Annotated in this window: 68 protein-coding genes, 1 tRNA gene and 1 riboswitch (2 of these 70 cut by a window edge); of the genes, 17 read left to right on the forward strand and 52 right to left on the reverse strand. The window is 46.1% G+C overall.

From position 1 onward, the window contains the following. From SB724_RS06990 to alr, 4 genes are all read left to right on the forward strand, one after another. Nucleotides 1-249, forward strand: partial view of an NADH-dependent flavin oxidoreductase gene (locus tag SB724_RS06990; RefSeq protein WP_032863662.1) — the final stretch only. The gene continues 870 nt to the left of window position 1, outside the view; 249 of the gene's 1,119 nt are visible here — the last part of the coding sequence; its start codon lies beyond the left edge, outside the window; its stop codon occupies nt 247-249. Between the two features lie 126 nt (nt 250-375). Then, a complete protein-coding gene (locus SB724_RS06995) occupies nt 376-588 on the forward strand; it encodes a spore germination protein (protein WP_007408362.1) in 213 nt (70 codons plus the stop codon). Nucleotides 589-712: 124 nt separating this feature from the next. Then, nucleotides 713-925 carry a spore germination protein gene (locus SB724_RS07000; RefSeq protein ID WP_007612499.1) on the forward strand — a complete coding sequence of 71 codons (213 nt, stop codon included), beginning with the start codon at nt 713-715 and terminating at the stop codon, nt 923-925. Nucleotides 926-1,101: 176 nt separating this feature from the next. Beyond that, nucleotides 1,102-2,283 carry an alanine racemase gene (alr, locus tag SB724_RS07005; RefSeq protein WP_265971307.1) on the forward strand — a complete coding sequence of 394 codons (1,182 nt, stop codon included), beginning with the start codon at nt 1,102-1,104 and terminating at the stop codon, nt 2,281-2,283. Between the two features lie 148 nt (nt 2,284-2,431). On the opposite strand, the gene spo0A is transcribed toward alr, so the two are convergent. The 26 genes from spo0A to SB724_RS07135 all read right to left on the reverse strand — a co-directional run bounded on the left by spo0A (nt 2,432) and on the right by SB724_RS07135 (nt 24,795). Continuing rightward, nucleotides 2,432-3,232 carry a sporulation transcription factor Spo0A gene (gene spo0A, locus SB724_RS07010; protein ID WP_003153177.1) on the reverse strand — a complete coding sequence of 267 codons (801 nt, stop codon included), beginning with the start codon at nt 3,230-3,232 and terminating at the stop codon, nt 2,432-2,434. Between the two features lie 280 nt (nt 3,233-3,512). Next, entirely contained in the window at nt 3,513-4,793 is a 1,281-nt protein-coding gene (spoIVB, locus tag SB724_RS07015; protein WP_007408360.1) for a SpoIVB peptidase, read from the reverse strand. Between the two features lie 163 nt (nt 4,794-4,956). After that, a complete protein-coding gene (gene recN / locus SB724_RS07020; protein WP_082998733.1) occupies nt 4,957-6,687 on the reverse strand; it encodes a DNA repair protein RecN in 1,731 nt (576 codons plus the stop codon). Between the two features lie 31 nt (nt 6,688-6,718). Further along, on the reverse strand, nt 6,719-7,168 hold the full coding sequence (gene ahrC / locus SB724_RS07025) for a transcriptional regulator AhrC/ArgR (protein WP_003153173.1): 450 nt from the start codon (nt 7,166-7,168) through the stop codon (nt 6,719-6,721). Between the two features lie 96 nt (nt 7,169-7,264). Further along, nucleotides 7,265-8,110: a TlyA family RNA methyltransferase gene (locus SB724_RS07030; protein WP_410570607.1), complete on the reverse strand. Its 846-nt coding sequence runs from the start codon at nt 8,108-8,110 to the stop codon at nt 7,265-7,267. Further along, on the reverse strand, nt 8,107-10,008 hold the full coding sequence (gene dxs, locus SB724_RS07035; RefSeq protein ID WP_007612504.1) for a 1-deoxy-D-xylulose-5-phosphate synthase: 1,902 nt from the start codon (nt 10,006-10,008) through the stop codon (nt 8,107-8,109). The genes SB724_RS07030 and dxs overlap by 4 nt, the downstream gene beginning before the upstream one ends. A gap of 143 nt (nt 10,009-10,151) precedes the next feature. After that, nucleotides 10,152-11,042 (reverse strand): polyprenyl synthetase family protein, encoded by an 891-nt coding sequence (locus tag SB724_RS07040; protein WP_007408353.1) that lies wholly within the window; start codon nt 11,040-11,042, stop codon nt 10,152-10,154. Next, nucleotides 11,032-11,286 (reverse strand): exodeoxyribonuclease VII small subunit, encoded by a 255-nt coding sequence (locus SB724_RS07045; protein ID WP_007408352.1) that lies wholly within the window; start codon nt 11,284-11,286, stop codon nt 11,032-11,034. Before SB724_RS07045 ends, SB724_RS07040 begins: the two co-directional genes overlap by 11 nt. Further along, the gene (xseA, locus tag SB724_RS07050) at nt 11,283-12,629 is read right to left on the reverse strand and encodes an exodeoxyribonuclease VII large subunit (protein WP_015388015.1); all 1,347 of its coding nucleotides are present in this window, start codon (nt 12,627-12,629) and stop codon (nt 11,283-11,285) included. The genes SB724_RS07045 and xseA overlap by 4 nt, the downstream gene beginning before the upstream one ends. Nucleotides 12,630-12,752: 123 nt before the next feature. Beyond that, on the reverse strand, nt 12,753-13,604 hold the full coding sequence (gene folD / locus SB724_RS07055; protein ID WP_032874053.1) for a bifunctional methylenetetrahydrofolate dehydrogenase/methenyltetrahydrofolate cyclohydrolase FolD: 852 nt from the start codon (nt 13,602-13,604) through the stop codon (nt 12,753-12,755). Nucleotides 13,605-13,615: 11 nt separating this feature from the next. Then, a complete protein-coding gene (gene nusB, locus SB724_RS07060; protein ID WP_007408349.1) occupies nt 13,616-14,008 on the reverse strand; it encodes a transcription antitermination factor NusB in 393 nt (130 codons plus the stop codon). A 264-nt stretch (nt 14,009-14,272) separates the two neighbouring features. Then, on the reverse strand, nt 14,273-14,680 hold the full coding sequence (locus SB724_RS07065) for an Asp23/Gls24 family envelope stress response protein (RefSeq protein ID WP_003153156.1): 408 nt from the start codon (nt 14,678-14,680) through the stop codon (nt 14,273-14,275). Nucleotides 14,681-14,701: 21 nt separating this feature from the next. Then, a complete protein-coding gene (accC, locus tag SB724_RS07070; RefSeq protein ID WP_007408348.1) occupies nt 14,702-16,054 on the reverse strand; it encodes an acetyl-CoA carboxylase biotin carboxylase subunit in 1,353 nt (450 codons plus the stop codon). Nucleotides 16,055-16,068: 14 nt separating this feature from the next. Then, nucleotides 16,069-16,548: an acetyl-CoA carboxylase biotin carboxyl carrier protein gene (gene accB / locus SB724_RS07075; RefSeq protein ID WP_007612510.1), complete on the reverse strand. Its 480-nt coding sequence runs from the start codon at nt 16,546-16,548 to the stop codon at nt 16,069-16,071. 153 nt (nt 16,549-16,701) lie between these two features. Further along, nucleotides 16,702-17,352 (reverse strand): SpoIIIAH-like family protein, encoded by a 651-nt coding sequence (locus SB724_RS07080; protein WP_007408346.1) that lies wholly within the window; start codon nt 17,350-17,352, stop codon nt 16,702-16,704. A 3-nt stretch (nt 17,353-17,355) separates the two neighbouring features. Then, nucleotides 17,356-18,048: a stage III sporulation protein AG gene (gene spoIIIAG, locus SB724_RS07085; RefSeq protein ID WP_017418127.1), complete on the reverse strand. Its 693-nt coding sequence runs from the start codon at nt 18,046-18,048 to the stop codon at nt 17,356-17,358. Then, nucleotides 18,041-18,661, reverse strand: a complete 621-nt coding sequence (gene spoIIIAF / locus SB724_RS07090) for a stage III sporulation protein AF (RefSeq protein ID WP_265971298.1) — start codon at nt 18,659-18,661, stop codon at nt 18,041-18,043. The genes spoIIIAG and spoIIIAF overlap by 8 nt, the downstream gene beginning before the upstream one ends. Nucleotides 18,662-18,677: 16 nt before the next feature. Further along, nucleotides 18,678-19,886, reverse strand: a complete 1,209-nt coding sequence (gene spoIIIAE, locus SB724_RS07095; RefSeq protein WP_003153145.1) for a stage III sporulation protein AE — start codon at nt 19,884-19,886, stop codon at nt 18,678-18,680. A gap of 32 nt (nt 19,887-19,918) precedes the next feature. Then, a complete protein-coding gene (gene spoIIIAD, locus SB724_RS07100) occupies nt 19,919-20,308 on the reverse strand; it encodes a stage III sporulation protein AD (RefSeq protein WP_071392571.1) in 390 nt (129 codons plus the stop codon). Between the two features lie 12 nt (nt 20,309-20,320). Beyond that, complete coding sequence (gene spoIIIAC, locus SB724_RS07105) at nt 20,321-20,527, reverse strand: stage III sporulation protein AC (RefSeq protein ID WP_003153142.1); 207 nt, start codon at nt 20,525-20,527, stop codon at nt 20,321-20,323. A gap of 22 nt (nt 20,528-20,549) precedes the next feature. Further along, entirely contained in the window at nt 20,550-21,065 is a 516-nt protein-coding gene (spoIIIAB, locus tag SB724_RS07110; protein ID WP_007408343.1) for a stage III sporulation protein SpoIIIAB, read from the reverse strand. Next, nucleotides 21,059-21,982 (reverse strand): stage III sporulation protein AA, encoded by a 924-nt coding sequence (gene spoIIIAA, locus SB724_RS07115; protein ID WP_007408342.1) that lies wholly within the window; start codon nt 21,980-21,982, stop codon nt 21,059-21,061. Before spoIIIAA ends, spoIIIAB begins: the two co-directional genes overlap by 7 nt. 78 nt (nt 21,983-22,060) lie before the next feature. Further along, nucleotides 22,061-22,342 carry a YqhV family protein gene (locus tag SB724_RS07120; RefSeq protein ID WP_159354369.1) on the reverse strand — a complete coding sequence of 94 codons (282 nt, stop codon included), beginning with the start codon at nt 22,340-22,342 and terminating at the stop codon, nt 22,061-22,063. A 147-nt stretch (nt 22,343-22,489) separates the two neighbouring features. Then, a complete protein-coding gene (gene efp / locus SB724_RS07125) occupies nt 22,490-23,047 on the reverse strand; it encodes an elongation factor P (RefSeq protein ID WP_003153123.1) in 558 nt (185 codons plus the stop codon). Between the two features lie 24 nt (nt 23,048-23,071). Beyond that, nucleotides 23,072-24,133 carry a M24 family metallopeptidase gene (locus tag SB724_RS07130; protein ID WP_007612522.1) on the reverse strand — a complete coding sequence of 354 codons (1,062 nt, stop codon included), beginning with the start codon at nt 24,131-24,133 and terminating at the stop codon, nt 23,072-23,074. 131 nt (nt 24,134-24,264) lie between these two features. Continuing rightward, nucleotides 24,265-24,795 carry a YqhR family membrane protein gene (locus SB724_RS07135; RefSeq protein ID WP_060562606.1) on the reverse strand — a complete coding sequence of 177 codons (531 nt, stop codon included), beginning with the start codon at nt 24,793-24,795 and terminating at the stop codon, nt 24,265-24,267. A 221-nt stretch (nt 24,796-25,016) separates the two neighbouring features. On the opposite strand from SB724_RS07135, the gene SB724_RS07140 reads away from it, so the two are divergent. Beyond that, on the forward strand, nt 25,017-25,973 hold the full coding sequence (locus SB724_RS07140; RefSeq protein WP_410570614.1) for a DUF1385 domain-containing protein: 957 nt from the start codon (nt 25,017-25,019) through the stop codon (nt 25,971-25,973). Between the two features lie 34 nt (nt 25,974-26,007). After that, nucleotides 26,008-26,403 carry an SA1362 family protein gene (locus SB724_RS07145; protein WP_007408340.1) on the forward strand — a complete coding sequence of 132 codons (396 nt, stop codon included), beginning with the start codon at nt 26,008-26,010 and terminating at the stop codon, nt 26,401-26,403. Here the strand turns inward: SB724_RS07145 and SB724_RS07150 are convergent. The 3 genes from SB724_RS07150 to SB724_RS07160 form a co-directional block, all read right to left on the reverse strand. Then, nucleotides 26,400-27,275: a patatin-like phospholipase family protein gene (locus SB724_RS07150; protein ID WP_012117971.1), complete on the reverse strand. Its 876-nt coding sequence runs from the start codon at nt 27,273-27,275 to the stop codon at nt 26,400-26,402. The two genes, SB724_RS07145 and SB724_RS07150, sit on opposite strands and share 4 nt — an antisense overlap. Before the next feature lie 114 nt (nt 27,276-27,389). Beyond that, complete coding sequence (gene mntR / locus SB724_RS07155) at nt 27,390-27,818, reverse strand: transcriptional regulator MntR (protein ID WP_007408338.1); 429 nt, start codon at nt 27,816-27,818, stop codon at nt 27,390-27,392. Nucleotides 27,819-27,917: 99 nt separating this feature from the next. Beyond that, a complete protein-coding gene (locus tag SB724_RS07160; RefSeq protein ID WP_003153114.1) occupies nt 27,918-28,754 on the reverse strand; it encodes a lipoate--protein ligase family protein in 837 nt (278 codons plus the stop codon). Nucleotides 28,755-28,946: 192 nt separating this feature from the next. Here SB724_RS07160 and SB724_RS07165 point away from each other — a divergent pair, with 192 nt between their 5' ends. Continuing rightward, nucleotides 28,947-29,327, forward strand: a complete 381-nt coding sequence (locus SB724_RS07165) for a rhodanese-like domain-containing protein (protein ID WP_007408335.1) — start codon at nt 28,947-28,949, stop codon at nt 29,325-29,327. A gap of 53 nt (nt 29,328-29,380) precedes the next feature. On the opposite strand, the gene gcvPB is transcribed toward SB724_RS07165, so the two are convergent. The 3 genes from gcvPB to gcvT are packed head-to-tail and all read right to left on the reverse strand — an operon-like array spanning nt 29,381 to nt 33,310. After that, nucleotides 29,381-30,856: an aminomethyl-transferring glycine dehydrogenase subunit GcvPB gene (gene gcvPB / locus SB724_RS07170; RefSeq protein WP_410570616.1), complete on the reverse strand. Its 1,476-nt coding sequence runs from the start codon at nt 30,854-30,856 to the stop codon at nt 29,381-29,383. Further along, on the reverse strand, nt 30,849-32,195 hold the full coding sequence (gene gcvPA, locus SB724_RS07175) for an aminomethyl-transferring glycine dehydrogenase subunit GcvPA (protein WP_310527537.1): 1,347 nt from the start codon (nt 32,193-32,195) through the stop codon (nt 30,849-30,851). Before gcvPA ends, gcvPB begins: the two co-directional genes overlap by 8 nt. Nucleotides 32,196-32,209: 14 nt before the next feature. Beyond that, nucleotides 32,210-33,310, reverse strand: coding sequence for a glycine cleavage system aminomethyltransferase GcvT (gene gcvT / locus SB724_RS07180; protein WP_012117974.1), 1,101 nt, complete (start codon nt 33,308-33,310; stop codon nt 32,210-32,212). A 178-nt stretch (nt 33,311-33,488) separates the two neighbouring features. Next, nucleotides 33,489-33,589, reverse strand: a riboswitch (glycine riboswitch). 144 nt (nt 33,590-33,733) lie between these two features. On the opposite strand from gcvT, the gene SB724_RS07185 reads away from it, so the two are divergent. The 4 genes from SB724_RS07185 (at nt 33,734) to sinR (ending at nt 36,939) form a co-directional block, all read left to right on the forward strand. Further along, nucleotides 33,734-35,404 carry a DEAD/DEAH box helicase gene (locus SB724_RS07185; RefSeq protein WP_038459170.1) on the forward strand — a complete coding sequence of 557 codons (1,671 nt, stop codon included), beginning with the start codon at nt 33,734-33,736 and terminating at the stop codon, nt 35,402-35,404. A gap of 21 nt (nt 35,405-35,425) precedes the next feature. Further along, the gene (locus tag SB724_RS07190; RefSeq protein WP_014418368.1) at nt 35,426-36,220 is read left to right on the forward strand and encodes a YqhG family protein; all 795 of its coding nucleotides are present in this window, start codon (nt 35,426-35,428) and stop codon (nt 36,218-36,220) included. Between the two features lie 176 nt (nt 36,221-36,396). Beyond that, nucleotides 36,397-36,570, forward strand: coding sequence for an anti-repressor SinI (gene sinI, locus SB724_RS07195; RefSeq protein WP_007612543.1), 174 nt, complete (start codon nt 36,397-36,399; stop codon nt 36,568-36,570). A 33-nt stretch (nt 36,571-36,603) separates the two neighbouring features. Then, entirely contained in the window at nt 36,604-36,939 is a 336-nt protein-coding gene (gene sinR, locus SB724_RS07200; protein WP_003153104.1) for a transcriptional regulator SinR, read from the forward strand. A 47-nt stretch (nt 36,940-36,986) separates the two neighbouring features. On the opposite strand, the gene tasA is transcribed toward sinR, so the two are convergent. The 3 genes from tasA to tapA all read right to left on the reverse strand — a co-directional run bounded on the left by tasA (nt 36,987) and on the right by tapA (nt 39,064). Next, the gene (gene tasA, locus SB724_RS07205; protein WP_044802563.1) at nt 36,987-37,772 is read right to left on the reverse strand and encodes a biofilm matrix protein TasA; all 786 of its coding nucleotides are present in this window, start codon (nt 37,770-37,772) and stop codon (nt 36,987-36,989) included. A gap of 64 nt (nt 37,773-37,836) precedes the next feature. Further along, a complete protein-coding gene (gene sipW / locus SB724_RS07210) occupies nt 37,837-38,421 on the reverse strand; it encodes a signal peptidase I SipW (RefSeq protein WP_012117977.1) in 585 nt (194 codons plus the stop codon). Continuing rightward, nucleotides 38,393-39,064, reverse strand: a complete 672-nt coding sequence (tapA, locus tag SB724_RS07215; protein ID WP_029326077.1) for an amyloid fiber anchoring/assembly protein TapA — start codon at nt 39,062-39,064, stop codon at nt 38,393-38,395. The genes sipW and tapA overlap by 29 nt, the downstream gene beginning before the upstream one ends. Nucleotides 39,065-39,322: 258 nt before the next feature. Between tapA and SB724_RS07220 the strand changes: the two genes are divergently transcribed. Further along, nucleotides 39,323-39,652, forward strand: a complete 330-nt coding sequence (locus SB724_RS07220; protein WP_038459175.1) for a DUF3889 domain-containing protein — start codon at nt 39,323-39,325, stop codon at nt 39,650-39,652. Between the two features lie 40 nt (nt 39,653-39,692). On the opposite strand, the gene SB724_RS07225 is transcribed toward SB724_RS07220, so the two are convergent. From SB724_RS07225 to SB724_RS07265, 9 genes are all read right to left on the reverse strand, one after another. Next, entirely contained in the window at nt 39,693-39,872 is a 180-nt protein-coding gene (locus SB724_RS07225) for a YqzE family protein (RefSeq protein WP_022552966.1), read from the reverse strand. Nucleotides 39,873-39,928: 56 nt separating this feature from the next. Next, a complete protein-coding gene (comGG, locus tag SB724_RS07230) occupies nt 39,929-40,306 on the reverse strand; it encodes a competence type IV pilus minor pilin ComGG (protein ID WP_044802560.1) in 378 nt (125 codons plus the stop codon). Next, a complete protein-coding gene (gene comGF, locus SB724_RS07235) occupies nt 40,307-40,807 on the reverse strand; it encodes a competence type IV pilus minor pilin ComGF (RefSeq protein ID WP_410570622.1) in 501 nt (166 codons plus the stop codon). Then, nucleotides 40,716-41,030 carry a competence type IV pilus minor pilin ComGE gene (gene comGE / locus SB724_RS07240; RefSeq protein ID WP_038459179.1) on the reverse strand — a complete coding sequence of 105 codons (315 nt, stop codon included), beginning with the start codon at nt 41,028-41,030 and terminating at the stop codon, nt 40,716-40,718. Before comGE ends, comGF begins: the two co-directional genes overlap by 92 nt. Next, complete coding sequence (gene comGD / locus SB724_RS07245) at nt 41,014-41,451, reverse strand: competence type IV pilus minor pilin ComGD (RefSeq protein WP_038459181.1); 438 nt, start codon at nt 41,449-41,451, stop codon at nt 41,014-41,016. Before comGD ends, comGE begins: the two co-directional genes overlap by 17 nt. Beyond that, nucleotides 41,441-41,749 (reverse strand): competence type IV pilus major pilin ComGC, encoded by a 309-nt coding sequence (comGC, locus tag SB724_RS07250; RefSeq protein ID WP_003153087.1) that lies wholly within the window; start codon nt 41,747-41,749, stop codon nt 41,441-41,443. The genes comGD and comGC overlap by 11 nt, the downstream gene beginning before the upstream one ends. A 4-nt stretch (nt 41,750-41,753) precedes the next feature. Then, nucleotides 41,754-42,791, reverse strand: coding sequence for a competence type IV pilus assembly protein ComGB (gene comGB / locus SB724_RS07255; RefSeq protein WP_038459183.1), 1,038 nt, complete (start codon nt 42,789-42,791; stop codon nt 41,754-41,756). Beyond that, nucleotides 42,778-43,848 (reverse strand): competence type IV pilus ATPase ComGA, encoded by a 1,071-nt coding sequence (gene comGA / locus SB724_RS07260; protein ID WP_007612574.1) that lies wholly within the window; start codon nt 43,846-43,848, stop codon nt 42,778-42,780. The genes comGB and comGA overlap by 14 nt, the downstream gene beginning before the upstream one ends. A 196-nt stretch (nt 43,849-44,044) precedes the next feature. Further along, nucleotides 44,045-44,995, reverse strand: a complete 951-nt coding sequence (locus SB724_RS07265; protein WP_032874012.1) for a magnesium transporter CorA family protein — start codon at nt 44,993-44,995, stop codon at nt 44,045-44,047. 145 nt (nt 44,996-45,140) lie between these two features. Here SB724_RS07265 and SB724_RS07270 point away from each other — a divergent pair, with 145 nt between their 5' ends. After that, nucleotides 45,141-46,442, forward strand: coding sequence for a hemolysin family protein (locus SB724_RS07270; protein ID WP_410570626.1), 1,302 nt, complete (start codon nt 45,141-45,143; stop codon nt 46,440-46,442). Between the two features lie 37 nt (nt 46,443-46,479). Here the strand turns inward: SB724_RS07270 and SB724_RS07275 are convergent, their stop codons facing one another. Then, on the reverse strand, nt 46,480-47,310 hold the full coding sequence (locus SB724_RS07275) for an STAS domain-containing protein (RefSeq protein ID WP_038459190.1): 831 nt from the start codon (nt 47,308-47,310) through the stop codon (nt 46,480-46,482). 72 nt (nt 47,311-47,382) lie between these two features. On the opposite strand from SB724_RS07275, the gene SB724_RS07280 reads away from it, so the two are divergent. Then, nucleotides 47,383-47,453 (forward strand) — tRNA-Gln (locus tag SB724_RS07280). Nucleotides 47,454-47,517: 64 nt separating this feature from the next. On the opposite strand, the gene SB724_RS07285 is transcribed toward SB724_RS07280, so the two are convergent. Beyond that, nucleotides 47,518-47,898 (reverse strand): Spx/MgsR family RNA polymerase-binding regulatory protein, encoded by a 381-nt coding sequence (locus SB724_RS07285; protein WP_003153079.1) that lies wholly within the window; start codon nt 47,896-47,898, stop codon nt 47,518-47,520. A 236-nt stretch (nt 47,899-48,134) separates the two neighbouring features. Here SB724_RS07285 and SB724_RS07290 point away from each other — a divergent pair, with 236 nt between their 5' ends. Beyond that, nucleotides 48,135-48,380, forward strand: coding sequence for a DUF2626 domain-containing protein (locus SB724_RS07290; RefSeq protein ID WP_003153078.1), 246 nt, complete (start codon nt 48,135-48,137; stop codon nt 48,378-48,380). 38 nt (nt 48,381-48,418) lie between these two features. Here the strand turns inward: SB724_RS07290 and SB724_RS07295 are convergent, their stop codons facing one another. Further along, nucleotides 48,419-49,057 (reverse strand): MBL fold metallo-hydrolase, encoded by a 639-nt coding sequence (locus tag SB724_RS07295; protein ID WP_003153077.1) that lies wholly within the window; start codon nt 49,055-49,057, stop codon nt 48,419-48,421. Between the two features lie 154 nt (nt 49,058-49,211). On the opposite strand from SB724_RS07295, the gene SB724_RS07300 reads away from it, so the two are divergent. Next, nucleotides 49,212-49,385: a DUF2759 domain-containing protein gene (locus tag SB724_RS07300; protein WP_003153076.1), complete on the forward strand. Its 174-nt coding sequence runs from the start codon at nt 49,212-49,214 to the stop codon at nt 49,383-49,385. Nucleotides 49,386-49,417: 32 nt separating this feature from the next. On the opposite strand, the gene SB724_RS07305 is transcribed toward SB724_RS07300, so the two are convergent. From SB724_RS07305 to SB724_RS07325, 5 genes are all read right to left on the reverse strand, one after another. Beyond that, on the reverse strand, nt 49,418-49,732 hold the full coding sequence (locus tag SB724_RS07305; protein ID WP_003153073.1) for an MTH1187 family thiamine-binding protein: 315 nt from the start codon (nt 49,730-49,732) through the stop codon (nt 49,418-49,420). 5 nt (nt 49,733-49,737) lie between these two features. Further along, on the reverse strand, nt 49,738-50,775 hold the full coding sequence (locus SB724_RS07310; protein ID WP_265971280.1) for a YqgU-like beta propeller domain-containing protein: 1,038 nt from the start codon (nt 50,773-50,775) through the stop codon (nt 49,738-49,740). Nucleotides 50,776-50,847: 72 nt separating this feature from the next. Further along, on the reverse strand, nt 50,848-51,975 hold the full coding sequence (locus SB724_RS07315; protein WP_410570629.1) for a M14 family metallopeptidase: 1,128 nt from the start codon (nt 51,973-51,975) through the stop codon (nt 50,848-50,850). Nucleotides 51,976-52,057: 82 nt separating this feature from the next. Next, nucleotides 52,058-53,020: a glucose kinase GlcK gene (glcK, locus tag SB724_RS07320; RefSeq protein WP_410570631.1), complete on the reverse strand. Its 963-nt coding sequence runs from the start codon at nt 53,018-53,020 to the stop codon at nt 52,058-52,060. 34 nt (nt 53,021-53,054) lie between these two features. Continuing rightward, on the reverse strand, nt 53,055-53,264 hold the full coding sequence (locus SB724_RS07325) for a YqgQ family protein (protein WP_007612586.1): 210 nt from the start codon (nt 53,262-53,264) through the stop codon (nt 53,055-53,057). 197 nt (nt 53,265-53,461) lie between these two features. Between SB724_RS07325 and nhaC the strand changes: the two genes are divergently transcribed. Then, on the forward strand, nt 53,462-54,557 hold the 5' portion of the coding sequence (nhaC, locus tag SB724_RS07330; RefSeq protein ID WP_410570633.1) for a Na+/H+ antiporter NhaC. 269 nt of this gene lie beyond the right edge of the window; the window shows 1,096 of its 1,365 coding nt (coding positions 1-1,096); the start codon lies at nt 53,462-53,464; the stop codon falls past the right edge of the window.

Consider the following 54,557-nt stretch of genomic DNA (forward strand, 5'->3'; position numbering starts at 1 on the left):
CCGCTGATGGCCGTCGGTTCCATCTATACCGCGGACGAAGCGCTTGCTGTATTAGAAAGCGGAATTCCGCTGGTGGCTCTGGGACGTGTCATTTTGATTAACCCCGAATGGGCGGTGCTGGTCAAAGAAGGCCGCGAACAGGAAATCGAAAAAGCCATTCAAGCATCTGAAATTGAGAAATACCGACTTCCTGAACCGTTATGGGAAATGATTCAGAATACAGGCGGCTGGGTGCCGTTTGAAAAGTAGACTAAAAAAACTGCCGGATGTCCGGCAGTTTTTTTGATTCACAAGTTTTTACCGCTTTGTTTACTCCTATTTCTAACACACAGCGTACATATAGTAAATAGATTAATAGAAAGGAGACCGTATATGATGGCTGGTTTTCCTATTACGATTAACAGTCTTTCCGGAAACGGGGTTGTCAATGTCGGCGGTGCGTTTTCGATAAGTCCTTTAACCGTATCAAAAACCGTCTACGGCTCAGGTGGGGGAAATACAGGGATGGTCCTGCAAATGAATCAATCCAGTACATCTCAATCTTCAAGCTCTCAGTACTCTGATCAAAATGTAACGAAAACATTATGACATCGTCTTTCCCTCCCTTTCCGGCTGGCAGCAGCCGGATTCTTTTTGCCGTTTTGTTTAATCTTATTCCATATTACAGCGTACATATAGTTAGTAGACTGTGAGAGAAAGGAGAAAAAATAGAATGAGCGGTTGCCCGATTACGATAAACAACGTATCAGGAAACGGAGTTGTCAATGTTGGCGGCGCCATATCCATCAGTCCGCTGACTGCATCAAAAACCGTTTTCGGTGCCGGAGGGGGAAATATCGGCATTGTCATTCAAAACAATGCTGTGAGCCACGCCAAAATGTTTGAACATCAATTTTCAGATCAGAATATTGTAAAGTCAATTTAAGGGCTGCCATGCAGCCCTTTCAGCATAAATAAAGCAGGCGCACTGATTTCCTGAAACCTTGATCTTTAAACATCAGCGATCACCTTCCCTTGTTTTGAATGATTTCAGTTCAAGGTGAATAGAATGCAGATTGAAAGCATGAGTACTGAAACTCATTAAGGAAAGAAGGAATCGGGATGAAAAAACTTTGCCGGGAAGTTTGGATTGAAGTTGACCTTGATGCGATAAAAAAGAACGTACGGGCGATCCGCCGCCATATTCCGAATACGTCTAAAATTATGGCCGTCGTAAAAGCGAACGCTTATGGCCACGGCTCTGTGGAAGTAGCGCGGCAGGCACTGGAAAGCGGGGCGAGCGAGCTCGCTGTCGCAAGTGTCGAAGAGGGAATTGTGTTACGGAGAGCGGGAATTACGGCACCTATTCTTGTGCTCGGCTTCACAGCTCTCAGCTGTGTGAAAAAATCTGCCGTTTGGAACATAACATTATCAGCGTTTCAGGTCAGCTGGATCAAAAAAGCGAATCGGATATTAGAAAAAGAAGCAGATTCGAAACGGCTGTCCATTCATATCAATGTGGATACCGGAATGGGCCGGCTGGGTGTGCGTACGGAAGAAGATCTTTTAGCAGTGGTGAAAGCGCTCAAGTCGAGTACATATCTGTCATGGGATGGCATCTTTACACATTTTTCAACAGCGGATGAACCGGACACTGAGCTGACGATGCTGCAGCACGAAAAGTTTATCAGCTTTCTCCGCTTTTTAAAAAATCAAGACATTACGCTGCCTACCGTGCATATGTGCAATACAGCCGCCGCTATCGCATTCCCGGAATTCAGCGCCGACATGATCCGTTTAGGCATTGGGTTATATGGTTTATATCCGTCCGCCTCGATAAAGGAACTGAACCTCGTGGATCTCACACCCGCACTAAGTTTAAAGGCGCGTATCGCTTATGTGAAAGCTATGGTGACAGATCCCCGGACCGTCAGTTATGGTGCCACATATATCGCCGAACCGGGTGAAATCATCGCGACGATTCCGATCGGCTATGCTGACGGTTACTCCCGCGCCCTGTCCAACCGCGGGTTTATTCTGCACCGCGGCAGACGGATGCCGGTGGCGGGGAGAGTGACAATGGATATGATCATGGTCAGTTTAGGTGAGAATGAGGGCAAACAAGGAGAAGAAGTCGTCATCTACGGTAAACAACAAGGAGCCGAGATTTCCGTTGATGAAATTGCGGAAATGCTCGGTACGATCAGCTACGAAGTCTTATCTGTGTTAAGCCGCCGCGTCCCCCGCTTTTATTTCAGAGACGGCAAAATCATTAAAATATCAGCTCCGGTATTATACGTGTAGACGGCATAGATCCCGCATTTATGTATAGAACAAGTACCGGCGTGAGTGATTTCCATTGTTTTCGTCAGCAAAATTTCAAAACGCCTTCTCTTCCGCGTTCATGCACGGAATAGAAGGCGCGAAAAAGACATCTAGCCAAAAGCTTGCGTTACGAAGCTTTATGCTCCAATCTCAGCTTGTCAGCAACCATCGCGATGAATTCCGAATTGGTTGGTTTTGCTTTTGTCATGCTTACCGTATATCCGAACAGTGAAGAAATGGAATCAATATTTCCCCTGCTCCATGCGACTTCAATGGCGTGGCGGATGGCCCGTTCTACACGGCTTGCGGTCGTGTTGAATTTTTTGGCGATGTCGGGATAAAGGACTTTTGTGATGCTGCCGAGGAGTTCAATATCGTTATACACCATGGAAATGGCTTCACGCAAATAAAGATAGCCTTTGATATGGGCAGGCACACCGATCTCATGGATAATGCTTGTAATGCTGGCATCGAGATTTTTCCGCTTCGGCTCCGGCTGGCTGCGGATAATGCTGCTTTGCGCAGACGGCGCACGGTGTGTGACACTGCTGACATTTCCGCTTACCTGGCGGATATGGCCGACAAGGTTTTCCATATCAAACGGCTTCAGGATAAAATAGGACGCGCCTAAATCGACGGCTTTTTTCGTAACGTCTTCCTGACCGAATGCCGTCAGCATGATGACGTTCGGCTGCTTCTCGAGCTCTGATTCCCGCAGACGCTCCAAAACCGCAAGTCCGTCCAGATGCGGCATGATAATGTCTAAAACGAGCACATCGGGATTCTTATCTTTAAACAAAGAAAGACATTCCTGTCCGTTATAAGCAACGCCGATCACTTCCATATCATCCTGTCCCTCTATATATTCACTCAACAGGCTTACAAGCTCTCGATTATCATCAGCAACACAAACTTTAATTTTCTCCACGTTTCTTCCTCCCCCAATGTATTAACAGGACGCAACCCATTTGACTGCTATATGTTACATTCGACAAAACCACTACTTCCCCTTTTAAAAAATCCATATTTACCAATAATAGTGGTATATCTTTGTTTTTCTAGCATTTTCTAGGTTTTTCGACTAAAAATTAAGTTTGACAAATCAGGAAACGTGAATTTGTCGAAAAATCTTCATGTCTTATTTTACATGAATCCCGGAAAGAAGTGAAGAACGCATCACATAAAAAAACTGCCGGATCATCCGGCAGTCAGCTTGCTTTGTCTTTTCCGTAAACATCAACACCCGCTTCAGACAGCATCCATTCGATATGAACGCCGTAGCCGCTTGTCGGATCATTGACAAATACGTGGGTTACGGCTCCGACGACCTTTCCGTTCTGGATGATCGGGCTTCCGCTCATCCCCTGAACGATTCCGCCGGTTCTTTTCAGCAGTTTCGGATCTGTCACTTTCAACACCATTCCCTTTGTCGCCGGGAATTTTTGCGGCGTGGTGCTGACGATTTCAATATCAAATTTCTCTACTTTATCGTTTTCGATAACCGTCAGCATTTGCGCAGGCCCTTTTTTTACTTCATTTGACAAAGCAATCGGAAGCGCTTTGTCGGAAATGTTGTTTTTAATCGGCTGATGCAGTGTCCCGAAAATGCCGAACGGGCTGTTGCGGTTAATATCGCCGATCGTTTTCCGTTCTGACGAAAACCTTGCCAGTTTTTCGCCTGGATTGCCGCCTTTTCCTTTTTCAATCGATGTTACAGTTGAACGGACGATTTCTCCGTCTTCTACAACAATCGGTTTTTTTGTATCCATATCAGAGATGACGTGGCCCAATGCGCCGTATTTTTTTGTTTTCGGTTCAAAAAAAGTCATGGTGCCGATGCCGGCTGCCGAATCGCGGATATAAAGGCCGATTCGATATTTCCCCTCGGCTTCGTCCTTTGTCGGAATCAGCTTTGTTTTGATTTTTTGCTTATCGCGTTTCACCAATAAATCCAAAGATTCACCAGTTTTGCCCGCTTTTTGAATAAACGGGGCGATGTCGCTCATTTTTTCAATTTTATGTCCGTTCATTTTAATAATGATGTCGCCAGATTCAATTCCCGCTTGTTCTCCCGGAGACTTTTTCCCATCCTTTGTCATCACCTGGTGAAAACCGACGACCAAAACACCGACTGAATGGAGTTTTACACCGATGGACTGTCCGCCCGGAATGACCTTCAATTCTGGAAGGACACGCACTTTTGTTTTTTTAATGGGAAACCCGGCAAGATCATATACTACTTCTGACCGGCCTTGTGTTTGCCCTGTTATGTTTGCATGGCCGTGCTCTTCTTTCAGCGTAAAGGCTTCTGATAATTCGCCCTTTTCAGCGCTTATTGATGCATTGACCGGAACGGCCTGTGTCTGGTTTTCAAAGACGCTCATTTCTGACGGTATCAGTAAATATTCTTTAAATGGCTTAAAAAAGCCTACACTTAGTAAAGAAACAAGGAGAATTACACCTATTGCTTTCCTCATGTTATCGTGCATTCATTCCTTCACTCTCCTCGCTCCTATCCCACACCACTTTCTTTTTCTGCTACATCTATACTTTTGCCTTCCTGCGCTTGATTTATAACCGGCATACGAAGAAAAACATTGGATACACTGTTAGAGAAATGGAACAAAAAAATAAGCTGCCTGTATCAGCAGCTTATCCTGTCGTTTTTACCTGTCCGGCCTGTTTTAGAAGCTCTTGTGCATGCCGTTTTGTCAGATCGGTCACTTCAACGCCCGCAATCATGCGGCCGATTTCCGCTACCTTGTCCTGTTTGGAAAGCGGCGTGACATGCGTTGTCGTCCGGCCGTCTTTGAATTCTTTAGCGATCAGAAGGTGCGTATCCGCCATGGCAGCAACCTGCGGCAGGTGTGTAATGCAGAGCACCTGTGAACCGGTCGATACTTTATGGATTTTTTCCGCGATGGCTTGGGCAACCCGCCCGCTTACACCGGTGTCCACTTCGTCAAAGATGATGGAGGTGACATCCTGCTGGGAAGAAAAAATACTCTTCATCGCCAGCATCACCCTTGAAAGCTCGCCTCCGGAAGCGACCTTTGACAGCGGTTTTAAAGGCTCACCGGTGTTTGTTGAAATTAAAAACTTCACAAGGTCAATCCCCTTTTGGGTAAGCTGCACAGGCTGCCCGTTAACAACCGGTGCTTCACTGGCTGACGGATCGGTTTTCACGAGAAATTCCGTATCAAACGTTGATTTGCCCATATACAGACTTTTTAATTCCTGATGAATCGCTTCTGCCAGTTTCTTAGCCCAAGCTTTTCTGATTTTTGATAAATTGGCGGCTTCTACGGCCACATCTTTGCCGACCGACTCCAATTCCCTCTTCAGCGCTTCAAGGTGGCTGTCGCGGTTCTCGATTTGATCGATTTCCTCTTCTATTTTGGAGCCGTATTCCAAAATGTCTTCTACCGTCGCTCCGTATTTGCGCTTCAGCTGTTTGATCTCATTTAAACGGGTTTCAATAAAATTCAGCCGTTCCGGGTCATATTCCAGATCATCTAACAGATTGCGCATCTGAAAGGTTGCATCCTCCAGCAAATAATAGGAACTTGACACACTTTCAGACAGCTTTTGCAGCGGTTCATTAATATCCGAAATATCTTCAAGCTGGGCAGAGGCCATTCCGACCCAGTCAAGCCCCCCCTGCTCGCTGCGGAGCGCATTATAGGCGTTTTGCAATGATTCATAAATTTTTTCAAAGTTGGATATCTGCTTCCGCTCTTCCTGAAGAAGGTCATCTTCATTCAATTCAAGCTTCGCCGACTCGATTTCTTCAAGCTGAAATTGAATCAGGTCTAACCGATGCGCCATTTCCTGCTCGCTTTCTGACAGCTTCTTCACTTTTTTGAGCAGCTTCATATAACGCTCATAGCCTTCATGGTAAGCCTGAAGCGCGGATTCGGCCTCAGCGCCCGCAAACCTGTCCAAAAGCTCCAAGTGTTTATCGTCTTCCATTAACAGCTGGTTATCATGCTGTCCGTGAATATCTAATAAAAGTCTGCCGATTTCCCTTAAAGCCGCAATCGTCACTAATTTTCCGTTGACACGGCATACGCTTTTTCCTCCGGCATTGATGTCCCTTCTCATGACAATCATGTCGTCAGATGCGTCTATTCCCTGCTCACGGCATACTTCAAAAACAGGATGACCGCTGTCCAATAGAAACAGTCCTTCAAGCTCGGCCTTTGTTTCACCGTAACGGACAAATTCAGACGAGCCGCGGCCGCCGACTAATAGGGAAACGGCGTCTATAATAATTGACTTGCCGGCCCCTGTTTCTCCCGTCAGGACGGTGAGCCCCCGTTCAAACGAAATCGTCAGTTCCTCTATAATGGCAAAGTTTTTTATTGATAGTTCAGCTAACAAACAGCATTCCACCTTTTATCTGATAATTACGCTACAGCAGCTCCAAAAGACGGCTTTGAACGCCCTCCGTATCTTCAGGCGTCCTGCAGATGATTAAGATCGTGTCATCTCCGCAAATCGTGCCCATGATTTCTTCCCATTCGAGATTATCCATCAGAGCGCCGATTGCCTGAGCATTCCCCGGCATCGTTTTTAATACGATCATATGGCTTGCTGAGTCAATTTTTACGAACGCATCCATTAATGAACGCTTCAGTTTTGACAGCGGATTGAACCGCTGATCCGCCGGCAGGCTGTATTTGTAGGAGCCGTTGTTCGTCGGCACCTTTACGAGATGCAGCTCTTTAATGTCTCTGGAGACAGTCGCCTGGGTTACCTTATATCCTTCTTCTCTCAGCATGTCAACTAAGTCATCCTGCGTTTCAATCTCATGGCTTGTAATAAGCTCTCTGATTTTTATATGCCTTTGGCCTTTTGTCATGTAAGCACCTCTGTTTTCAAGCTGTTCTTGTCATTATGTTAACCGCTTCTTGATAAAAAGTACATGATGGCAGAAAAAAGGAATAATAGCCCCCTATTATTCCGGTACATCTGTCTTTTTGGCTTTTAATGTTTCATGTGCTTCGCGGACGGTACGGAGAATGTCTTCTTCCGGCAGTTCAGCGCCGTTTCCGTCTTCTCCGCCCCATTCCAAATGAAGCAGAAACTCAATATTGCCGTCCCCCCCTGTAATCGGTGAGAAGGACAGTCCTTTTACTGTATATCCTTCAGAAGCGGCAAATTGATTCATGCGGCGGAGAACGTCAGTATGAACGCCGGGATCTCTGACAATGCCTTTTTTTCCGACGGATTCCCGTCCGGCTTCAAATTGCGGCTTTACCAGTGCAATACAATCGCTCCCCGGTACAAGCAGCGTTTTTAAAACTCGGAGAATGAGGCGGAGTGAGATGAAAGAAACATCGATTGTCGCAAATTCCGGCAAACCCTCTGTGAAATCGGAAGGCTCGGAATAGCGGAAATTCGTCCGTTCCATGACGACGACCCTCTCGTCCTGTCTGAGCTTCCAAGCAAGCTGATTATAGCCGACATCCACTGCGTAGGACCGCTCGGCTCCGTTTTGGAGGGCGCAATCTGTGAATCCCCCTGTAGACGAGCCGATGTCAATCATCGTTTTGCCTTTTACCGAGACGGGAAACACTTCCAGGGCTTTTTCAAGCTTTAATCCGCCTCTGCTGACGTATTTAAGAGGGTTTCCTTTTACCGTTAACGGAAGATCCCGGGCGATTTTTTCACCCGGTTTGTCCAATCGGTTTTCATTTGAGTATACGATGCCCGCCATAATGGCGCGTTTCGCTTTTTCCCGCGTTTCCGCAAGGCCTTTTTCTACAAGAAGTACATCTAATCGTTCTTTTTTTGCTGTCATGATCCAATTCCTTTATGTGTCTTCGGCGGCATCAGCAGTTTTATCCGGTTCATAACCTCAGCCTTCGTGAGACCGATTTCTTCAAGCAGGGCGGTTACGCTGCCGTGCTCAATAAACCGGTCTGGGATGCCCATTCTGTCAATCGGTGTATGATACATGCCGAGGTCATGAGCGAATTCGAGAATCGTGCTGCCGAATCCGCCTTCAAGCACGGCTTCTTCTATCGTTAAAATCGGCAGGCCTTCATTAAGAATGGCCTTCATCATTTGTTGATCAATCGGTTTTATGAACCGCGCATTCACGACACGCACGGACAGGCCTTCTTTTTGCAGTTCTTCAGCCGCTTCCAGCGCCATTTCAATGGTCGTACCGAATGTTAAAATGACCGCGTCTTTTCCGGGACGGAGCACTTCCCATGTTCCGATCGGAATGGTTTTCAGCTCTTTATCCATCTTTACGCCGAGTCCGTTTCCGCGCGGGAAGCGCATCGCAATCGGACCTTCCTCGTAGGAAAGGGCTGTATTGACCATATGGCGGCCTTCATTTTCATCCTTCGGCATCATTAAAACGAGGTTCGGTATATGGCGCAAAAAGGCGATGTCAAAGACGCCTTGATGCGTCTCCCCGTCAGCGCCGACCAAACCGGCGCGGTCGATGCCGATAAATACATTCGCGTTTTGACGGCAGATGTCATGGACGACCTGATCGTACGCCCGCTGCAAAAAGGTCGAATAAATCGCAAGAAACGGCTTCATGCCTTGGAGCGCCATTCCAGCCGCCATCGTCGCCGCATGCTGTTCTGCGATTCCAACGTCAAACATGCGTTCAGGGAATTCTTTCGCAAACCCTTCCAGTTTAGAGCCGACCGGCATGGCCGGTGTAATGGCGACAATTCTGTCATCCTCACGCGCCAGCTCCTGCACGGTGCCGCTGACAAGTCCGCTCCATGAAGGCGCCGCGGCTTTCGGCTTGACGAAATCACCCGTATTGATTTTATACGGACCCGTTCCGTGCCATGTGCCGATTGTGTCAGTCTCAGCCGGTTTATAGCCTTTGCCCTTTTTCGTAATGACATGTAAAAGGACAGGGCCTTTCGTTTTTTTGGCGTATTGCAGGTTTTCAAACAGCTCGTGGTAGGAATGACCGTCAACCGGGCCTAAATACGTAAAGCCCAGCTCTTCAAAAAACATGCCTGACACAAGCATATATTTCAAACTGTCTTTTATCCGTTCAGCTGTGGCGGCCAATTTTCCGCCGACGGCCGGGATGCGCTTAAATAAATATTCAAGCTCGTCTTTTACCCATTGATATTTGCCGGCCGTGCGAAGCCGTCCCAGCATAGAATGAATCGCCCCGACATTTGGCGCAATGCTCATCTCATTATCATTCAGGATGACGATCATGTCTTTTTTCTCATCACCGATATGGTTCAGCGCTTCAAGCGCCATTCCTCCGGTTAAAGCGCCGTCTCCGATAATCGGGATGATATATTCTTTCGATCCTTTAATATCACGGGCGGCAGCCATTCCCATCGCGCCTGAGAGCGAGGTTGAGCTGTGGCCTGTTTCCCATACGTCATGTTCGCTTTCGCTGCGTTTCGGGAAACCGCAAAGCCCTTTATATTGGCGCAAGGTCTCAAACTCCTTGCCGCGTCCGGTTAACAGTTTATGAACATAGGACTGATGTCCGACATCCCATAAAAATTTATCTTTCGGACTGTCAAATTCTTTGTGAAGCGCAATTGTCAGCTCGACAACCCCGAGGTTCGGCCCGATATGGCCGCCAGAGGCAGACAACGATGTGATGAGGAAATTGCGGATCTCCTCACTCAGCTCTTCCAGCTGTTCAATTGACATCTTTTTAAGAAATGACGGGTCCTGTATTGATAAAAGATCCAAAGCGGATCAACTCACTTTCAGCATGAATTTCTGCAAATTAAACAGTGTCTTTTTGAAAAGAGAAAAAGACTCCCTTTGTATTTTCATCGAAACTGCTTACATTTTACCATAGGAGCGGCAGCCCCTTCAAATCAGGACCGTTTTTAATGATCTCTCGCCGCGATTAAATCACAGAGGTCATGCAGCAATTCTTTCTGAAGAGAAAGGCCGCTGATGATCTGTTTCGCCTCACTGATATGATACGCAAGCTTTTCTTTCGCGCCTTCAAGCGTTAAAAGCGACGGATACGTTGATTTTTCGTTCGACGTGTCTGAGCCGACCGGTTTGCCGATCCTCTCCTCATGCCCTTCAATATCAAGGATGTCGTCTCTGATTTGAAATCCGATGCCGATATGGCTGCTGAACAAACGGAGCTTTTCGACTTCATCCTCCGGCGCATCTGCCAAAATGGCGCCCGCCGTCACGGAAAAACCGAGGAGCTTGGCCGTTTTCCGCTCGTGGATGGATTCCAACTCCTCAAGCGTTATCCGCTTTTGTTCCGCTTCCATGTCGGCAGCCTGTCCGCCGACCATTCCTTCCGTTCCCGCCGCGCTGATCAGCTCATCGACGAGACGGAGCCGTTTTTCTGCTGAAACCGCCTCAGACACATGAGATGTGATCAATTTAAAGCTTTCTGTCAGAAGCCCGTCTCCGGCCAATACGGCTGCCGCTTCTCCGAAGACTTTATGGTTTGTGGGCTTTCCCCGGCGCAGATCATCATCGTCCATGCAAGGCAGATCATCATGTATTAAAGAATACGTATGAATCATTTCGACAGCGCATCCGACCGGAATCCCGTCTTTTTCATCTTTTCCGTAAGCATTCAGAACGGCTAAGACGACGAGGGGGCGCAGCCTCTTTCCGCCCGCTTCCAAAGAATACAGCATAGATTTTTTGAGGGTTTCAGGCATCGCAAGCCGTTCTGTATACAAAGAAAGCTGTTGTTCAATCAGTTGTTTGCGCGATGCTAAAAATGCGTCCAGTTTATTTGTCACCTTCGTCTTCCTCCTGAACGCTGAAAGGTGCAAGTTCTCCGTTATCTTTTAAAATAAAGTCCATTTGCTTTTCGACATGCTGAAGCTTTTCATGGCACATTTTTGAAAGGGCCATCCCTTCCTGAAAATAATTAATCGCCTGCTCCAGCGGCACGTCTCCTTCTTCAAGCTTTGCCACAATGCCTTCAAGGCCTTTCATCGCCTCTTCAAATGTCAGCTCTTCACTTTTTTTGGTTTCTGTCATTTTCGTTCGCCTCTCTTTTGCAATACTTCACACGTCAGAACGCCGTCTGTCATCTTTACTTCTAGCGTATCATTTTGTTCCACTTGATCAACGCTTTTGATCAGCTCTTTGTCTTTATAGGCCAGACTGTATCCTCTCTCCATCACCTGAAGGGGACTTAATGCATTCAGTTTACCAAGAACCGTCTGAAACTGCGAATGAAGCTGCTTCAGCTGGACATTCATGCTTCGGGCGAGCTGATTTGAGCGCTCCTCGTACCGTTTTTTCGCCTGTTTCAGCTGGGTTTCAGGGTGGAGCGCCGTTAATCTGTACGTATTCCGCTCCAGCTGCCTTTGTTTCATGTCCGTAAGCCCTGTGAGCTGTGATTGGAACTGCTGATACAAAAGGTCAAACTGCTGTTCCTTTTGGGTGTACAATCGTTTCGGAAAACGGAACGCGTAGGATGACTGGAGCGATTGAACCCGTTCTTTTTTCTTGCTGATATGCTGCTGCATCGCTCTTGTCAGGCGGACTTCCGCCGTTTTTGTCCGTTCCATTAAGTCCGTCGTGTGGGGGACGGCGATTTCTGCCGCTCCTGTCGGCGTTGCCGCCCGGATATCCGCGACGAAATCACTGATTGTAAAATCTGTTTCATGTCCGACGGCTGATATAATCGGAATGGCGGAAGCAAAAATCGCCCGGGCCACGATTTCTTCGTTAAATGCCCACAATTCTTCGATCGAGCCCCCTCCCCTTCCGACGATCAGGACGTCACACATTTTTTGTGCATTGGCTTCTTCAATGCGCTTCACAATCGATCTGCTGGCATTTTCACCTTGAACGAGCGCGGGAAGCACAATGACTTTCACAAGGGGGTATCTTCTTTTGAGTGTGGTAATGACGTCTCTGACGGCTGCTCCCGTCGGTGACGTGACGACCCCGATCGTGGCCGGAAAAGCGGGGATGGCCTGCTTATGCCGGTCATCGAACAACCCTTCGCCGGCAAGTTTTTTCTTTAATTCTTCATATGCTAAGTAGAGCGCCCCCACACCGTCCGGCTGCATTTCTTTCGCGTACAGCTGATAGCTTCCGCTCGGTTCATAGACGGAGATGCCGCCTCTTACGATGACCTTCATCCCGTCTTCGGGCTTAAACGCAAGCCTCGAACTTTGCCTCTGAAACATGACAGCCTGCATGCGGGCATGCTCATCTTTTAATGTAAAATAAATGTGGCCTCTCGTATGAATTTTAACATTGGAGAGCTCACCCTTAATCCAAATGTCTTCAAGATGAGGGTCCACATCGAATTTTCGTTTAATGTATTTGGTCAGCGCGGAAACCGTGACATATGCCGCTTCACTCACATCCTGCACTCCTTTCATAAAGGCTTTTTGCCCTAAACTAAGAAAACCCGCTCTGGCTGAAAGGAGCCTTAAGAAGCGGGTATCGTGCTCATTGTCACACTTTTTGTGACTGTCTCCGGTTATCTATGATAACGTACGTCTGGCAGATTTAACAGTATTATGCGCAAGCATTGTGATGGTCATCGGACCTACTCCGCCCGGCACCGGCGTAATGAAAGATGCTTTTTCTTTCGCTTCATCAAACTGAACGTCTCCGCAGAGTTTTCCGTTTTCGAGACGGTTGACGCCGACATCAATGACAATGGCGCCCTCTTTGATTTGATCGGCTTTGATGAAGTTCGCTTTACCGACCGCTACCACAAGAATATCTGCTTTTTTCGTATGCTCAGACATATTTTTCGTGCGGGAATGGCAATATGTGACGGTCGCGTTTTCGTTCAGCAGCAGCTGGCCGACCGGTTTACCGACAATATTGCTTCGTCCGACTACAACAACTTCTTTGCCGGAAAGATCTACGTTCGTCTTTTTTAATAACTCGACAATTCCGTGCGGCGTGCATGGAAGAAATGTATCTTCGCCAAGCAGCATTTTCCCGACGTTGAGAGGGTGGAAACCGTCAACATCCTTATCAGGGGAGATCCGCTCGATTACGGCTTTTTCAGAAATATGATCCGGGAGCGGCAGCTGGACGAGAATGCCGTGGAATTCCGGATTTTGATTATACTGATCAATCACTGTTAAAAGCTCCGCCTCGGTTAAGCTTGAGTCAAAGCGGTCAAGCTTAAATTTCATTCCCATTGTTTCAGCGGCTTTTTTCTTGCCTGTCACATATGAAACAGAAGCGGGATCGTCTCCGATTAAAATGACCGCCAAGCCAGGCACTACGCCTTGTGCTTTCAGCTCTTCTACTTCTTTTGCCAATTGTTCGCGTTTTTCTTTAGCCGTTTCTTTTCCGTCGATGATTGTTGCAGTCATTTTCTTTCCTCCTATGATTCGATATCAGTTTTAATGTTAGAAAGAACCCCGTTTACGAATTTTGCAGCTTTATCGTCGCCGAACCGTTTTGCCAGCTCGATCGCTTCGTTTAATGACACGTTAGCAGGAATGTCGTCAGAATAAACCATTTCATACACTGCCAGACGCAGGATCGCGCGGTCTACGTTTGCAATCCGGTCAAGCTTCCAATTGACGAGATGGCCGGAAATCATTTCATCAAGCTGAACCTGATGTTCGATCACTCCGTACACCAGCTGTTCAAAGAAGGCATCTGTTTTTTCACCATCAAGCGCGTGCTCAATGGCATCGTTCGGTGCAATATCGCTGACATCAATCTGAAAAAGTGCCTGCAAAGCTTTTTCTCTAGCTGTTCTTCTTTTCATTTTCTTTCTCCTTCAGATCCGCTTTATCCGCTTGTCGTTAAGCTTAAAGAGATCATAACATATTTTTTTCTCAATCGCATGTCGAAATTTAGGTTTTTTCACCCTAATGCCGAATATTTTCACAAACCGTATTAATTTCATTCGGATTTCACAGCATGAAGAAACTCGGCTGCCGTTCGTAAGCCGGCTTTCTTCATGCCTGAAATGACGGGAAACGTATAAAAAACCAAAGGGCTGCCCATCCCCTTGGTTTTTATACGCTCATTACATTTCTTCGTCGATTTCGACTTCTTGGGCTTTCGTGTCAAATTGAATGCCGACGATATGAATATTGATTTCATTAATGGTCAGAGACGTCATGTTTAATAAGGTTTGGCGGATATTCTCCTGAACGCTTGCCGCCACTTTCGGGATCGAGATCCCGAATTGAACGACGCAATAGACGTCGATGGTAATCCCGTCATCGGCTAAATCGACCTTTACGCCTTTGCCGTGATTGATTTTGCCGAAGCGTTCTACGACGCCCGTGGCGAAATTGCCGCGCATTTCAGCAACTCCTTCAACTTCGGAAGCGGCGATGCCGGCAATGACTTCAATGACTTCAGGAGCAATTTCAACCTTGCCTAAATGAGCCTCGTCATGATCCATTTTAAGCACACTGTTGTCTTCCATTCAATTCACCTCCCGCAAAAATTATGAGCCCATTACATCATATGTTTCTAAAAACTTTGTATTAAACTCTCCGCTGACAAATGTTTCGTGTTCAAGCAGTTTCAAATGGAACGGAATCGTCGTTTCAATACCTTCAATCACGAATTCGCTCAGCGCGCGTTTCATCCGTGCGACTGCCTCATCACGCGTTGTTCCGTATGTGATGACTTTAGCAATCATACTGTCATAGTACGGCGGGATCGAGTAGCCGGGATATGCGGCTGAATCCACGCGTACACCGAGTCCGCCCGGCGGCAGGTACATGTTAATTTTACCGGGTGAAGGCATGAAGTTTTTCGCAGGATTTTCAGCGTTGATGCGGCATTCAATCGCCCATCCGTTAAATTCAACATCTTCCTGTCTGAGCGAGAGCTCCTGTCCGGATGCCACTTTGATCTGTTCTTTGATCAGATCCGTTCCCGTCACCATTTCTGTGACAGGGTGCTCTACTTGAATACGCGTGTTCATTTCCATGAAGTAGTAGCGCTGTTCTCTGTAGTCATAAATGAATTCTACTGTGCCGGCTCCCGTGTAACCGACGGCCTTCGCTGCTTTTACCGCTGCTTCGCCCATCTGCTCCCTGATTTCAGAATCAAGCGCAGGTGACGGTGACTCTTCAAGAAGTTTTTGCAGACGTCTTTGGATAGAACAGTCACGCTCTCCGAGATGGATCGTGTTTCCGTAATTATCCGCAAGCACCTGAATTTCAACATGGCGGAAATCTTCTATGTACTTCTCGATGTACACACCCGGATTTCCGAATGCCGTAGCGGCTTCCTGCTGGGTAATCTCAATGCCTTTGATCAGTTCTTCTTCTGTGCGTGCGACCCGGATGCCTTTTCCGCCTCCGCCCGCAGTGGCTTTTATAATGACAGGATACCCAATTTCACCTGCAAGCGAAACCGCTTCTTCCGTATTTTTTATGATTCCTTTTGAACCGGGCACAATCGGCACGCCCGCCAGCTGCATCGTGTCGCGCGCGATATCTTTTGTTCCCATTTTTGAAATGGCGTCAGCCGTAGGGCCGACAAACGTTACGTTTAATTCCTCGCACAGCTCGGCAAAGTCGGCGTTTTCAGCTAAAAACCCGTATCCCGGATGAATCGCATCCGTGCCGGTCAGCTTTGCGACGCTGACGATGTTCGTTACATTTAAATAGCTTTCTTTTGATGTTTTCGGCCCGATACAAAAAGCCTCATCGGCCATTTGGACATGCAGGGCGTCTTTATCTGCCTCAGAATAAACGGCTACAGTTTCAATGCCCAGCTCTTTGCAGGCCCGGATGATTCTGACGGCGATTTCTCCTCGGTTGGCGATCAATAGCTTTTTAATCATAATAGCAGGTCTCCTTACTCAGCTTTTACAAGAAATAGAGGTTGTCCGTATTCGACCAGCTGGCCGTTTTCAACTAACACTTCAACGATTTCTCCTTTTACTTCGGCTTCAATCTCGTTAAAGAGTTTCATTGCTTCTACGATACAAACAACTGTATTTTCGCTCACTTTTGAACCTTGGTTTACGTAAGGGCCGGCTTCCGGCGATGAAGAAGCATAAAACGTTCCGACCATCGGAGACGTAATTTTGTGCAGGTTTTCGTCTTGTTTCGGCGCTTCCTGAGCAGGAGCGGCTTCACGCGCTTCCGGTTTTGCAGCCTGCGGAGCAGGTGCGTAAGCGGCGGGAACGGCTTGGGCTTGTCCCGTTACATTCACTGCCGGCGCTTCATTTTTTTTCAGTTTGAGGCTTACGCCTTCAATTTCGTAAACAAATTCGTCGATGGAAGATTCATCGATTCTTTTTATCAGTTCATGAATTTCGTTGATTTTTAACATCAGTTTCCACTCCTATGTATAAAAAATAGAAATTTATGGGTTGCTACTAAAAGTACATACTATGTTTATCTTACAGGAGCGCTTGTGTAAATTCAACACTGATCTAAAATGACATCAGAAAAGCCCGCAGCGGGTGCGGGCTTTTCAGGTCTCTTACTTTGTCGGTTCAAACGTGACGGCGACGTCTTTCATCGTCTTGATTTCTTTTTCCACCAGGTCAATGATAGCGGAAGCTTTTGCGTTTGAATGTTTGTCAGACATGACGGTAATGTTGATTTTGTCTCCTTCAGCATCCACGAGCGCATCTTTGTAGCCTTGTGTTTTAATCAGCGTTTCCAGCTGTTTTTCCGTCCCTTCAGCATTGCTCAGCGCCGTCATTTTATCGTAGGCTTCGCTTTTTTCCTTTGCGGTCGCGTCATCGCTTGAAACAATGCTGTTTAACTGTTCCCTTTCTTTGCTTCTCGCGTCTTCAAGCTCCATGCGGTATGCGGTAAATAAGTTTTCATCAGCTGTTTCTGTGGCGACCGATCCGTCTTTGTCCGATGCTTCGGCTGATGTTTCTTTATCCTCTTTTGTGCCTTTAGAATCTTTCGTTCCTTTTGTTCCGTCTTCTTTTTCCGTGCCGCTTCCGCTCTTATCTTTCGTTTCAGGAGCCGGCGTTTTTTCAGTGGCGACTTCTCCGCTGCTTTTTTCGCTTTTCATCTGCACGGCATTTTTGCTTTCCGGCGACATAATATAATAAACACTTAATACCACGACGAGACTGAGCATTGTTAAAAGCCAAACCGTTTGTTTTTTCAGCATGATTTATGAATCCTCCTTGATTTTTTTAGGGGCAACCGCTACACGGTAGCTCGGAACATCAAGCACCCTTGTGACGGCATCAATGATGGTTTTTTTTATTTGAACGTTGTCCACTCCCTGAGCGACAACGAGTACACCGCGGATATCAGGCTTTTTCGTCTGGACGACGACCGGGGTTTCCTGGTCCCCGTTTCGAATCATGACAATTTGTTCTTCAGAGGTTTGATCGGTTACGCTTCTTTTGCCGCCTTCTTTATCGGTTTCTTCAGTGGTGGTGTCTTTTTTCGTTTTGTTTTTCTCAAACACTTTCAAAGATGTCGCGTCTACGTTTACGACAATTGAGACATCCTCCACGCCGATAATCGTTTCAAGGATTTCTTTCAGCTGGTTTTCATAGTCTCTTTCGTAATCATCGATCGTGGTTTTGGCGCTGCTGTCTTTCGATGCCTTAAAAACAGGTGCGCTTTTTTGCCCGCTTTTGTCTTCCGTTCGGCCGGACATGACGGTCTGCGCCGTTTGGTCCTTCCCGGTTTTCTCCGGTGAAGAGAACAGCTGGCTGACCAGCATAAAAGATACCCCGAGCACAAACACGAACAGAAAGTAATGATATTTTGTCAGTTTTGGTTTTTCTCCGTCTTTCGCCTGTCCGATCATCAGCTGTTTTTTGAGTATGGTCCATAGTCCGTTTTTATTCATGGCCGTTTTTCTCCCCGCCTTCCATATAAACCGTAATTTTCTCACTGCCGATTTCCCATATATCCGCAAGTTTTTCTTTGATGTCTGCGGCCTCTTTTTTGTCGGCTGCGCCTTCCGGTTCGTATTTGCGGTCTGTGCGGATGTCGATCGGTGCGACGGTTTGCACGGTTTTTTCAGAAGATGGGGCCAAATACACGCTGATCGTTTTTACATCTTCTTCTGAATGAACCTGTTCTTCCGCTGTAAGGCGGATGTCGTCTATTTTGTATTCGTCATGACTGAACATCTCCTCCGCTTTCTTTTTTAGTTGGACAGCCATTTCTTCTAAAACATATGCGCGGTTTGATGCTTGTATTTCTTTTTTTTCTGATTTGATTTGATTTTTTATATCAGCGGATTGAGATTGCTCTTGTTTTGTCAAATAATCGAAGATGATTTCCGGGTCTGTTTTGAAAAGTTTGAATATCGGGTTGAGCATGACAATGATTAACAGCAGGCTGACAACCATCTTTGCGTATTTTTGCATACTGGAGCTGGGCAGCAGCATGTCGATGACGATGGCGAATAAGATAAATAAAATAATGCTTGTCAGCCATTCTGTTAAAAAGCTCATATCCAATGGGCCTCCTTTATTTCATCATCATGGTGAGGTTGCCTGCTGTAATAATGACTGTGATGCTGAGGAAAAACATGAGAGAGACGATGGCGAGCGCCGCGAAAATATACAGTACACTTCTGCTGATGACGCCGAGGCACGTAATGACGGGCCCGCCTCCGAGCGGCTGCAGAATAGCGGCCGCGAGCTTATAAATAAAAGCGAGCGAGAGCACTTTGATCGCCGGAAACGCGGAGATGCAGATCAAAATTCCGACTCCGAGGATTCCCACGGTGTTTTTTAATAGGAGTGAGGCGCTGATGACCGTATCCGTCGCGTCCGTAAACATCCGGCCGAGCACGGGAATAAAATTGCCTGTTATAAATTTTGCAGTCCTGAGCGTAATCCCGTCCGTCACGGCAGCCGAAGCCCCCTGTACGGAGATGACGCCGAGAAACACGGTGAGAAATACGGCAAGCGCGCCGATTGCGATATTTCTGAGCAGATTGGCAAGCTGCGTGACTTTATATTGATCCGTCATCGTGCTGACGATGCTTAAAATCGCTGACAGGAAGATAAGCGGCATGACGATGTTTTGAATGAGAAGGCCGCTCGTATTCATCAGAAATAAAATAACGGGGTGAAAAAAAGCTGCGGAGACGGCTCCCCCGGAAGACGCCAAAAGCGCGAGTAAAAGCGGGATGAGCGCGAGAATGAAGCTTGTCATCGTCTGGATCGCTTCACTGGCATAATTGACGGCAACATGAAAGCTGTTTAAAGCGAGAATAATCAGCACCATGTAGACGATTGCATAAGCCACTTTGCTGACGGTGCTCTGCTGGAACGCATTTTGCAGGAGCTGCAGAATGACACAAAAAATGGTGAGAAGAATCAAAGTTCCCAGAAGCTTTCCGTTTGCGAGCACTTCATGAAACAAGTATGAAAATAAAGCCTTCAGCCATGCCTCCGGTGAGAACGTTTTTTCACCGTTAATAAAGTCGATGATGCTTCCCTTTTGGCTTTCAGGCAGAAGACCGCCGTATTCTGTCATGATGTCGTCCCAAAACTTTCCGATGCCTTCTGTTTTCAGCGCTTCGGCCTGCTTTTTCGCCACTTCATCAGCGGATTCTTGGTGAACTGCGGTTTCCTGCGACGCACCGTCTGTTCCGGCAGCTTGTACACATTCAGTCTGAAAAAATAAGAGGATGAACAAAAAAGCTCCCGCCCACCGAAAGCGCTTCATTTTTTGTGCCCCCCTTTCCATTTTATTTATGATCAAGAAGGAATAAGTCCGAGAATCGTTTCAATAATGACGGTGAGTATCGGCACGGCCATTACCAGTATCAAAATTTTTCCGGCCAGCTCTATTTTCGAAGCAATCGCTCCCTGGCCCGCATCCTTTGTAAGCTGCGCTCCGAATTCAGCGATGTAGGCGATGCCGATAATTTTTAAAATGGTTTCCACATAGACCATATTGACATTTGCATTGACGGCTATTTTTTCTATCATTCTGATAATGTCGTAAATCTGGTCGATGAGATAAAGAAAGATCACGCAGCCGCTGAAGACGACAATCATAAACGCGAAAGTCGGTTTCTGTTCTTTTACGATCAGGGAGAGAAATGTGGCGATCAGGCCTAAACCTACAATTTGAACAATCTCAATCTGTAAGCCCCCCTATCCTTGGAATAGAAACACAGCTTTGATCTTTTTGAACAGGTCATCGACAATCGTCGCCACCATAAATAAAATATAGATAAAGCCAAGCAGCGTCACCCACTGGGCGTATTCTTTTTTTCCCATTTGATCAAGTATGGTGTGCAGAAACGCAACCACGATACCGACTCCGGCGATTTGAAAAATGACATTTACGTCGACTCCCATTTTATGTTTGCTCCCCTCATGTTTACATCAATAGAAGAATGAGTAACAGTCCGGCTAAAAATCCTAAGCTTTTCACCATTTTTTCATTTTTCGCCTGCGCCCGTCCGGCATCCGCTTCCGCCGCTTCCAAATGTGTAAGCGCAAGCTTGATATGTTTCTGCTGAGAAACACGGTCATGAAGCCCGAGCGTCTCTCCGAATTGCTTCAGCACATCATATTCGCTTTTTTTCATCGCCATGGAAGACCAGTTATGTTTCAAACTCTGTTCCCAAGCTGTTTTGGCGGAATCGCTTCCCTGCTCAAGCCTTCTGCTGAAAGCTTGAAACAATAACGATACAGGTTTGGAAAGCTGTGCGGCAATTTGTCCAGAGGCGGTATGCAGCGGTGTATGCCCGAACATGATTTCCGCTTCTAGCGATTGGAGCGCCGCGCGCAGCTGGCGGATCTGCCTCGGCCTTTCAATATACATTTTGGCGATCTCAAACCCGGTCCAAGTCGTCGCTGTCAGAATAAACACGGCACCCAAAAGCTTCAGCATGTCATCACGCTTTCAGCATGCGGAACAGGTTCCCCGTCCTTTCCGTACATCCTGCTGATCGTTCCCGGACCGCGGCGCCTTGACAGTTCAACATACCGGTCAAACACGTTTTCCTCCCAAAGCATTTTCAGCGACGGCCTCTTTACCAAGTCTTTCATATTCCACCCGTGCGCAGATACGATAACGGATACGCCCGCATGGAGCGCCTCCAGCAGCGCTTGTGAGTCTTCCATTCTCCCGATTTCATCCACAATTATGACATCAGGACTCATAGAGCGGATCATCATCATCAGCCCTTCCGCCTTCGGACAGGCATCAAGGACATCGATTCTGCGGCCGAAACTGTGCTGGGGAATGCCCCGCAGGCAGCCGGCAATTTCCGAACGTTCATCTACGATACCTGTCTTTTTTGCCGGGATGCGTTTTGATCCGGTGCTGGAAAGCCGGGCCAAATCACGAAGCAAGGTCGTTTTCCCCGTTTGCGGAGGACCGATGATCAGCGTGTTCAGCCAGTTTTCTTTCCATAAGAAAGGAATGAGCGGTTCTGCGATCCCCAGCTTCTCCCGGGCGATTCGGATATTAAAAGAAGTAATATCCCGGAGTCCTTTGACGGCTCCGTTTTCGACGATGACTCTTCCGGCCAGCCCCACACGGTGGCCTCCTCTGATTGTGATGTATCCTTTTTTAAGCTCTTCTTCCAGCGTGTACATACTGTAATTGCTGAGCCGGCTGAGGATCAGCTGTGCGTCGCCGGCCGTACAGACATATGACAAATACAAAGGTTGTCCTTTTTGGATCAGTTCAACCGGCCTGTCGACGCGGATTCTGATTTCTTCTGTATCCCGCCTCGCTTCTTCGGGCACGGCGGAGATGGCATCTCTCAATAATTCAGGGAGAACCTCTGTAATTTCATTCAATAGAGTCTCCTCCTTTTTTACCGATTGGCTTCTTTAAAATTGTATGATCCGGGACAGACTTTATGACACCCCGGCCCTCTATTTATACACACCGGCCAAAATCAGCACCACTCCCGCAAAAATCAATATTAGTTTTGCATATGAGAGCTGTCCGGCAATCTGATAAATGCCGATCGTCATCGTAATGATAAAGATCAGAGGGCCGACGATTGCCAAAATACTATTCACCACAACCGCTTTTCTGATGTCGTTTGTCAAAAGCATGATAATAGCGGCCGATAATTCAATGAGCGAGGACAAAACTCGTAAACCGGCCATCGTTAAAACAGTAGAATTGATTGAACCAAACAAAAATTTCATTGCAATCCCCCAACTTCAAGCATTTTGTTACACTATATGCTCTAGCTGACGGAAGTAGTCTCACTATTTTCATATAGAAGAAAGATTCTGAGACAGAACGCAAAAAAAGCCTGCCCCGTAAAAGGAGCAGACTCCGAATGTCTTTGACTACGCTCTTGACACGTAAGAGCCGTCTGAAGTATTTACAACAAGCGTATCGCCTTCGTTCACGAAGAACGGTACGTTTACGACAAGACCTGTTTCCGTTTTGGCAGGTTTTGTGCCGCCTGACGCCGTGTCGCCTTTAATTCCCGGCTCTGTTTCAACAACTTTCAGTTCAACTGTGTTCGGCAGTTCAATACCGAGCGTTTCAGACTGATACATCATGATGTGCACAGACATATTTTCCAGAAGATATTTTAATTCTTCTTCGATTTGGTTTTCGTTCAATTCAAGCTGTTCATATGAGCTTGTATCCATGAACACGTGCTGATCGCCGTTGGCATAAAGATACTGCATCGTTTTTGTTTCGATTTGCGCTTTCGCGACTTTTTCACCTGCACGGAATGTTTTCTCCTGAATAGCGCCCGTGCGCAGGTTACGCAATTTAGAACGGACAAATGCCGCTCCTTTTCCCGGCTTTACGTGCTGGAAGTCAACGACGCGCCAAATGCCGCCGTCTACTTCAATCGTTAGTCCTGTACGAAAATCGTTAACTGAAATCATGTTTGATGTCCTCCTATATTCCGATCACAAAATAATTAATTCTTTTGGGGAATGCGTAATTGTCCGGTTGCCGTCCTCAGTGATGATGATATCATCTTCGATTCTTGCGCCCCCAACATCCGGTATGTATATGCCCGGCTCGACCGTTACCGCCATGCCCGGCTCAAGAACGGCCGATGACCTGAAAGACAGCCCCGGTGATTCATGGACTTCCATTCCGAACCCGTGTCCTGTCGAATGGCCGAAATACTGTCCGTAGCCTTTTGCGGTGATGTGATCCCTCGTCAGGGCGTCCGCTTCTTTTCCCGTCATGCCGGGTTTAATATGCAGGACACCAAGCGCTTGGGCATCGTATACGACCTGATAAATCTCTTTCAGTTTATCACTTGGCTCTCCGACCGCGACGGTGCGTGTGATATCAGAACAATAGCCTTTATAATAAGCGCCGAAATCGAGCGTGACCAAGTCTCCCTTTTCAATCAATTTGCCGCTTGCCACTCCGTGGGGAAGGCTGGATCTGACTCCCGAGGCGACGATCATATCAAAGGAAGAGCCGTCTGCTCCTTGACGTCTCATATAAAATTCAAGCTCGTTTGCAACTGAAATCTCTGAGATGCCCGGTTTGATAAACGTCAGAATATGTTCAAACGCATCATCCGCAATCTTCGCAGCTTCCTCTAATATCTTAATCTCTTCACTTGACTTAATCAAGCGCAACTTTTCAACGGAATCCGCGACGGGAACCATCTCCGCTTCCTGCAGCACCGCTTGGTAGGATGCATATGTTCCGTACGTCATGCTGTTTTGCTCGAAGCCGAGTTTTTTAATGCCGTACTCAAGAATCGTATCCGCAGCCGTTTGGATTAAGCTTCCGCCGTGCTCGATAATGTCAAAACCCTTTACTTGCGTCTTCGCCTGCTCGGTGTAACGGAAATCCGTGATAAATGCCGCACGTTCTTTCGATATGACCGCAAGGCCTGACGAACCCGTAAATCCCGTCATATACTGCAGATTGGCGGAGCTTGTCACCAACATTCCGTCTATATCCAGCTGACCGAAAAGATTTCGCAATTTCTCAAGTTTCATTCTCTTTCTCCTCCTCGCCGATTCTTGACTGCCGCCTGACAACGCGAGAGCATCCCCGCCCGGTTTTCAGCATAAAAAATGTTCACTTCTCGTGAACATTTTACCATACCGGACAGGGATTATACACTTATTCACTTGTTGCCAAGCGCCCTTGCAAGCTTGTCTGACGTAAGTTCATTGTAGTTGAAGGAAATTGAGTAGCCGACAAACAAACCGTACAGAATGTAAAGGCAAAGCGTCGTCACGATTGTATCTGATTTCAATTCAGTAACGGATTTCACATCTTCGAAAATCGGATTGAATAAGAAAAAAACCGCACACCATAAAATGATGCCGTACACCATTCCCGGCCACATGGTTTTAAAACGCTTCAGGCACACGAAATAAATGAACGCTCCGGCAATTGAAATCAACCCGATGACAACGATGCTGACCATCGTGCCGAGCCATTGTTTTTTCCATTCTCCGATCATAAACGGCTGAAGAATCATGTTGGGGCTGATCTCTGAAAAATGAAAGACATACCCGAGATAGCCGATCAAACTCCAAAATACACCGCCGGCAAATCCGATACCGCAAATTCTGCCGGTAAATGAAACAGGCTGCTGATCATCATCCTGCTTCTTTTTTTCTTCCTGTTCTGAATGTTTTTCGCTTGTCATCATGGCACCTCCAGTCATAGACTGCCCCAAAATTGAAAAGTCATAAAAAGCTGCGCCATATTTTCATTCAATGAGTAAAATCTAAAGAAACGGGGTATACTGCATGTAGAAAAAGCATTGATTTTCCGGCTGTCTAACTAGAGGTTTACCGCGGTTTCCTGTACAATAGAGTGAAAGGAAATGGTTAGTAAATCCTAAGAAAACAGGCAGGTTGATAAACAATGTCCAAACAAAAAACGCCCCCTGCATACGGCGGGCAGGCTGTCGTTGAAGGAGTCATGTTCGGCGGCAGAAAAAACTATGTTACCGCCATCCGCAGGAATGACGGAAGCATTGATTTTTTCAAGCTTCCGAGAGTGCCGAACGCCAAGCTTTCGGCTTTAAAAAAGATTCCTTTTTTGCGGGGAATCATCGCCATCATTGAGGCGAGCGCCAACGGCACAAAGCATTTAAACTTTTCCAGCGAACGTTACGGGCTTGACCCTCAAGATGACATCAAGCTGGAGCAGGAAGATAAGAAAGGTTCGGGCTTATCGATGTTTTTCAGCCTGGCGGTGATCGGCGTTCTGTCGTTTTTGTTCAGCAAATTCGTTTTTACGCTTGTCCCGGTCTTCTTAGCGGAGCTTGTAAGGCCCGTATTTTCCTCAGACGCCGCGCAGATCGGAATCGAAAGTCTGTTTAAGCTTATTCTGCTTCTCAGCTACATTTATTTTTTATCAATGACGCCGTTAATTAAAAGAGTGTTTCAATATCATGGAGCCGAACATAAGGTCATAAACTGTTATGAACAGAATTTGCCAATTACAATAGAAAATGTTCAGAAACAGTCACGGCTTCATTACCGTTGCGGTTCAAGCTTTATTTTATTTACGATCATTGTCGGCATGTTCATCTATTTACTCGTTCCGACAGATCCGCTTTGGGTGCGGATTTTAGACAGGATTGCGCTTATACCTGTCGTTCTCGGGATCTCCTTTGAAGTGCTCCAGCTGACGAACAGAGTACGGAATATCCCCTTTTTGAAAGTTCTCGGTTATCCCGGCCTGTGGCTGCAGCTTTTAACGACAAAGGAACCGGCGGATGACCAGGTCGAGGTTGCCATAGAAAGCTTTAACGAGCTTCTCAGACTGGAAGACATTTCAGAACAGAGCGAAAAACCGTCTCACAACGTAATCTGAACCGTTACCGTTATTATTTTGGAGGTGGGCAGTTATGAATCATCGTGTACAACCTTTTTTTGCTGTATTGATAGCGCTTGGCGCATTCGGTTTCATTTATGCGGCGGTAACCAACCCCGGGCAGATGATTTCAAGAGCGATCACCGTTATTATCGCAGGCATCATTATTTATTTTATCGTGAGGACGGTCCTGAACCGCCGTACCGGCCGTGACGGAACCGCTTTCAGAAAAGCGGCCAGACAATCGCGGCTCCGAATGAAGGAGCAAAAAGCGAAGCACCGCGCCGGACACAGAGGCCGGGTCAGCCATTTGCGGAGCGTGCCGAGCAGCAGCAGACCGAAGCCGATGATTCTAAAGAAAAAAAGCCAGACCCAGCTTACCGTCATAGAAGGTAAAAAGAATAAAAAGAAAAACAGAGCGCTTTTTTAATAGCTCCATTGCTTCAAAAATTGCTCTGTTCTGCTTTTTCCTAGCTCAATGAGAGCTAGTTTTTTTTGCGGTGTGAGATGAAACTCTGTCGCCATCACATGTTCCACCGGAATAAAAATAATATTCTGTTCGTACTTTGTCGCGATATGCCTGGCATCATGAGCGTCTTTCATCGTTTCAAACAAAGCCCCGAACAGCTCAAAAGCGTTGCGGATTGATTTTTTCGGGCGCTCTTTTTCGTTGGGCGAAAGTGAAATTCCGATGACCGGCCGTTTGCGTTCTTTTGAATACAGCCAAATCGGGAAATTGCTTAACACGCCGCCGTCAACGACCGTCGAGGTGCCTTTTTCGGTCTTCAGTTTTATCGGTTCAAAAAAATAAGGAATGCTGCAGCTCATTCTGACGGCTCTGGCAACCGGGAACATCTCCGGATTTAATCCGTAGCGGGGAAGATCGTCAGGAAGCACGATCATCGTTCCGTTCGTCAGATCTGAAGCGATGAGACGGAGCGAGCCTTTTTTCAAATCGCCAAACGCGATGATGCCCTTCGCTTTTAATTTATCCGCAATCCATTTTTCCAGCATATCGCCTCTGTATAGTCCGAGGCGCCAATATATCGACACCCACCGCAGGATTTTCAGCGGGAGGAATGAGTATCTCTGATCAAGCAATTGCCTTCCGTCCACCTCATCTATAATGGAATGAACCTCTCTGCTCGTATAGCCCGCAGCGATAAATGCGGCAATAATTGCGCCGGCGCTTGTTCCGGCGAGCCTTTCAAAGCGAAAGCCCTTTTCTTCCAGCGCTTCATAAGCGCCGGCAAGCGCCACCCCTTTTATCCCCCCGCCCGAAAATACGCCGTCAATCTGCATAGCGCGCCCTCTCCCTTCCATCTCAAGGTGTATTATTATTTTAAGAAACGGCTGGGCGAAATAGACCAAAGAATGAAGACATTAAAAAAAGGGCGCCCCATTTCGGGCTGCCCTTTATTCACCGGGATTTTCGGTTTTTTTCTGTACGGATTTCAATTCTTTTTTCCGGCTTTCGTCATCTTCGAAATACTGAACGAGGTCGCCGATGCGGTCAATGCTGTTCCAGCTCAGATGATGTTCGATTCCTTCAACATCATTGTAAATCTTCTCTTCATCAACACCAATGATTCTTAAAAACTGCTCAAGCAATTCGTGTCTGTATACGAGCCGTTTGCCGATCTTTTTGCCTTTTGACGTCAATACGAGCCCGCGATATTTTTCATAAATCAAATACTCGTCTTTATCTAGTTTTTGAACCATTTTCGTTACAGAGGAGGGGTGGACTGCCAAAGCTTCCGCGATATCAGAAACCCGTGCATATCCTTTTTCTTCTATCAGCATATAAATCTGTTCAATATAATCTTCCATACTTGGTGTTGTCATAAGTAACCCTCCCAAAAAGCACCTTAACTTTATAAACCATTACAAGTTTACACTAACGGTCATGAAAAAACAAGGATGCTTCCGGTCTGTCAAGCCTTATCAGCGCTTATAATTCCATTCATCAGACGCGTATTTCGTCTCAGCCAGCTCATTGACAAATGCAAGCTCTTCAGACGTGAGTGTGTAAGGCTCAAGATGAATGTTCAGCCCTTCCTCAAAACCGGCTTTAAAAGCGATTCTGGCCTCATCCATCGTTACCCGTTTCGGCGCTAAGGCGTTAATGGCTACCGCTTTGTTTTTGAAATTCCGCTGCATGCGCTCACGGACTCTGTCGCTCGGATATAAAAACAGATCAAACAGCTTATCCTCATCAATGTCAAGCAGGATGGAACCGTGCTGAAGAATGACGCCTTTTTGGCGTGTCTGTGCGCTTCCGGCAACTTTCCGTCCTTCGACGACCAGTTCATACCACGAAGGCGCATCAAAGCAGACGGACGAGCGCGGATTTTTCAAGCTTTCTTTTTCTTTCTCCGTTCGCGGAATCGCAAAGCAGGCATCAAGTCCAAGGTTTCTGAATCCCTGCAGAATACCTTCTGAAATCACCCGGTACGCCTCTGTCACCGTGGCCGGCATTTCCGGGTGATCCTCTGAAACGATTACGCTGTATGTCAATTCTTTATCATGCAGAACACCCCGTCCGCCTGTCGGTCTTCTGACAAACCCGAGGCCGTGTTTATGTACTGCGTCAAAGTTAATTTCCTTCTTAATATTTTGAAAATACCCCACAGACAAAGTTGCCGGATTCCAGCCGTAAAAACGGATCACCGGAGGAATTTTTTTTTGGCTGTGCCAATATAAAAGCGCTTCATCCAGCGCCATGTTAAATGCCGGGCTTTCATTCCCTGAGTCAATAAACCGCCATGTTTCTTTTTCCATACACTGAACCCTTCTTTATCGTTTTAATAAAATTAGTTTAACAAACTGCCTTGAAAATGAAAAATATTTCGTTTCATTAAGGATGACAATCGCTTCATGCTTTACTATAATAGTATTTGTCCCAAAACGTCCGGTAAGCCTTGTTTTAAGGAAGCAGGGTTTTATTTTATAAGCTAAAGGAGTAGAATCGCATTGTCTAATATGATTGCTTTAATTATTGTTGCGGCGTTTATCGTTTATATGATCGTGTCGTATTTTTACCAGCAGCGTTTAATGAAAACACTTACGGAAGAGGAATTCCGCGCGGGCTACAGAAAAGCGCAGCTGATTGACGTCCGTGAACCGAATGAATTTGAAGGCGGCCATATTCTCGGCGCGCGCAACATTCCGCTGTCACAGCTGAAACAGCGCAAAAGTGAAATCCGTCCTGATAAACCCGTTTATCTGTACTGCCAAAACAATGTCCGCAGCGGACGTGCGGCACAGACGCTCCGCAAACACGGCTGTAAAGATATTTACAACCTGAAAGGCGGATTTAAAAAATGGGGCGGAAAAATTAAAGCAAAAAACTAATCATGAAAAAAGAGCTTCCGTATAAAACGGACAGCTCTTTTTTTTACACCGTGTCAGCGGCTGCCGTCAAGTGTACGTTCGTATTTTAAAACCGGCTTTCTTGCCGCCTTGGTTTCATCCATTCTTTTGACAACTGTTGTATGCGGCGCCTCCTGAACGATTTCAGGCGATTCCTCCGCTTCCCGCGCAATTTGAATCATGGCATCTATAAACGCATCAAGCGTTTCCTTTGATTCCGTTTCCGTCGGTTCAATCATGATGCTTTCTTCAACATTGAGAGGAAAATACACAGTCGGCGGATGATAGCCGAAATCCAAAAGCCGTTTGGCAATATCAAGCGTTCGTACGCCGAGCTTTTTCTGCCTTCTTCCCGATAACACAAATTCATGCTTGCAATGACGGTCATACGGGAGATCATAATAAGGCGCGAGTCTTCTCATCATATAATTTGCATTTAAAACCGCGTTTTCGGTCACAGCTTTTAAGCCGTCAGGCCCCATGGAACGAATATACGTGTAGGCTCTGACATTAATGCCGAAGTTACCGTAATAAGGTTTTACGCGCCCGATCGACTGCGGCCGGTCATAGTCAAACGTCAAACGGCCCTCTTTTTTCGTGAGAACGGGTTTCGGCAGATACGGAATGAATTCTTTTTTCACGCCGACCGGCCCTGAGCCAGGTCCTCCCCCGCCGTGCGGCCCGGTAAATGTTTTATGCAGATTAAGGTGAACGACGTCAAATCCCATATCTCCCGGTCTTGCTTTACTTAAAACGGCATTTAAATTCGCTCCGTCATAATAAAGCTTTCCGCCGGCCTGATGGACGATTTCAGCCATTTCCGTAATGTTTTCCTCAAATAACCCGAGGGTGTTCGGATTCGTCAGCATCAGCGCCGCTGTTTCTTCATTTACCGCTCTTTTCAAATCTTCAATGTCAACCAGCCCGTGCTCATTTGACTTAACGGTAATCGTTTCAAAACCTGCGACCGTGGCGGATGCCGGATTCGTACCGTGGGCTGAATCAGGGACAATCACCTTCGTCCGTCCGAAGTCTCCCCGCGCTTCGTGATAGGCGCGGATCATCATCAGGCCGGTCCATTCGCCGTGAGCGCCCGCCGCAGGCTGCAGTGTCACCTCGTCCATGCCCGTAATTTCCTCCAAGTGTTCGCTTAAATCGTATAAAAGCTCAAGCGCCCCCTGAACCGTGTCCTCGTCCTGAAGCGGATGAATAGCGGAAAAACCTGCGATCCGGGCAATTTTTTCATTTAATTTCGGATTGTATTTCATCGTACAAGAGCCGAGCGGATAAAAGCCTGAATCAACTCCGTGGTTCCTCTTAGAAAGAGCGGTATAATGCCGCATAATATCGAGCTCTGATACTTCCGGCAGCTTTGCGTCTTCATCGCGGATATAGTCACCGGGAAGAAGACTTTCAAGCTCTGTTTCCGGCACATCAAGCCCCGGAAGGCTGTAACCGATACGCCCTTCGCGGGACATTTCAAAAATAAGCGCCTGATCTTGATTATTCATGTTGATCCCCCAATCCCGCAATAAGCGAATCGATCTCTTCTTTTGTTCTCAGCTCTGTGACGGCAATGAGCATATGCTGATTCAGTTCCGGATACGCAAGGCCTAAATCATATCCGCCGATTATGCCGTCTTGCAGGAGCCGCCGGTTTGCTTCCTTGACGGGAAGATTCAGCCTGACGGCAAATTCATTAAATATCGGGCCGTCAAATGCTACGTGCAAGCCGGCTTTTTCCGCTTGGCGTCTCGCGTAATCAGCTTTCAATATATTTTGGCGGGCCATGTCTTTGACGCCGTTTTTTCCGAGCGCCGTCATCGCGACTGAAGCCGCTAAAGCATTCAGCGCCTGATTTGAGCAAATGTTAGACGTGGCTTTGTCCCTTCTGATATGCTGCTCGCGCGCCTGAAGAGTGAGAACAAAGCCTCTTCGCCCGTTTTCATCTTCCGTTTGGCCGACAAGCCGGCCCGGCACCTTTCTCATCAGTTTTTTCGTTACTGCAAAATAGCCGCAATGCGGGCCGCCGAACGCCGCAGGTATGCCGAAAGGCTGCGCGTCCCCGACGACGATATCAGCTCCGTATGCCCCGGGCGGTCTCAAAATACCGAGCGCGAGCGGGTTTGAAGAAACAATCAGCTGGCTGTTTCCTTTATGTGCGAGCGGCTCAATGTCCTTTAACGGCTCGATTTGTCCGAAGAAGTTCGGATACTGGACGATCACGGCGGCCGTTTCATCACAAACGGCATGTTCCAATGCTTCAAGATCTGTGGCGCCGTTTTTCGCAGGCACCTCTACAACCTCAATATATTGGCCCTTTGCGTATGTTTTCAAAACATCCCGCGATTCCGGATGAACGGCTGCGGAAATGACGATTTTTTTCTTTTTCGTATGGCCTGACGCAAGCATCGCCGCTTCCGCCAGCGCCGTTCCCCCGTCGTACATAGAGGAGTTTGCGATATCCATTCCCGTTAATTCACAGATCATCGTTTGAAATTCAAAAATCGCCTGCAGCTCTCCTTGTGAGATTTCAGGCTGGTAAGGCGTATATGCCGTGTAAAACTCTGATCGGGATATCACATGATCGACGATAACCGGCTGGTAGTGATCGTACACTCCTGCCCCCAGAAAAGATGCATATGTAACAGCGTCTTTATTTTTCGCCGCAAGCTTCGTCAGCTCTCTCGTCAGCTCAGTTTCTGACTTTGCTTGTTTAATTTGGTAGTCTTTTTGAAACCGTACATTTTCCGGAATATCGGCAAACAGTTCATCAATTGTTTCTGCGCCGATGGCTTTCAGCATTTCTTTTTTATCCTGTTCTGTCGCGGGCAAATATCGATGCTTCATATGACTCTCCTTTTTCAGCTCTGTTTTGGACGTTTATAAAACGGTGTGCGGACAATCTTCGCTTTTACCGTTTTTTTACGGATTTCCACTTCTACTTCCGTTCCGACTTCACTGAATTCCGTTTTGATTAAGGCAAGGCCGATATTTTTCTTTAAAGTCGGAGATTGCGTGCCTGTCGTGACTTCACCGATCGGAACACCGTCTTTTTTCACGGCGTACCCGTGTCTCGGAATCCCTTTTTCAATCATCTCAAGTCCGACCAGCTTTCGCGGGGCTCCTTTTTCTTTCTGTTCGCGCAATACTGATTTCCCGAAAAAATCGGAATCTTTCTTGTGTTTCACGGCAAATCCGATTCCGGCTTCAATCGGTGTAATATCTTTCGTCAATTCCTGACCGTATAAAGCAAGCTTCGCTTCAAATCTCAGCGTATCACGGGCGCCGAGGCCGCACGGAACGAGGCCTTCATGCTCTCCCGCTGCAAGTATCTCCTTAAATAGATGAACCGCATCTTCATTGCGGCAATATAACTCAAACCCGTCTTCACCGGTATAGCCTGTTCTTGAAAGCAGGACTTGGCGTCCGGCAACGTCCGCCTTATCAATAAATGTAAACGGCTTTAAGGAGGACAAATCACATTCAGTCAGCTTCGCAAGAACCGACTGAGCATTCGGCCCCTGAACAGCAAGCAGTGAAATCCCGTCAGACTGATTCGTCAGCGTGACATCGCCTTCCGTATGTTCCGTCAGCCAAGCGATGTCTTTTTCAATATTAGACGCGTTAATCACGAGCAGATAGCAGCTCTCGCTTTTCTGATAGATCAGCAAGTCATCGACCGTACCGCCGTCAGGATAACACATGGCGGTATAGAGCGCGTTTCCCGGCTTTAAATCGGCAACGTCATTTGTCATCATTTTTTGGAGAAAAGACAGGGCGTCTTTACCGGATACTTCGACTTCCCCCATATGGGACACATCAAACAAGCCCGCTTTTGTGCGGACGGCTTCATGCTCCTCTTTAATAGAAGAAAATTGAACCGGCAGCTCCCATCCTCCAAAATCAATCGTTTTTCCGCCGTATTCTTTATACACGTCATAAAGCGGTGTTCGTTTCAGCATCATCTTCCCCCTTCAGTCATTGGCGCATTGTAAAAACATATAAAAAAGGACAGAGAAACACCTCATGAAAATGAAGGTTTCTCTGTCCCGGCACCTGAAAGTTTACTTTATGAACATATCATAAAGACGTCCCCTTTGGTGGCCTGCTTCTTCTAAGTGCAGACACTCTCCAGAGTTGCGTCGAGCAAGAGTTCTTTTGCCTGAGAGATTCACTCCGCAGTTTGCTCCTTCGGCGCCCGGACGCCCATCTTCCGTCCGAGTCTCTCCCCTTGCTGTCATTCGCTCATATTTACCAATTTTATGGACATACTAAAGCAATATCTTTTAGTGAAATCATTACTTATATCCTACCACCCTCACTTACGTCCGGCAACAAAAATGATGATAAATCAGTTTTTTAAAAGAAAGGCGGTTTTGTTACATATGACAGCAGAGATCATATTTGATGCAAACTGGCCGGGAGAGTTTTCTGAGCGGCTGAAAACGGACGGTCCCTGGTCAAATTGGGAGATGTACAAACTGTCGGCTGAAGTCCAGCAGACCCTTGCCATTCCTGAATTTGAAGGTTTGAGGGCTCCTTTATACCTTCCCGATTTCACTCCGCTTCCCCATCAGCTTGAAGTCGCGCAGAAAGTCGTTGAAAAAATGAACGGCAAGGCGATTTTGGCTGATGAAGTGGGGCTCGGAAAAACGGTGGAAGCGGGCCTGATTTTAAAAGAATATATGATTCGCGGGCTGGCCAAAAAAATCCTGATTCTTGTGCCGGCATCACTCGTTTCCCAGTGGGTGAAAGAGCTTCAGGAGAAGTTTTTAATACCCGCTGTTGAACAGAAGAAAAGCTATGTGTGGGAACAGTGCGATATCGTCGTTTCTTCTATTGATACGGCCAAACGCTCGCCTCACAAAGACATTGTGCTTTCTATTCCGTATGATCTCGTCATTATTGACGAGGCGCACAAGCTCAAAAACAGCAAAACGAAAAATTATGAATTTGCGAGAAGTCTTGTGAAGAAATACTGCCTGCTTCTGACGGCGACGCCGATTCAAAACCGGATCGAAGAAATTTTCAATTTAGTGTCACTGTTAAAACCCGGCCATTTAGGAAACGAAAGCGGATTTCAAGAAACCTTCAATCGGAAGGACGGGATTGACGCTCATGAGCATTTGAAAGAGCTCGTCAATAAGGTGATGATCCGCAACACGCGGAGCGACACCGGCCTTACATGGACGAAGCGCCACGTGGAAACAGTACCGATCACCTTTTCACCGACGGAACAGGCGCTTTACGATGACATTGTCGCACTGAAAAACGGCACGGAAAAGCCCGCAAGCGCATTTTCCATTATGACGCTGCAAAGAGAGTGCTGTTCAAGCAGGGAAGCCGTGTATATGACGCTCAAAAAAATGCTTGACCAAAAAGACAAACAAGCGCCCGCATTCGATGATCAGACGATCGCTAATTTAATGGACCGCATTAATCAAGTCACGCAAAACTCAAAAGCAATTCAAGTTGTTGACTTGATCCAAAAGATTAATGATAAAGTCATTATTTTCACTGAATACAGGGCGACACAGATTTACCTGCAATGGTTCCTTCAGCAGAACGGCATAAGCTCCGTTCCGTTCAGAGGCGGATTTAAACGCGGAAAAAAAGACTGGATGAAGGACCTCTTCCGCGGCAAAGTGCAAGTGCTGATCGCTACAGAAGCCGGAGGCGAAGGGATCAACCTGCAATTCTGCAACCATATAATCAATTATGACCTCCCGTGGAACCCGATGCGGCTTGAACAAAGAATCGGAAGGATTCACAGACTCGGTCAGGAAAGAGATGTCCATATCTACAATATGGCGACAAAACATACGGTGGAAGAGCATATCTTAAAACTTCTGTATGACAAAATTCATTTATTTGAAAATGTCGTCGGAGAATTAGATGACATCTTAACAAAAATCAAAGTGAGCAATTTCGAAGACCATTTGCATGATATTTTATGCCATTCGCTGACAGAGGAAGAAATGAGAATCAAAATGGACAATCTCACCTCTTTTCTGTCGTACGGTACGGAAAAGCCCGCCAGAAAAAAAGGATCTTAATCTAAAAGGAGGAAGCGCGACATGAGACAGCAGGAGGTTCACGAATTTTTACTGCGCTTTTTTGAAGCGAACCACTGTCCGATTACAGAACACGGGCCGGGTTTTATGACGGTTCAGTTGACGGTCGAGATGGACAAACAAATTATGAACCGCCCGTTTTATTGGCATTGGCGTGAAAAAACGGGAGGCGAACCGAACCCGATGAAGATTACGTTCATCACTGATAAAGAAACGGCTCCGGAGGATATGGACGGCGAATTTATTTACTTTGGAGCCCCGCGCCTCTTTCAAATCTTTCAAGCAGTTAAACAAAATGGGAGATTTACAAGAATATATGAGAAAATTGTATCAGCCGGAGCCAGAGTTCCGCTTCAGCCCTGGCTTGGATTAAATGTAGTGATTTCATACCAATCCGACATGAAAAAAGACAGACTTTTGTCTTTAGGCCTGCATCTTGTTTCTGGAACCATTATAGAAGGGTTTCAGCAGAAGCTTGCACCGCTTCCGCTGACCTCGCAAATATCAGACTATTGCTTTACCATATCGCCGATGATTAAGCCGGAAAGCGGGATTAAAAGGATGGAGCATTACTTAAAAGACGCTGCCGCCAAAGAGCCGTCAGACTGGGCTGACAGCGCGATCGCCAGATGGAAAAAGGACCTCAGGCTGCTCGATCAGTTTTATGAGCAGACAGAGGAAAAACCTGAGGAATACCATTTGGAAAAACAAGCGCTGAAAGCCTTATATCAGCCGAAAATTCACATTCAGATCGAAAACGGCGGTTTATTTTTCCTGCAAAGTAATTTTTCTGGATAAGCGTTATCCATTCGACACCTTTCCCGTTTTTTCTGGAAATTCTATATTATAATAAAAGTATATAGAAAAAATTTCTGGCGTTTCGCATGCGATGAATCACTTCCAGACATGTAAAGATAAGGTCATGGGCGGATTGGCTGAAATACATAAACAAGTATTTTAGGAGGAGAAAATGCATGAAAAATGCAAAAATGGAATTTTCGCAATTAGATAAGGAATGGGTTGAGCTGATATTAGAAGCCCAAAAAGCAAATATCAGCCTAGAAGAAATACGCAAATACCTGCTTTCGAATAAAAAGTCTTCTCAACATATCCAGGCAGCCAGAAGTCATACCGTAAATCCTTTCTGAATGTGCTATAATATCACAAGGAAGGTGATGACATTGATTGGCCAGCGTATTAAACAATACCGAAAAGAAAAAGGCTACTCACTATCAGAACTAGCTGAAAAAGCTGGGGTAGCGAAGTCTTATTTAAGCTCAATAGAACGAAATTTACAGACGAACCCCTCCATTCAATTTCTCGAAAAAGTCTCCGCTGTTCTGGACGTCTCGGTTCATACTTTACTTGATGAAAAACATGAAACCGAATACGATGGTCAATTAGATAGTGAATGGGAGAAATTAGTTCGCGATGCAATGACATCCGGGGTATCAAAAAAACAATTTCGTGAATTTTTAGATTATCAAAAATGGAGAAAAGCGCAAAAAGAGGAGTAGTGCCGCCATATGTGCACAACTCCTCTTTTAACTGTCCGACTTTCGGATTAGTTTTTATCCTCACTGTGAGCCTTTTCATTTTCCTTGACGTAACCGTCTTTATCCGTATGATCTTTCGTAATGGTCAAGCCGTTCCATTGCGTTGCTTCAAAAGAGAATTGAAGAGAAATCGCATTCCCCTGGAACTTGTTTTGCACACTTAATCCGTCCGCAGTTTTAGCGGTGTCATTTTTAAATTTGATTTCCATTCTCACCTGATCATAATCAGCAGGCGTTTTCGGAACTCCGTCGTACTCAGGAGCTGTTTTGCCGTTAATGGTTGCTACATTGACTTTTCCGCTCTCACTCAAGAATTTCGGATCAATGTGCTTGCTGATCGCTTCGGCAGCTGCTTTATCCTGTTTTGTTGACATTAAGTATAAGTCTTTCAGGCTGGCCGCCTTCAAAATGATATTTTTAGGATAGCCGTTGCCCCCTTCTTTACCGACTGTCAGAACCGTAATTTCAAACTGACTGAGGAAATCCTCCGCAGATTCATTTCCTTTCTTCGCACCTTTAAAGTCAGTAAAATTCAAAGCCATCAGTACTTCTTTAATGGCAAGTGAACCGTTGTTTCTGAATTCGAAATCTTTCGTCAATTTATCGCCTGGTTTTAAGTTTGACAAATTGACGTTTGCTGATTGTTCTTTAGCCGATAAATCAAGTGTTCCTGACGCAAATGTAGCGTCTGTCGACTTCACATCATTAAATGCGGCCCATGTGCCTCCTCCTACTAATGCTAAACCGAGTGCGGCTGAGGCAACGCCCAAGCTTAATTTCTTTTTCATACCCATGTTTGTACTCTCCCCTTACTTTTTAGTTTTGTTATCAAATCCTGTCGCCAGGTTGCAACCGTATTCATGTAGAGATGGTTCCCTTTTTCGCATGTTCTTCCAGCGCTTTCGTTTTCCGCTCAATATCGCGGAGGGCGCTGACAATGACTGTTATGGAGTAAATCAAAAGCATGACGCCGGGAACGATTAACAGAATCGCCGTTCCGATCGGCTGGCTGGCCAAATGTATGACATATCCGGCATACGGAAGCTGATATCCCGTATACTGGGCCGCCACTTTTTCAGCTTGAACGGGTGCGGCATCCGGGGCGGCATTATGGTCCCCTTTTGTCTCAAACAGCAGGTTCCCGTCCTTTTTTGTGATCCCGATTATTCTGTGTGTGACGGCTGTTCCGTCATCTTGCGTAAAGGTGATCACATCCCCTTTTTTTAAGTCATTCACGTCAGAAATTTTCTTTACCGCTATGAGCGAACCCGTCTTAAATTCCGGGTCCATTGAACCCGACAGCACGGATTTCAGCGTATAGCCGAAGATGGCCGGCTCACCCCCGGAAGCCCGGGTCGAAATCACCGTTAACGTCAGCACAATAATCAAGCTGAAGATGACGGCATACAAAATATTACTGATCAGTTTCAGCGTTTTTTTCATGTTCTTCCCCGCTTTCTTTTACCGGCTCTGCCGGCTCTTTCTCCGTTTTCTTTAGATCGGAAACGGTCGCCTGTTCCCGGCATTTGACGAGTTTCATTGGTTTTGACCACTCAAATTTTTCTTCGTCCGCCGGATACCCTTCAGGCTTGTAAACCTTGAATGCGTATATGCCCGGCTTCAAAGACCGCTTTGACTCAATTTTATAAATCGTTTTGCTTTTTTTATCAGTAATAAGCCCTTTATCCACAACATTGCCGTTTCGTAAAGGCTGCTGCTGAGAAGCGATTTTATGGAGCTCCCATTTCCAGTCAGAAACAGTCCGCTCTTTTCCCTTATTCTCCAGCTCGGCATAGAGTTGAAGCGGCGCACACACGGTGCCTGACGTATCAGTTTGATTTGTTATATGTAAATCACTTTGATCCCAGCGTTCGTCATAACGGCAATCGTCATCCGTATATTGAAAATCTCCGCACGTTTGAACCGGGAGACTGAAGCTTTTCACATCATTGAAGGAGGAACTTGTATCACCTGTGAACTGAGCACATATCGTCACGGACAGGCAAAAAATGAACGAAAGCCGTAAAAATAGCATCATCCGCCATCTCACCTTGCCCTTTTTTTCCATTCGCAACAATCGGAACATGCCTTACCCCCTGTAAAACTGTTAATAAATATGACAACCGTTCTCTTTAAAGAACTGTATGAACAAAGTATAATCAAGGATTATCGTCTTGAAAAATGTCAAATTCGGTCAAATTGTTCGTTTTTGAGAATGGTATCTTTCAAAAACATCGTTTTGCTTCAAATTACACACTTTTTTGGAATTTTTTCTAATAAAACGTGAGAAAATAACGAGGTGCCTAGCACAAAATGGAAAGTATATACAGCGAAAGGACGAAGAATGATGATCAAACAAAGTCTGATTTGCCTTTCTCTTCTTGTTTTCGGGGTTTCAGGAACAGCTCAGGCGGAAACGGTGCCTTATTATGCTGTTCACCATCAATCGAAATGGGAAAAGTTAGCAGAAAAAGAAGCTAAAAAAAGATATCCGCTCGCCCAAACGTTATTTATTCAAAAGGTGTGGGATCGGAAAAGAACGGACGAAGCAGTCAAGCAATACCACTTGACATTGCGGGATGGCGCAAAAGAATTTGGCGTGTTTGTTACGATTTCTTTTAATCCCTACAGCCAAAAGGTAAATAAAATTGCTGTCATTGAGGAATACCAATAAGGCCCTCCTGTATCAGGAGGACCTTTCGTGTGATTCAACTTTATTTTTTCCGCTGCATCCACAGCTTAAAACTGTACGGCAATATTCCGAACCAGTGCTGAGAAGCCGGCACTTTCTTTTCTTTCCGCACTTCTTTTCGCTCTTTCCGTTCCTGTTTCGGTGTATCGAAATATTTAACGAATTGCTCAGTCATATATTTTACATAATCATTTGTTTTCACGGCTCTCACCTCATAGTGCTGTCTTTACTATGAAGTGTTGTCCCGCCGCCTCTTTTTTATACTTCCGTCCATTGAATCAGCTGTTTCTTCTTCTGATCGAACAAAAGGTGAGCCTCCCGTCTCGTACCTGTCGTGGTTTCCGCCTGAATTGTAACCTGAACCGTTTCGCGGCGATCACTCCCGGTGATGTGAAAAGAAACGGTGCCATACGGAAAACGCTGTGTACCAGTTCGGGCCTTTTTTCCCTGTGCCATATGGCGGCTTGACAGCAGCGCGCCGTTTTGGAGCAGGTTCTCTCCGATCCAGTACTCCCCTGCCTCTTTTGCAAATGTTTTTCGGGTGATGAAATCAGATGAAGTATAGCTGATGACAAGTAAAACTGCGGCAGAAACAAACAGAACCGCGGGATATATAAAACCGTCAGATTTGTACATTTAATCACCTTTAAAAGAGCTGTAAACCGGAATAACCGACTGATTCTTTTTACCTGCAACGCTTGATATCTCTAATAAGATCAGGCCGTTTTTCACATCAGCCGTTAATGATGCCGCGTTTTGCAGGATCGGCACGTGGCCTTTTCCGTTTACTCTTTTCCTTATCATCTTATGATAAATTTCAAAACGCACTTCTTCGCCTCCTGTTTTCCGGCATGCTAACGCCCGTCCGCCGTCCGCCGGCTTCACAGTCTCGGCCTGTTTACATTCGTTCATGATCTGCTGAACGGCAATTTGATGCTCCCGGCCGTCTAATCCGCCGTTATCGGCCCGGTTTGATAAAAACAGATGTAAAATCGGGCCCAGGGTTCCTGATAGGAAAAGACAGACTGCTAAGGAGAACAAAACATTAAGAAGCGTAAAGCCAGTCTGTTTTGAGAATACTGAGGCACATTTCTTTTTCGCTGCGGTCAGCCGCACACACTTTGTAATACTCACCATCCTCCTTCCACTTCACACCGGGAGACGGCGGCTTTTTTCCGGTCATCATATAAGTGCTGATATGTTTCTGAAGAAGCTGGTACGCTTCCTGGCGATCTTCTATTTTCAGACCATCTGTCAGCATGTCCGTCCAGACCGGAATGATAGACGTCATAAGGAACAGCCAAATGGCCATTGCTGATAGTGTTTCAATAGTAGAGAACCCCTTATTTCCGTTTAGCATGGACATTTCCGCTCCCTAAGTAAACTGTGATCTCATAGGTGAACCCGGCGCTCTTCAATTGAATCTTTCCTCCCGAATTCGGATGGCCTTTTTCGTTAAATTCAAGGCTCTCCGGTAAAGTCACAAGTGTAATATGAAGCGAATCAAAAGAACGCTCGACAATCCTTCCGCCTGACTGCAGTTTGTATTTATGCTCTTTTGGAAGAAAAGTGATTTTTGTTCTTTTATGTTCTGCGATAGCCGTTTCCTGAGCAAGCTGAATATCTTTTTGGAGCTGTTCTGTTTTTTGCCGCATGGCAAGGTGGGTGCAGACCGGCGGAACCGTCGTGAACAAAACCGTCAGCAGGACGGACGCCAGGCTTAACACAATCAGGCTTTCAAGAAGGGTAAACCCATTTTCTGTCCGCCTGTTATTGTTCAACAGTAACTTCTCCGCCACTAATTAAGATCTGTTTACCATTCGGGCAGGCTGTATTCTTTTTGATATACCCCTCTGATTGTAAATCGTTCATATCCGGCATTTTACCTTCATGATCGATTTCGTACGCCGTCACTTGGGCTTTCACCATATTCTGCAGTCCTTCACAGCCTTTATGCTGAATGCTTTGATTATGTTTTGTAACGTTAGGAATGGTAATTAAAAGCAGAATGGAAACGATAAATAAAACAATCAGCATTTCAATTAAAGTAAATCCATCTTGATTTTTCAGACGAAGCACTCCCTTACATTTGGTTCATCATCTGGTACATCGGCATCAGCATTGACATGTAGACAATTAAAATCATACCGGCCACAACACCGTAAATGACAGGCTGGAGAATGCCGGTATACTTCGCCGCGTTTTGTTCAAGACGCTCCATCATAAACTGGCTGTACGTATAAAGTTCGCGGTGAAGCAGACCGTTTGCCTGTCCGTGGCTGACTGCAGCCGCAAGATCTTTTTCATAACACGGATGCCCGGAAAGAGCGGACTCTATGGTTTCTCCGGCTTTCAGACGTGTAATGAGCATCTCTGCTTCTTCACGATAAAAAGGCAGAAAAGATTGTTCTTTAAAAGCTGTTAAGCTGTCATAGATAGAAAGGCCGGATTTCAGAAGACTGCTGAGCTGTAAAGAGAAAAAGTAGCTGTTAAAAAGAACGGCCGCTTTTCCTAAGAGGGGTATTTTCACAACAATCAGCATTTTATCTTGCGGGGATTTTTTCTTACATAAGAACCAAACGTACAAAAACAAGCAGAAAGCGGCGGACAGCGCCAGTGCGCAGGCTTCATGTAAATGCCGAAAAAACGCAAAGATGAAAGCAGTCGTACCGGATGTATTCATATTCATTGATTGATAAATCCCAGAAAACTGCGGAATAATTAAACTTTGCAGGATATAAAACATGACACAGACGGAAGATATTAAAAACATCGGATACCGGAGCATTTTTTTGATTTGATTCGTCTGCATGAGCTTTCTCTGTAACAAGTCGCCGCTTTGTTTCATCGCCCCCGGCAATTCCCCGTGTTTCTCAGCGAAATAGCAGATAGAGACGGCTTCTTTATGAAAAGACAGTGCCTCAAGCACTTGGTAAAACGCATCACCTTCCCTCAGCCGGCGGATTCCGTCCGTCAGCTCTGCAAGCTGACGTTTATGCAGCTGGAGTTTCAGCAGTCTGAGCCCTTCAATAAGACTGTATCCTTTTTCCGTCATTTCACCGAGCCTTTTCAAAAAAGCCGCTTGATCCTTCAACGGCCAGGTTCGTTTAATCCGCTTCATGATACACCCACCGATCGTAATTGTCGGTCGTGACATAGCCGAGCGCGATTCCTTTTCTGATCAGCCTGCGGAGCGTCTGATATTGAAAATTGGCGTGCTCTCCCTTTGCTTCCTGAAAGCATTGGGTGAGGTTTTTCCCGTAGAGCAGTTCATAAATGCCCGCACGGCGTGTCTCCCTGTACATCCGGCAGTACACAGAACAGTTTTCCTCTTTGCAGAACGGACATGTTAAATCAACCAGACGCTGAGCGGCAATGGCAATGACGGTTTGTTCAATTTCTGTCATGTTCACGCCGAACTCCAGCAGCCTGTATATGGCGCCCTTAGCATCTCTTGTATGCAGGCTTGAAAGAACGAGGTGTCCCGTCATGGCCGCGCGGACAGCGATTTCAGCCGTCTCGGCATCTCTGATTTCCCCTAAGATGATCATATCGGGATCATGTCTTAAAATCGCTTTTAAACCGGCGGAATATGTGACTCCGGCTTTTTCATTCACCTGAACTTGCAGCACATCCTCATCTCTTGTTTCTACGGGGTCTTCAAGCGTGACAATACGCCGGTTGAAATGCCTTTTTGCATAGTTGACAAGCGAGTAAAGAGTGGTCGTTTTTCCAGATCCGGTGGGGCCGGTAAACAGAAGCAGGCCGTGCGAATGCTTCAGAAAGGACAATAATGCGGCGCCCGCCCCCCGAAATAAGGACAATTTATCCAGAGGGGGAATCTGCCGCTTAGGCAAAAGCCTGATGACAAGACTTTCATCATTCATTGTCGGCAAGGTTGACATTCTCAAATGAACGGTTTCCGTCGGAAGCGGCAGAGACAATGACCCGTTTTGCGGCTTACGTCTTTCTCCTATATCCATGGCCGATAAAAACTTAAAATGAGAAATAAGCCTTACGCATTCCTCTTTTTTTAAGACTCTTTTTTTCACAAGAGCATGGCCGATGCGAAAATGAATGAAAGCATCCTTTTCTCTCGGCACAATGTGTATATCTGAAGCCCTTGCCGTATAGGCCTCGTTTATGATGTTCCTGCTGTATGTTTCAATATTTTTCACAAGACTTCCCTCCTTCCGCACGTATTGTAAATCAGATACACAAAAGCCGGCAAAGGAGAGATTATGCGTTTTACAGTGTGTAAAACGCAAAAAAATAAAAAATAAGCCCCCTGACTTTGATTTACCGAATGAAATCGGGAACCATTCGGCCATTTTCAGCCAGCCATCAAAAAAAGCAGGCGTTTGCCTGCTCTTCTTAGCGTTTCTTTTCTTTCCGCAAATATTTTTTTTGATGCTCCCTCAAAATGTCCCCTGTCCAGCCTTTCTGCCGCAGATAAATATAAATCAGCAGGGTTGATACAATAATGAGCACGATGGAACAAATATACGCATATTTCCAATGAAGCTCCGGCATGTTATCAAAGTTCATCCCCCAGAGAGCTCCAAGCGCCGTCATCGGTGTAAAGAGAGTTGTAAAGATCGTCAAGGCTTTCACAATTTCATTTCCTCTTTGGGAGGTAATGACTTCCTCGGCGTGCAGCAGATTGCTCAATTCCTGATCAAACTCATTGATATATGTAATTCCTCTTTCCATCTTTTGATGAGCTCTGAGGTAATCTTTCTGCCTGTCATTTTTCGGGAGAAAAGCTTCTTTTAAAGCCATTTCCACTTTTTTAGCCCCCAGTGTAAGGCCTTTCCAAATGAACAGCTCATGGCGCAGTTTATGCACATTTTCCAAGATTCCTTTGCTGTTGTCATCATGAATCTGCCATTTCAGCGTCCGCTGCTTGACTTCAAATTCATCCAGTCCGATCAGATATGAATTCATCAGCTCTCCCAGCAGAACAAAAAAGCCTTCAATCGGATTTTCACAGGTTTGAATCTGCTGTGTGGCATGCTTTTCTTTTACACCGCGCAGCAGCGAAAAATCAAAATTAATTGTAAAAAAGAATTCTCTCGTAATATAAAAGTGAAATACGGTATGGTTTTTTTCATCATCTAATCCTTGATGATAGATTAAAGAACCGAAAACCGCTTCATTATTCTGATCATTTGTATCTGAGCGCAGAAAGTTTATATGATTTTCATGTTCAAACCACTTTTCGCATTGCGGCCAGTGATTGTGATGGATCATTTTTTTCGCTTCCGTTTTTTCATGCGGACCGAGCTGGTACCACAGCCAGTCCGCTCCCGAATGTACCTTCATCTCTTGTCATCCTCCAGTATCGCTTTCTTGTTTTATTACCGTAAATGAAGCAGGCTAAACCAGGTTCGATGTTTGAGCAGCTTTCTACAGTGGTATTATTCCGAAAAAAGGGAGGTGCAAGCCTTCCTTCGCGGAAGGCGTTACATTGTATATCATCAAACTATCTGCCATCGTACTATTTATTTTATTAACGGCGTGTTTTGTCGCCATAGAGTTTTCAATCGTTAAAGCTAGGCGCTCCCGCATTAATCAGCTCATTGAGGAAGATGTAAAAGGAGCAAAAGGAGCCAAGCATGTCATTACACACCTTGATGAATATTTATCGGCGTGCCAATTGGGTATCACCGTCACCGCTTTGGGAATCGGCTGGCTGGGTGAACCGACAGTCAAAGCAATGCTTCAGCCGTTATTTTTAAAGACCGGAGTTCACGAAGCGGTTGCCCAAGTCCTGTCATTGATCATCGCCTTTCTGCTGGTTACATATGTGAATGTCGTCATCGGCGAACTCGCCCCGAAAAGTTTTGCTATCCAAAAAGCCGAGCGGATTACACTTTTGTCTGCCAGACCGATGATTTTGTTTTATAAGTTAATGTTTCCGTTCATCTGGCTGCTCAATCATTCCGCCCGCCTGATTACAGCCATGTTCGGCTTGAAGCCTGCTTCCGAACATGAAATGGCTTATACGGAAGAGGAATTGCGGGTGCTCCTTGCCGAAAGCTATCGAAGCGGCATGATCAAAAAAAGCGAGCTCCATTACGTAAATAACATTTTTACATTTGATAAGCGCACTGCCAAAGAAATTATGGTGCCCCGGAATGAAATGGTGAGCCTGCCGTTAGACAGCGGATCGGGACATATCCTCCGGGACATTATCAAAACAAATAAATATACCCGGTATCCCGTAGTAAAAGGAGATAAAGATCATGTAGTCGGCATCATCAATATAAAAGAAGTTTTATTCAGATTCCTGTCAGAAGGAGCGGCGTTTACAAAACACGAACTCAGCCCTTACATCCAGCCGGCGATCCACGTGATTGAGACGATTCCGATTTATCAATTATTCGTTAAAATGCAGCGGGAACACGCCCATATGGCCATTCTCATTGATGAGTACGGCGGAACCGCGGGATTAGTAACGGCGGAAGATATCATTGAAGAGATCGTCGGCGAAATCCGCGACGAATTTGATACGGACGAAACACCTTCCGTTCAAAAGCTTGGGAAGAACCGCTATCTCCTGAACGCCAAATTGCTGATCAGTGACGTCAATGATGTACTCGGAACAGAGATTACGGCTGATCAAGTCGATACACTCGGGGGCTGGTTTCTTACTCAGCATATTGACGCGAAGCCCGGGAGCACCATTGATTTTGAAGGCTACACATTTACGGTAAAAGAAATCGACAGCCATCATATCATTACGATTGAAGCTGACAAAGCTGAATAGCTGAGGGAGAAATCCCTCCCGGCCATTCAGCTTTTTATCATCTTAATGATTCTTTTACGATAAATCCGTTTTTTGCCAGTGCTTTCGCCAGACTCTGCTCCGTTTTCACCTGAGAAAAATCGATGCCGAGCTTCACGACGGTCTGCGCGATTTCCGGCCTGATGCCTGAGATTGTCGTTTCTATGCCAAGAAGTTTTGTGCTGTCAATCACTTTAAAAATCTGATAAGCGACCATCGTATCCACAATCGGCACACCTGATATATCTAAAAATAAATAAGAAAGACGGAGTGAAGAACATTGATCAAGCACCGATTCCAAAATCATTTTTGCCCGGTAGGTGTCAATTTCGCCGACGAGCGGCAAAATTCCAATACCGTCGGCAATCGGCATAATCGGCGCGCTTAGTTCGTTAATCATTTCTTTTTGGGCGTTTAATTGTGTAACCGTCACTTTATAATATTCCTCTGTAAATACTTCAATCATATGGTCAATTGCTTTGTTCAGCTTCTCTCCCCATTGGAATACCGCATTCGCCCCAGGCTTCTCAGACATCGTTTCACAGCATGTCTGTATGCGGTTCCAGACCAATCTCCGGAATTCTTTAAAGCTCGTGACGCTTTCATAGACCGGTACTTCATGGACGGCCCGGTCCCTTGCGAACTGAAGCGCCCACTTTGTCAGCTCCTCTTCCCCGCCGTCTTTTTCCGATAAAATGCCGGCAACGATTTCAATTAACAGACGGTGCTGCATTTCCGCTTTCTGATCATCTGAAGGCCGCCCCGATTTTGGTATGAGCAGCCACTGGCGTGTGATTTCACCTGATTCTTCAATTAAGGTTCGAGATAATGTTTCATTCAAATGTTTCACGGGGTCTCCTCCATTCAAATTCCTTTGTATGTATAAATCGGCGCCTGACGCACATACTGTAATTACATCCGATGGGCTATAGCCAAGCGGTAAGGCAATGGACTTTGACTCCGTGATCGTTGGTTCGAATCCAGCTAGCCCAGTCCAGCAACCGCAAAAAACGAAGATTAGCTGATTAATTTTGATCAGCGGATCTTCGTTTTTCTCTTATGATACAGATTGATGTACCGTTTTTTTCTTCGTCAGCTTCATCAGTTCTCCTGGATTGTATCCGATAACGAGCTTATTGCGATCGATCAGAATCGGACGCCGCAGCAGTTTCGGCTTCTCAGTCAAAAGCTTCAGCACTTCATTTACAGTCATTTCTTCAATGTTCAGGTTGAGGTTTTTAAATGTTTGGCTTCTCGTCGCCAATATTTCATCAATTCCTTCGGTCGTTAATGATAGGATCTGCTTCAATTCATCAATTGTCGGTGTCTCCCGGAATAGATGGCGCTCTTGAAAGTCAACATTGTGGGCTTTTAACCAATGTTTCGTTTTTCGGCATGATGTGCAGCTCGGGTATGAATAAAAAATAAGTTCTTTCATTTTTAAAAATTCCTCCCTCGGATAATCCGTCTCTTTGTTAACATAAGTACCCTGAACTTTTTTTCATTAAACATATTTCAAAAAGATTTTTCGGATCTTTTTCAGAGAGCGGCATAAGATATAAAACACAGGGAAAGACATAAATTCCACAATAAATATAATCATGAAAATGTTTACATTTTGAGTGCCGATCTATTATAATAAACTTCAGATAGACTCTCGGGAGGGGATAAGGAATGAATCGCATGTTCCGGGTGTTAGGATTTTGGACGGGGATATTTGCAGTCATGTTTTTTTTAGGGGGCATGAAAGACGCTTCTCTTTTGTTTTTTGGACAGACGATCTTTTTCGTATTTCTTTCTTATTTGAATCTGACTGAGCGGATGTATATTTATATTTTCGGAGCTTACTTAACCGTATTTTTCGCCGGATTTACATATTACTCTATTTTTATTATGACACCGGGCGGCGGAACCCACTGACAGAAAAAGACAGACCATTATGGTCTGTCTTTTTTCATTTACAGTGAAAAACCATTGATAAACGGGTTTCGCTCCTGCTCTGTCTGGATATCCGTTTCCGGCCCGTGCCCGCTTAATACAAGTGTATGTCCGGGAAGCGTGAGCAGTTTTTGATGAATGGAATCAAGCAATACGTCCTGACTTCCGCCGTGTAAATCTGTTCGGCCGATGCCTCCCTGAAAAAGCACATCACCTGAAATCACCAGATCAGCGTCCTTCACATAATAAGAAACGCTTCCCGGTGAATGTCCCGGCGTAAACAATGTCTCCAAATGGAAAGGTCCGATGTCCAATATGCCGTCGCCTTCAATCAGCCGTTCGGCGGGCCGTGCCGTTACGGCGATGCCCCGCAATATGCCTGATCCGTTTAAGGAAGAGTCCTCCAGCCACTTTTCTTCATTTTTGTGAAGATATACTGGAACATCCCATCTGTCTCTTACTTCATCAAGCGCGCCGATATGGTCAAAATGAGCGTGCGTCAGTAAGATGGCCAGCGGCTTCAGATTGTTTTCTTTTATGTAATTGTTGATTTTGTCCGCTTCCCCGCCCGGATCAAAAATAAGACAGGACTGATCCTCACTGACAAGAAAATACGCGTTTGCCTGAATCGGACCGGCCGGCATTCGTCTCCATTTCACTTTCATCACCTCTTTATGTATATGCCCTTATTATGAAGGTTTTCTGCGGAAGATTCAATGAATGCGTCCGGGAAAACGCTATCGACAAACAAAATGAAAACGGTTAAAATGAAATGGAAAGATTTTCAGGTTCCAATGACAAAGGAGGAGCATGATGTTACTTGTTGTAATCTTCGGCCTTGTCGCATTATTAGCTGTATTAGGAGTCCTGCGGGCTGTCAGACAGAGAAATATCCTGGGATTTTTGTTAGCCGCCGCCACGCTGGGCGTGTTTGGCTGGTTTACCGTAATGACCGTTGTAACCAGCGGCTATCCGACTGCACATTAAAAGCCTGTATCCAATGGATACAGGCTTATTTTTTATTGCTGCAAATGTTTGCTGACACTTTTGATTTTGCTCTCCAGCGTCGTTTCTTTATCACGTCTGTCATCAATGCGGATATTTGTCGCCACTCTGTGCAGCCCTTTTTGGAACGGGGCTTCGTGAATGTCCTGAATGACTGCGAATAAGTCGCTCAGCTCACCTTCAATCAACGTGTTCATCGGCGTGAGCTGAAATTTGATTTTGCCGGCAGCTTTGTAACCCTCCAAAATGTTTTGCACATCCGCTACATACTCACTGACGCTCGGTGTTTTTGTTCCGATCGGAATGATTGTCACATCTGCAATTGCCATTTGGTTCAAACTCCTTTTTCATTTGTTATGATTGGTTCTGTCATGCCTGTTTTCAGTGAAATCAGACGGTCATACGTAAAGCCGTATAAAGCGTATTCCCCGTTCGGAGAGATCTGAATCGGCTCCATTTCCGTGTTTTTGAGCACCGTCCGCTCCCGTTCGTCTCCTAAGTCAAAGCTGATCAGATTGTAAGAGCGGCCTTCAGGCTTGAATATGTAAAACCGCTTGTGTGTCTGATCGTAATCATATTCCATCGGCGCAAAGCTGTCATACTTTTCTTGGAGAGGAAAGCGGTGTGTCACGGATGCCGGCTTTTGGAAAAGGAACTCGCCGTCTCCGTCCGATTGATCCGTTTGTCTGACGGCAATCGCCATGCCCGGGCGGGAATCAGCCCAGATGACGTGATGAAGCACTCTTTTTTCTTTTTTTGTCTGCAAGTCATAAGAATATAAAGGACCCTCTTCCTCCGTTTTTCCTTGCTTGATATATTGGAATTCATCAGTGGAGGTCCAATGGACAAAAGGGGCCTGAACGGGACTCTTTTTTAAAATGCCGTTGTTCATATCGGCCGTATAGGCTGTGAAGTCCCATGTTTCAGTAAAAACGGTAATCATCATTTGATACGGGTCATACGGATTCCAAGCCGTCTCCAGCTCATAAGAGTTAAAGGCTTTGTGATAAAGTCTTTTCCCCTGCTTGTTCATAAGCACAAGCTCAGTCTGACCTTTGCTTGTCACCTGTACGAGAATCAGCTGTTTTTTCCGGCTGATCTTTACATTGACAATATTGCCCTTTGTTTCATAGAGCCGTTCGGATTTTCCGCTGAAAAGATCATATTTCATCAGCTGATGATGAGCTGTATACAGGATCGTTCTGTTATCCAGCCATCCTTCCGTTTTCTCCGCTTCCTTTTTACTGAGCGGAACGATTTTCTGTTCTGCCGATTTTGCCGAAACGCCTGTGTCTTGCTGCTGATGAGATGGTTCACAGGCCGCTAAACACAGAACGAATGCGGACAGCAGAACACAAACCAAGTATCTCACCAGCCTTCCCTCCATTCTTTTCTATTGTCCCATATTTGTTTATGTAAACAAATGAGAAATTTCACAGATGTCTCAAAAAACAAGCGACCTCCACAAAATACCTTCCGTCGCTTGATAAATATCAGCAAACTGATGAAAAGGCAAAGGGTTTTTTCCCTTCCCGAGCTCAATGGTATAGCCCTCTTTTCCATACTGCTGTATAAACCAATCCCTAAAACCGGCATGGCTGTCAATGGTTTTAACGCCTTGATAGCGGTTTCCGCTTATCGCTTCAAACTCCCGAATCATCCGGGATGATTGCTCCGGTTCACATCCTTCGTATCCCCAATAAATCTCTTCTCCCTGCGTATGAAGCGCGACCAGCCGGTCAGGCGGCTGTTCCGTTATCAGCCGGTGCATCGCCTGCGCCTCCGGTTCAGTGAGCGCCGCCGCCCCCGGAAAATCACGGTATGAAGGGGCTTTCGGTTTGCGCCTTTGTTCAATATCCCAATTGGATGGAAAATGTTTATTTAAATCCACACCGTTTATATTCGCCTTCCATTCGCAGAAATCCGGGCGGTGCTCATTTAATTCGTTGAGAAATTCATTTTTTTCTGATAAATCTTCACATCCGTAAAGTACGAGATCAACACCGTCGGGATTTACGAGCGGAACGAATGACAATGATGTCCGGCTGAATATATCAAGCGCAGAGTGCCCGAAAACGGTTTTATTTTCGCATAATGCCGCGCAATATTCTTTACACCATTTAAGCGCGACCGAGGTGGTGATCCATTCATTGGCATGAAATGAGGCGTTTACATGGACTTTTCTTTCGACCGTATCCGCACCTATTTTCAGCTCATATAGCGGCTTTCCCAATACGGAACTGCCGATTTTACGGCACGTGACAAACGGAAAGACATCCGTTATTTTCTCAATTTCTTCATAAACCGATGCGGAGCCGTACACCTTTTCTTCCTTCACCCATTGATCAGCGGAAAGAATCCTTTCACAGCGCCGGATGTATCGCGAAAGCCCGCTCAGCGTCTCAAGCGGCGGACCCTCTGACTGCCCGCTCACGGCAAAGCCGGGACAAAATAATTCATCGTTTTCCGCCGTTTTATCAGCGGCTTTCAACAGTTTTTCATCAATTGAAAGCACCTTTGCAATATCTTTCATATGCTGTTTCAATTCAGGTTTGACACGAATTCCCGCCATGTTCATCCCCCTTTTTTAAAAACTATATGACAGGGGAGATAAAAAAAGAAAGCCGCCCGCGATATGGGCAGGCAGACTTTCTTCAACAATTTTGATGTTTGAGCCATTCATTTTTGGCAATCCACGCCCCGCCGATGACTCCGGCGTCATTTCCAAGTGCCGCAATCGAAATATCGGCCGCTTCCGCAGAACGGGGGAACGCGGTGATTTTGAAAGTCTCTTCCACTTTTGACCGCAGGATTTCACCCGCTTTAGAGACCCCTCCGCCGAGCACGATTTTCGTCGGGTTCATGGCGCTTGCCAGATTTCCGAGCACGAGGCCTAAATGTTTTGCGACATAATCGACGACTTCAAGCGCTGTCTTATCCTGCTGTTTAGCCGCTTCGAACACGTCACGTGCCGTCAGATCATCCACTTGTAAGAGCGAAGAGCCGGAAACCGCCGCAAGCTTTTCTTTCGCGATGCGGACGATGCCTGTTGCGGACGCAATCGTTTCGATGCAGCCGGATTTTCCGCAGTTGCACGGAGCTCCTCCTTCCGGAATACTGCAAATATGACCGATTTCTCCGCCGGCCCCGTTTTTACCGTGAACGATTTCTCCGTTGGCGATGATGCCTCCGCCGACTCCGGTTCCGAGCGTCACTAAAATGACATCTTTGGCCCCGTCACCTGCACCCTTCCACATTTCTCCGAGCGCAGCGATATTGGCATCGTTTTCAATGACGGCCGGAATACCCGTTTCCGCCTCGAGATGGTCTTTCAGCGGATAGTTTTTCCACCCCATATTTGTCGTCTCATAGACCATTCCCGTCGCCATTTCCACAGGGCCGGGCGCTCCCATTCCGATCCATTTTACGATCCGTTTCGGCTTGTTCAGTTCTTCCAGCTTCTGATCAAGCGCTTTGGCGATCGTGACCGTAATTGTGTTTCCTGATTTATCGGTCGGAACTTCCCATTTATGCTGAATTTCACCGTACATGTTGATGAAGGCCAGCTTGATGGTTGTCCCGCCAAGATCAATCCCCGCAAACCATGTATCTTCCATAATAATCTCCTTTTCTTATTAAAATCCTGCTTTGTTATCTGCCTTTGATCCGCTCCGATTCTCTCTGAAGAACTCCGGCGGCTTTTTGCCATAATTCTCTTTCAATCACGTTTGACAAGTACATTTCCTTTAATTCATCTTTCATAAAGTCAATCTCGGCTTGTCTGTCACCGAAATAAACGATATGTCCGAATGACTTAAACAGCTGCTGCACGTCATAAAATGAATTCATCTGCTTCACCATTTCTATTCTTCTTAGTATAAGCGTATTTCATCACTGATCCGGGCGTCAAGCAAAAAACGATTGGAGAAAATATCCTTGTATTATTTTCATAAATTGTATATTCACAATTGTAAAAAAACACTCATTTAAGCGTTTTTCTGTTACAATACTTTCGTGCCCAAAAGCACAAAAGGATTAAAGTTTGATGGGGTGTTGTTTTGAAACAAGAAAAAAGGCTGACGTTCATCTCAGCCATCAGTTTATTTGTCTTGATGTTAGCAGTCATTATGTCCTGCCTGTTTTTCTTTCATACAGAGCCGCATATGCCGCTGTTCTTTTGCGTCATTATTCTGTCTTTGGCAGGTTTGTGGCTCGGTTTCTCGTGGGACAGTCTTGAAAAAGGAATTGTCAGCGGACTAAAAAACGGTGTGCAGCCGATTATCGTGCTGGCTTTGATCGGTATGCTGATCGGCGCCTGGATGTACAGCGGCGCCATTCCCACCGTCACCGTTTACGCTTTGTCAATTATACAGCCGAGTCAGCTGCTTTTGACCGCATTATTTTCCTGCATGATCATCAGCACGCTTGTCGGCTCAAGTCTGACAACTGTCAGTACAATCGGCGTCGCGCTGTTAGGGGTAGCAAGCGCGGCGGGAGTTCCGCTCGAATGGACGGCGGGAGCAGTCATTTGCGGGGCTTGTTTCGGTGATAAAATGTCACCGATGTCCGACACGACGAATTTTGCCGCCGGAATCGGCGAAATTCCGATTTTTAAGCATATTCGCCATATGATGGGCACTACCGTTCCGGCACTGCTGATCACGATTGTTCTTTTTTATATTCTCGGTTCATCGGTTTCAATAAATGCCGCTTCAACGCAAAATATTGAGGCTGTCATTTCCGGAATGAAAGAGGCCGTGCACGTTACGCCTTGGTCGCTTCTTTCACCTCTGTTGGTGATCATTTTAGCTGTGAGACGGGTTTCCGTGATTCCGGTGCTTACCGCCGGTATTATTTCCGCAGGGCTTCTGACTGCTGTTTTTATTCCTGACAGCAGCATTCAAGGATTTATATCCGCCCTGCAAAGCGGGACGGCGTTTAAAACCGGCGACCAGGCTGTGGCCAGCATTATCAACAGAGGCGGGCTCCAATCGATGATGGGATCAGTCTCTCTGATCATGATCGCCTTTGCGCTCGGCGGCCTGATGGAAAAAACGGGCCTGATCGCGGCGCTGCTTCAAGGATTGATAAAAGGCGTGCATACGAAAGGACGTCTTGTCATGGCGACCGTCTTCTCAAGTATAGGCGTAAACC

The sequence above is a fragment of the Bacillus sp. SIMBA_031 genome, from assembly GCF_046535225.1.
Classification (GTDB): domain Bacteria; phylum Bacillota; class Bacilli; order Bacillales; family Bacillaceae; genus Bacillus; species Bacillus velezensis.

Coding starts and splice junctions, on each gene's coding strand:
- SB724_RS06995 (WP_007408362.1), top strand. CDS start 376: ATGGCTGGTTTTCCTATTACGATTAACAGTCTTTCCGGAAACGGGGTT.
- SB724_RS07000 (WP_007612499.1), top strand. CDS start 713: ATGAGCGGTTGCCCGATTACGATAAACAACGTATCAGGAAACGGAGTT.
- alr (WP_265971307.1), top strand. CDS start 1,102: ATGAAAAAACTTTGCCGGGAAGTTTGGATTGAAGTTGACCTTGATGCG.
- spoIVB (WP_007408360.1), bottom strand. CDS start 4,793: ATGCACGATAACATGAGGAAAGCAATAGGTGTAATTCTCCTTGTTTCT.
- ahrC (WP_003153173.1), bottom strand. CDS start 7,168: ATGACAAAAGGCCAAAGGCATATAAAAATCAGAGAGCTTATTACAAGC.
- SB724_RS07030 (WP_410570607.1), bottom strand. CDS start 8,110: ATGACAGCAAAAAAAGAACGATTAGATGTACTTCTTGTAGAAAAAGGC.
- SB724_RS07045 (WP_007408352.1), bottom strand. CDS start 11,286: ATGACAGAAACCAAAAAAAGTGAAGAGCTGACATTTGAAGAGGCGATG.
- folD (WP_032874053.1), bottom strand. CDS start 13,604: ATGACTGCAACAATCATCGACGGAAAAGAAACGGCTAAAGAAAAACGC.
- nusB (WP_007408349.1), bottom strand. CDS start 14,008: ATGAAAAGAAGAACAGCTAGAGAAAAAGCTTTGCAGGCACTTTTTCAG.
- SB724_RS07065 (WP_003153156.1), bottom strand. CDS start 14,680: ATGGAAGACAACAGTGTGCTTAAAATGGATCATGACGAGGCTCATTTA.
- accC (WP_007408348.1), bottom strand. CDS start 16,054: ATGATTAAAAAGCTATTGATCGCCAACCGAGGAGAAATCGCCGTCAGA.
- accB (WP_007612510.1), bottom strand. CDS start 16,548: ATGTTAAAAATCAACGAAATTCATGAACTGATAAAAAGAATCGATGAA.
- SB724_RS07080 (WP_007408346.1), bottom strand. CDS start 17,352: ATGCTGAAAAAACAAACGGTTTGGCTTTTAACAATGCTCAGTCTCGTC.
- spoIIIAG (WP_017418127.1), bottom strand. CDS start 18,048: ATGAATAAAAACGGACTATGGACCATACTCAAAAAACAGCTGATGATC.
- spoIIIAF (WP_265971298.1), bottom strand. CDS start 18,661: ATGAGCTTTTTAACAGAATGGCTGACAAGCATTATTTTATTTATCTTA.
- spoIIIAE (WP_003153145.1), bottom strand. CDS start 19,886: ATGAAGCGCTTTCGGTGGGCGGGAGCTTTTTTGTTCATCCTCTTATTT.
- spoIIIAC (WP_003153142.1), bottom strand. CDS start 20,527: ATGGGAGTCGACGTAAATGTCATTTTTCAAATCGCCGGAGTCGGTATC.
- spoIIIAB (WP_007408343.1), bottom strand. CDS start 21,065: ATGCTGAAGCTTTTGGGTGCCGTGTTTATTCTGACAGCGACGACTTGG.
- SB724_RS07120 (WP_159354369.1), bottom strand. CDS start 22,342: ATGAAATTTTTGTTTGGTTCAATCAATTCTACTGTTTTAACGATGGCC.
- efp (WP_003153123.1), bottom strand. CDS start 23,047: ATGATTTCAGTTAACGATTTTCGTACAGGACTAACGATTGAAGTAGAC.
- SB724_RS07130 (WP_007612522.1), bottom strand. CDS start 24,133: ATGAAACTTGAGAAATTGCGAAATCTTTTCGGTCAGCTGGATATAGAC.
- SB724_RS07135 (WP_060562606.1), bottom strand. CDS start 24,795: ATGACAAGCGAAAAACATTCAGAACAGGAAGAAAAAAAGAAGCAGGAT.
- SB724_RS07140 (WP_410570614.1), top strand. CDS start 25,017: ATGTCCAAACAAAAAACGCCCCCTGCATACGGCGGGCAGGCTGTCGTT.
- SB724_RS07145 (WP_007408340.1), top strand. CDS start 26,008: ATGAATCATCGTGTACAACCTTTTTTTGCTGTATTGATAGCGCTTGGC.
- SB724_RS07150 (WP_012117971.1), bottom strand. CDS start 27,275: ATGCAGATTGACGGCGTATTTTCGGGCGGGGGGATAAAAGGGGTGGCG.
- mntR (WP_007408338.1), bottom strand. CDS start 27,818: ATGACAACACCAAGTATGGAAGATTATATTGAACAGATTTATATGCTG.
- SB724_RS07160 (WP_003153114.1), bottom strand. CDS start 28,754: ATGGAAAAAGAAACATGGCGGTTTATTGACTCAGGGAATGAAAGCCCG.
- gcvPB (WP_410570616.1), bottom strand. CDS start 30,856: ATGAATAATCAAGATCAGGCGCTTATTTTTGAAATGTCCCGCGAAGGG.
- gcvPA (WP_310527537.1), bottom strand. CDS start 32,195: ATGAAGCATCGATATTTGCCCGCGACAGAACAGGATAAAAAAGAAATG.
- gcvT (WP_012117974.1), bottom strand. CDS start 33,310: ATGCTGAAACGAACACCGCTTTATGACGTGTATAAAGAATACGGCGGA.
- SB724_RS07185 (WP_038459170.1), top strand. CDS start 33,734: ATGACAGCAGAGATCATATTTGATGCAAACTGGCCGGGAGAGTTTTCT.
- SB724_RS07190 (WP_014418368.1), top strand. CDS start 35,426: ATGAGACAGCAGGAGGTTCACGAATTTTTACTGCGCTTTTTTGAAGCG.
- sinI (WP_007612543.1), top strand. CDS start 36,397: ATGAAAAATGCAAAAATGGAATTTTCGCAATTAGATAAGGAATGGGTT.
- tasA (WP_044802563.1), bottom strand. CDS start 37,772: ATGGGTATGAAAAAGAAATTAAGCTTGGGCGTTGCCTCAGCCGCACTC.
- sipW (WP_012117977.1), bottom strand. CDS start 38,421: ATGAAAAAAACGCTGAAACTGATCAGTAATATTTTGTATGCCGTCATC.
- tapA (WP_029326077.1), bottom strand. CDS start 39,064: ATGTTCCGATTGTTGCGAATGGAAAAAAAGGGCAAGGTGAGATGGCGG.
- SB724_RS07220 (WP_038459175.1), top strand. CDS start 39,323: ATGATGATCAAACAAAGTCTGATTTGCCTTTCTCTTCTTGTTTTCGGG.
- comGG (WP_044802560.1), bottom strand. CDS start 40,306: ATGTACAAATCTGACGGTTTTATATATCCCGCGGTTCTGTTTGTTTCT.
- comGF (WP_410570622.1), bottom strand. CDS start 40,807: ATGGTGAGTATTACAAAGTGTGTGCGGCTGACCGCAGCGAAAAAGAAA.
- comGE (WP_038459179.1), bottom strand. CDS start 41,030: ATGCTAAACGGAAATAAGGGGTTCTCTACTATTGAAACACTATCAGCA.
- comGB (WP_038459183.1), bottom strand. CDS start 42,791: ATGAAGCGGATTAAACGAACCTGGCCGTTGAAGGATCAAGCGGCTTTT.
- SB724_RS07265 (WP_032874012.1), bottom strand. CDS start 44,995: ATGAAGGTACATTCGGGAGCGGACTGGCTGTGGTACCAGCTCGGTCCG.
- SB724_RS07285 (WP_003153079.1), bottom strand. CDS start 47,898: ATGAAAGAACTTATTTTTTATTCATACCCGAGCTGCACATCATGCCGA.
- SB724_RS07290 (WP_003153078.1), top strand. CDS start 48,135: ATGAATCGCATGTTCCGGGTGTTAGGATTTTGGACGGGGATATTTGCA.
- SB724_RS07300 (WP_003153076.1), top strand. CDS start 49,212: ATGTTACTTGTTGTAATCTTCGGCCTTGTCGCATTATTAGCTGTATTA.
- SB724_RS07305 (WP_003153073.1), bottom strand. CDS start 49,732: ATGGCAATTGCAGATGTGACAATCATTCCGATCGGAACAAAAACACCG.
- SB724_RS07315 (WP_410570629.1), bottom strand. CDS start 51,975: ATGGCGGGAATTCGTGTCAAACCTGAATTGAAACAGCATATGAAAGAT.
- glcK (WP_410570631.1), bottom strand. CDS start 53,020: ATGGAAGATACATGGTTTGCGGGGATTGATCTTGGCGGGACAACCATC.
- SB724_RS07325 (WP_007612586.1), bottom strand. CDS start 53,264: ATGGTGAAGCAGATGAATTCATTTTATGACGTGCAGCAGCTGTTTAAG.